Annotated in this window: 55 protein-coding genes (2 of these 55 only partly in view); 26 read left to right on the forward strand and 29 right to left on the reverse strand. The window is 48.4% G+C overall.

Translation table 11 applies throughout. The features are described 5' to 3' along the window. Nucleotides 1–117: the beginning of a hypothetical protein gene (locus NX722_RS02115; protein ID WP_262566508.1), read on the reverse strand. Its footprint begins 528 nt before the window's first position; 117 of the gene's 645 nt are visible here — the first part of the coding sequence; the start codon lies at nt 115–117; its stop codon lies off the left edge, out of view. 236 nt (nt 118–353) lie between these two features. Between NX722_RS02115 and NX722_RS02120 the strand changes: the two genes are divergently transcribed. Continuing rightward, the gene (locus tag NX722_RS02120) at nt 354–2006 is read left to right on the forward strand and encodes an OTU domain-containing protein (protein ID WP_262566509.1); all 1653 of its coding nucleotides are present in this window, start codon (nt 354–356) and stop codon (nt 2004–2006) included. Between the two features lie 26 nt (nt 2007–2032). Here NX722_RS02120 and NX722_RS02125 read toward each other — a convergent pair whose 3' ends face one another. Further along, the gene (locus NX722_RS02125; protein WP_262566510.1) at nt 2033–3055 is read right to left on the reverse strand and encodes a DUF481 domain-containing protein; all 1023 of its coding nucleotides are present in this window, start codon (nt 3053–3055) and stop codon (nt 2033–2035) included. Between the two features lie 190 nt (nt 3056–3245). Continuing rightward, complete coding sequence (locus NX722_RS02130) at nt 3246–4406, reverse strand: MalY/PatB family protein (protein ID WP_262566511.1); 1161 nt, start codon at nt 4404–4406, stop codon at nt 3246–3248. A gap of 303 nt (nt 4407–4709) precedes the next feature. Between NX722_RS02130 and NX722_RS02135 the strand changes: the two genes are divergently transcribed. Then, nucleotides 4710–5633 (forward strand): hypothetical protein, encoded by a 924-nt coding sequence (locus NX722_RS02135; RefSeq protein WP_262566512.1) that lies wholly within the window; start codon nt 4710–4712, stop codon nt 5631–5633. Nucleotides 5634–5682: 49 nt separating this feature from the next. Here the strand turns inward: NX722_RS02135 and mnmH are convergent, their stop codons facing one another. Both mnmH and NX722_RS02145 read right to left on the reverse strand, forming a co-directional pair. Then, complete coding sequence (gene mnmH, locus NX722_RS02140) at nt 5683–6801, reverse strand: tRNA 2-selenouridine(34) synthase MnmH (protein ID WP_262566513.1); 1119 nt, start codon at nt 6799–6801, stop codon at nt 5683–5685. 65 nt (nt 6802–6866) lie between these two features. After that, complete coding sequence (locus NX722_RS02145) at nt 6867–8810, reverse strand: ubiquitin carboxyl-terminal hydrolase (protein ID WP_262566514.1); 1944 nt, start codon at nt 8808–8810, stop codon at nt 6867–6869. 434 nt (nt 8811–9244) lie between these two features. Between NX722_RS02145 and thrS the strand changes: the two genes are divergently transcribed. The 4 genes from thrS (at nt 9245) to rplT (ending at nt 12632) form a co-directional block, all read left to right on the forward strand. Next, complete coding sequence (gene thrS, locus NX722_RS02150; protein ID WP_262566515.1) at nt 9245–11167, forward strand: threonine--tRNA ligase; 1923 nt, start codon at nt 9245–9247, stop codon at nt 11165–11167. A 77-nt stretch (nt 11168–11244) separates the two neighbouring features. After that, nucleotides 11245–11814 (forward strand): translation initiation factor IF-3, encoded by a 570-nt coding sequence (gene infC, locus NX722_RS02155; protein ID WP_456077457.1) that lies wholly within the window; start codon nt 11245–11247, stop codon nt 11812–11814. A 230-nt stretch (nt 11815–12044) separates the two neighbouring features. After that, a complete protein-coding gene (gene rpmI, locus NX722_RS02160) occupies nt 12045–12236 on the forward strand; it encodes a 50S ribosomal protein L35 (protein WP_135507615.1) in 192 nt (63 codons plus the stop codon). A gap of 39 nt (nt 12237–12275) precedes the next feature. Then, nucleotides 12276–12632, forward strand: a complete 357-nt coding sequence (gene rplT / locus NX722_RS02165; protein ID WP_262566516.1) for a 50S ribosomal protein L20 — start codon at nt 12276–12278, stop codon at nt 12630–12632. A 277-nt stretch (nt 12633–12909) separates the two neighbouring features. Here the strand turns inward: rplT and NX722_RS02170 are convergent, their stop codons facing one another. After that, nucleotides 12910–13524: a LysE family translocator gene (locus NX722_RS02170; RefSeq protein ID WP_262566517.1), complete on the reverse strand. Its 615-nt coding sequence runs from the start codon at nt 13522–13524 to the stop codon at nt 12910–12912. A 389-nt stretch (nt 13525–13913) separates the two neighbouring features. Between NX722_RS02170 and tnpA the strand changes: the two genes are divergently transcribed. Then, nucleotides 13914–14348 carry an IS200/IS605 family transposase gene (gene tnpA / locus NX722_RS02175; RefSeq protein ID WP_262564606.1) on the forward strand — a complete coding sequence of 145 codons (435 nt, stop codon included), beginning with the start codon at nt 13914–13916 and terminating at the stop codon, nt 14346–14348. Between the two features lie 101 nt (nt 14349–14449). Here tnpA and NX722_RS02180 read toward each other — a convergent pair whose 3' ends face one another. Next, nucleotides 14450–14959 (reverse strand): MGH1-like glycoside hydrolase domain-containing protein, encoded by a 510-nt coding sequence (locus NX722_RS02180; RefSeq protein WP_262566518.1) that lies wholly within the window; start codon nt 14957–14959, stop codon nt 14450–14452. 70 nt (nt 14960–15029) lie between these two features. Between NX722_RS02180 and NX722_RS02185 the strand changes: the two genes are divergently transcribed. After that, nucleotides 15030–16547, forward strand: coding sequence for an IS1182 family transposase (locus NX722_RS02185; RefSeq protein ID WP_262563606.1), 1518 nt, complete (start codon nt 15030–15032; stop codon nt 16545–16547). 107 nt (nt 16548–16654) lie between these two features. On the opposite strand, the gene NX722_RS02190 is transcribed toward NX722_RS02185, so the two are convergent. Both NX722_RS02190 and smrA read right to left on the reverse strand, forming a co-directional pair. Then, nucleotides 16655–17977, reverse strand: coding sequence for an alpha,alpha-trehalase (locus NX722_RS02190; protein WP_262566519.1), 1323 nt, complete (start codon nt 17975–17977; stop codon nt 16655–16657). Nucleotides 17978–18106: 129 nt separating this feature from the next. Further along, nucleotides 18107–18685, reverse strand: coding sequence for a DNA endonuclease SmrA (smrA, locus tag NX722_RS02195; protein WP_262566520.1), 579 nt, complete (start codon nt 18683–18685; stop codon nt 18107–18109). A gap of 135 nt (nt 18686–18820) precedes the next feature. Here smrA and NX722_RS02200 point away from each other — a divergent pair, with 135 nt between their 5' ends. After that, the gene (locus NX722_RS02200; RefSeq protein WP_262566521.1) at nt 18821–19075 is read left to right on the forward strand and encodes a YdcH family protein; all 255 of its coding nucleotides are present in this window, start codon (nt 18821–18823) and stop codon (nt 19073–19075) included. 64 nt (nt 19076–19139) lie between these two features. Here the strand turns inward: NX722_RS02200 and thiH are convergent, their stop codons facing one another. The 3 genes from thiH to thiS are packed head-to-tail and all read right to left on the reverse strand — an operon-like array spanning nt 19140 to nt 21286. Beyond that, nucleotides 19140–20264 (reverse strand): 2-iminoacetate synthase ThiH, encoded by a 1125-nt coding sequence (gene thiH, locus NX722_RS02205; RefSeq protein ID WP_262566522.1) that lies wholly within the window; start codon nt 20262–20264, stop codon nt 19140–19142. Next, entirely contained in the window at nt 20264–21034 is a 771-nt protein-coding gene (locus NX722_RS02210) for a thiazole synthase (RefSeq protein WP_262566523.1), read from the reverse strand. Before NX722_RS02210 ends, thiH begins: the two co-directional genes overlap by 1 nt. A gap of 51 nt (nt 21035–21085) precedes the next feature. Next, nucleotides 21086–21286 carry a sulfur carrier protein ThiS gene (gene thiS, locus NX722_RS02215; protein ID WP_262566524.1) on the reverse strand — a complete coding sequence of 67 codons (201 nt, stop codon included), beginning with the start codon at nt 21284–21286 and terminating at the stop codon, nt 21086–21088. A 123-nt stretch (nt 21287–21409) separates the two neighbouring features. Here thiS and NX722_RS02220 point away from each other — a divergent pair, with 123 nt between their 5' ends. The 4 genes from NX722_RS02220 to pheT all read left to right on the forward strand — a co-directional run bounded on the left by NX722_RS02220 (nt 21410) and on the right by pheT (nt 27122). Continuing rightward, on the forward strand, nt 21410–21685 hold the full coding sequence (locus NX722_RS02220; protein WP_262566525.1) for a hypothetical protein: 276 nt from the start codon (nt 21410–21412) through the stop codon (nt 21683–21685). Between the two features lie 103 nt (nt 21686–21788). After that, entirely contained in the window at nt 21789–23444 is a 1656-nt protein-coding gene (locus tag NX722_RS02225; RefSeq protein WP_262566526.1) for a hypothetical protein, read from the forward strand. 108 nt (nt 23445–23552) lie between these two features. After that, nucleotides 23553–24569: a phenylalanine--tRNA ligase subunit alpha gene (gene pheS, locus NX722_RS02230; RefSeq protein WP_262566527.1), complete on the forward strand. Its 1017-nt coding sequence runs from the start codon at nt 23553–23555 to the stop codon at nt 24567–24569. A gap of 174 nt (nt 24570–24743) precedes the next feature. After that, complete coding sequence (gene pheT, locus NX722_RS02235; protein ID WP_262566528.1) at nt 24744–27122, forward strand: phenylalanine--tRNA ligase subunit beta; 2379 nt, start codon at nt 24744–24746, stop codon at nt 27120–27122. Nucleotides 27123–27170: 48 nt separating this feature from the next. Here pheT and NX722_RS02240 read toward each other — a convergent pair whose 3' ends face one another. Further along, the gene (locus NX722_RS02240) at nt 27171–28364 is read right to left on the reverse strand and encodes a hypothetical protein (protein WP_262566529.1); all 1194 of its coding nucleotides are present in this window, start codon (nt 28362–28364) and stop codon (nt 27171–27173) included. Between the two features lie 517 nt (nt 28365–28881). On the opposite strand from NX722_RS02240, the gene ihfA reads away from it, so the two are divergent. After that, on the forward strand, nt 28882–29193 hold the full coding sequence (gene ihfA, locus NX722_RS02245) for an integration host factor subunit alpha (RefSeq protein WP_262568601.1): 312 nt from the start codon (nt 28882–28884) through the stop codon (nt 29191–29193). Continuing rightward, nucleotides 29165–29569, forward strand: a complete 405-nt coding sequence (locus tag NX722_RS02250; RefSeq protein ID WP_262566530.1) for a MerR family transcriptional regulator — start codon at nt 29165–29167, stop codon at nt 29567–29569. The genes ihfA and NX722_RS02250 overlap by 29 nt, the downstream gene beginning before the upstream one ends. Before the next feature lie 67 nt (nt 29570–29636). Here NX722_RS02250 and NX722_RS02255 read toward each other — a convergent pair whose 3' ends face one another. After that, nucleotides 29637–30263, reverse strand: a complete 627-nt coding sequence (locus tag NX722_RS02255) for a YecA/YgfB family protein (protein WP_262566531.1) — start codon at nt 30261–30263, stop codon at nt 29637–29639. A gap of 166 nt (nt 30264–30429) precedes the next feature. On the opposite strand from NX722_RS02255, the gene recQ reads away from it, so the two are divergent. Then, nucleotides 30430–32250, forward strand: coding sequence for a DNA helicase RecQ (gene recQ, locus NX722_RS02260; RefSeq protein WP_262566532.1), 1821 nt, complete (start codon nt 30430–30432; stop codon nt 32248–32250). A 56-nt stretch (nt 32251–32306) separates the two neighbouring features. Here the strand turns inward: recQ and fabV are convergent, their stop codons facing one another. From fabV to NX722_RS02275, 3 genes are all read right to left on the reverse strand, one after another. Next, nucleotides 32307–33503, reverse strand: coding sequence for an enoyl-ACP reductase FabV (fabV, locus tag NX722_RS02265; protein ID WP_262566533.1), 1197 nt, complete (start codon nt 33501–33503; stop codon nt 32307–32309). A gap of 411 nt (nt 33504–33914) precedes the next feature. Beyond that, complete coding sequence (locus NX722_RS02270) at nt 33915–34910, reverse strand: hypothetical protein (protein ID WP_262566534.1); 996 nt, start codon at nt 34908–34910, stop codon at nt 33915–33917. A gap of 135 nt (nt 34911–35045) precedes the next feature. Then, nucleotides 35046–35552 carry a SprT family zinc-dependent metalloprotease gene (locus NX722_RS02275; RefSeq protein ID WP_262566535.1) on the reverse strand — a complete coding sequence of 169 codons (507 nt, stop codon included), beginning with the start codon at nt 35550–35552 and terminating at the stop codon, nt 35046–35048. Between the two features lie 175 nt (nt 35553–35727). Between NX722_RS02275 and NX722_RS02280 the strand changes: the two genes are divergently transcribed. Further along, the gene (locus NX722_RS02280) at nt 35728–37929 is read left to right on the forward strand and encodes a heavy metal translocating P-type ATPase (protein ID WP_262566536.1); all 2202 of its coding nucleotides are present in this window, start codon (nt 35728–35730) and stop codon (nt 37927–37929) included. Between the two features lie 183 nt (nt 37930–38112). Here the strand turns inward: NX722_RS02280 and NX722_RS02285 are convergent, their stop codons facing one another. Continuing rightward, entirely contained in the window at nt 38113–39393 is a 1281-nt protein-coding gene (locus NX722_RS02285) for a hypothetical protein (RefSeq protein ID WP_262566537.1), read from the reverse strand. 240 nt (nt 39394–39633) lie between these two features. Between NX722_RS02285 and NX722_RS02290 the strand changes: the two genes are divergently transcribed. Further along, nucleotides 39634–39828 (forward strand): hypothetical protein, encoded by a 195-nt coding sequence (locus NX722_RS02290; RefSeq protein ID WP_262566538.1) that lies wholly within the window; start codon nt 39634–39636, stop codon nt 39826–39828. Between the two features lie 9 nt (nt 39829–39837). Here NX722_RS02290 and NX722_RS02295 read toward each other — a convergent pair whose 3' ends face one another. The 5 genes from NX722_RS02295 to NX722_RS02315 form a co-directional block, all read right to left on the reverse strand. Continuing rightward, nucleotides 39838–40314 carry a hypothetical protein gene (locus NX722_RS02295; protein WP_262566539.1) on the reverse strand — a complete coding sequence of 159 codons (477 nt, stop codon included), beginning with the start codon at nt 40312–40314 and terminating at the stop codon, nt 39838–39840. 5 nt (nt 40315–40319) lie between these two features. Beyond that, complete coding sequence (locus NX722_RS02300) at nt 40320–40772, reverse strand: IS1 family transposase (protein ID WP_262566540.1); 453 nt, start codon at nt 40770–40772, stop codon at nt 40320–40322. 16 nt (nt 40773–40788) lie between these two features. Continuing rightward, nucleotides 40789–41082 (reverse strand): IS1-like element transposase, encoded by a 294-nt coding sequence (locus NX722_RS02305; protein WP_262566541.1) that lies wholly within the window; start codon nt 41080–41082, stop codon nt 40789–40791. A 69-nt stretch (nt 41083–41151) separates the two neighbouring features. Next, nucleotides 41152–41895 (reverse strand): hypothetical protein, encoded by a 744-nt coding sequence (locus tag NX722_RS02310; protein ID WP_262566542.1) that lies wholly within the window; start codon nt 41893–41895, stop codon nt 41152–41154. Between the two features lie 207 nt (nt 41896–42102). After that, the gene (locus tag NX722_RS02315; RefSeq protein WP_262566543.1) at nt 42103–43218 is read right to left on the reverse strand and encodes a hypothetical protein; all 1116 of its coding nucleotides are present in this window, start codon (nt 43216–43218) and stop codon (nt 42103–42105) included. A 268-nt stretch (nt 43219–43486) separates the two neighbouring features. Here NX722_RS02315 and NX722_RS02320 point away from each other — a divergent pair, with 268 nt between their 5' ends. After that, entirely contained in the window at nt 43487–45082 is a 1596-nt protein-coding gene (locus NX722_RS02320; protein WP_262566544.1) for an ABC-F family ATPase, read from the forward strand. A gap of 16 nt (nt 45083–45098) precedes the next feature. Here NX722_RS02320 and NX722_RS02325 read toward each other — a convergent pair whose 3' ends face one another. Beyond that, nucleotides 45099–46019, reverse strand: a complete 921-nt coding sequence (locus tag NX722_RS02325; protein ID WP_262566545.1) for a LysR family transcriptional regulator — start codon at nt 46017–46019, stop codon at nt 45099–45101. A gap of 167 nt (nt 46020–46186) precedes the next feature. Here NX722_RS02325 and NX722_RS02330 point away from each other — a divergent pair, with 167 nt between their 5' ends. Continuing rightward, complete coding sequence (locus NX722_RS02330) at nt 46187–47317, forward strand: S-(hydroxymethyl)glutathione dehydrogenase/class III alcohol dehydrogenase (RefSeq protein ID WP_322740905.1); 1131 nt, start codon at nt 46187–46189, stop codon at nt 47315–47317. A 57-nt stretch (nt 47318–47374) separates the two neighbouring features. Further along, nucleotides 47375–48232 (forward strand): S-formylglutathione hydrolase, encoded by an 858-nt coding sequence (fghA, locus tag NX722_RS02335; protein ID WP_262566546.1) that lies wholly within the window; start codon nt 47375–47377, stop codon nt 48230–48232. Between the two features lie 451 nt (nt 48233–48683). Here fghA and NX722_RS02340 read toward each other — a convergent pair whose 3' ends face one another. Continuing rightward, the gene (locus tag NX722_RS02340) at nt 48684–49982 is read right to left on the reverse strand and encodes a hypothetical protein (RefSeq protein ID WP_262566547.1); all 1299 of its coding nucleotides are present in this window, start codon (nt 49980–49982) and stop codon (nt 48684–48686) included. Nucleotides 49983–50265: 283 nt separating this feature from the next. On the opposite strand from NX722_RS02340, the gene NX722_RS02345 reads away from it, so the two are divergent. Then, the gene (locus NX722_RS02345) at nt 50266–51678 is read left to right on the forward strand and encodes a M60 family metallopeptidase (protein WP_262566548.1); all 1413 of its coding nucleotides are present in this window, start codon (nt 50266–50268) and stop codon (nt 51676–51678) included. Between the two features lie 27 nt (nt 51679–51705). On the opposite strand, the gene NX722_RS02350 is transcribed toward NX722_RS02345, so the two are convergent. Beyond that, nucleotides 51706–52290, reverse strand: a complete 585-nt coding sequence (locus NX722_RS02350; protein WP_262566549.1) for a Yip1 family protein — start codon at nt 52288–52290, stop codon at nt 51706–51708. Nucleotides 52291–52561: 271 nt separating this feature from the next. Between NX722_RS02350 and NX722_RS02355 the strand changes: the two genes are divergently transcribed. The 3 genes from NX722_RS02355 (at nt 52562) to NX722_RS02365 (ending at nt 55185) form a co-directional block, all read left to right on the forward strand. Next, nucleotides 52562–53389, forward strand: coding sequence for a glucosaminidase domain-containing protein (locus tag NX722_RS02355; protein ID WP_262566550.1), 828 nt, complete (start codon nt 52562–52564; stop codon nt 53387–53389). Between the two features lie 34 nt (nt 53390–53423). Continuing rightward, a complete protein-coding gene (locus NX722_RS02360) occupies nt 53424–54230 on the forward strand; it encodes a DUF547 domain-containing protein (RefSeq protein ID WP_262566551.1) in 807 nt (268 codons plus the stop codon). A 94-nt stretch (nt 54231–54324) separates the two neighbouring features. Beyond that, on the forward strand, nt 54325–55185 hold the full coding sequence (locus tag NX722_RS02365) for a DUF547 domain-containing protein (RefSeq protein ID WP_262566552.1): 861 nt from the start codon (nt 54325–54327) through the stop codon (nt 55183–55185). A gap of 82 nt (nt 55186–55267) precedes the next feature. Here the strand turns inward: NX722_RS02365 and ttcA are convergent, their stop codons facing one another. Beyond that, on the reverse strand, nt 55268–56200 hold the full coding sequence (gene ttcA / locus NX722_RS02370; RefSeq protein WP_262566553.1) for a tRNA 2-thiocytidine(32) synthetase TtcA: 933 nt from the start codon (nt 56198–56200) through the stop codon (nt 55268–55270). A gap of 408 nt (nt 56201–56608) precedes the next feature. Between ttcA and NX722_RS02375 the strand changes: the two genes are divergently transcribed. Beyond that, nucleotides 56609–56944 carry a TraR/DksA family transcriptional regulator gene (locus tag NX722_RS02375; RefSeq protein WP_262566554.1) on the forward strand — a complete coding sequence of 112 codons (336 nt, stop codon included), beginning with the start codon at nt 56609–56611 and terminating at the stop codon, nt 56942–56944. Here the strand turns inward: NX722_RS02375 and NX722_RS02380 are convergent, their stop codons facing one another. Then, a complete protein-coding gene (locus NX722_RS02380; protein WP_262566555.1) occupies nt 56945–57478 on the reverse strand; it encodes a hypothetical protein in 534 nt (177 codons plus the stop codon). A 132-nt stretch (nt 57479–57610) separates the two neighbouring features. Then, nucleotides 57611–57671, reverse strand: the final stretch of a protein-coding gene (locus tag NX722_RS02385) for an adenine phosphoribosyltransferase (RefSeq protein ID WP_262566556.1). Its footprint extends 482 nt past the window's final position; 61 of the gene's 543 nt are visible here — the last part of the coding sequence; the start codon falls outside the window, past its right edge — the gene reads right to left on this strand; its stop codon occupies nt 57611–57613.

Raw genomic sequence — 57671 nt, forward strand, 5'->3', positions numbered from 1 at the left:
TTTATGAATTTGAGAAATTATGGCTGCATGGGTAAACAGGCCGGAAGATGCAGACTCCCCTTTTGACATAATGATAATGTCACCTTTCCGCAAGTTTCCAATATAAATTCTATCCATCAGTAAAACCTCATTCTTTCGTTACTGCACACGATTAACTTAGTGCAGCTAAGCGCTAAAAACCATGCATGCAAAACCTTCGTCATCCCCGCGAAGGAGGCTGTCGCGAAACCCTAAAGGCGCAGGAAGAGGGTGACAACAATGTTGTACTGTTCTTAATGTCGATAGTCTATATATAACTCCCCTAATAGTCAGAATATGGTTTGCATTTGGTCAGGTTTCTTCCGGCTTGCTTCATGAAAACCTTACAGAAAGTTTTTGTTGTTGTAGCCATTCAAGCCAGCCAGTGTGTGGCAGGAATGAACGTCCACATTGGTCTGGTTAAAGTTCGGCACGATGGTTTTTGTTTTTATCATGCCGTGGCAAAGGCGATAGGTGAAGAAACAGGCGGACGTCCACTGTTCGAGCGTCTGCGCACCTTCCTGAGTAATGAAGCCAGTGCCTCCACTCATCCTATGCTGGAAGCCCATTTAAGTGATGCGGTGGTTGGCAGCAGCATTGGCACTCTGGCAAATCAGCTTGCCTCTACTCCTCCTTCACTGGCCAACCGTGACAGCTGGGCGGGTATGCCTGAGCTGGTGGCAATGGTGCAGATGTTGGGGCAGCCGGTTCTGGTATGGCATGTGAATCAGGATTTACGGGTGGATGAACACAGCCTGCTGGTAACGCCCGACAGCATTTTGCCAGTGTTTTCCATTGAAGAAGGTGCAGACGCAGGCATTCCTGCCATACAGCTTGTACATGCGGGCAGTGAGTGGTGGCCTCTGGAAACAGATGACTCCTTGCAGTCCTGGGGTTCTGGCTGGGAGGCATACAGGGACCAGGTTTCAGGGGTTCTGCACGAACAGCTGACAGCTGAACATACAGGACCTGATCTGGATGAAACTGACAATGATGCGACGCTATGTGAGGGGTGGGTCTATTTGGTCGGTGAATATGTGCCGGAAGACCTCTTGATTCTTGACAGGGGTAGTCTGGGCGCTCTGCAGGAAATAATTTTTGCTGCCAGCTTGCCGTCACTGATGGAAGCGTATCTCTACATGAAGATTGAGCTGAATCATGCCATCAGTGAGTCAGATGATATCTCTGATCCCGGATTTCACTGGGCCAATAACCGTTTTGAGCAAACGACCCGCCTGGTTGACGATGTCAGTCGAACTCTGGTTTTGCCGACCACCATCAGGATCATTGAAACCTCCATGAGCAATTATCTGGCGGCGACAAATGTAAGACCAAAAGATTTTATGGGATCGCTGTTACCGACACGTCGCTTAGTCTGGGACACACTTTCACTGTTTCAAGGGTTGATTAACAGGATAGTGCAGCGCTCAGGAGGGCTGACATTTTCCGGGATTTATTCTTCGTATCTGGCTTGCAGTCAGAAGTCTGATACCACCAGTACCAGACAGTTTGATTTTTCTGGCACTTCATTTGCCTCTCTGCCATCCGGACAACAACATCCCGCCCGTATTTCAGTGGTGCAGGAAAGAGTTGTTATTCCCTTTGATAAAGCAAATCCTGTGCACCATATTCTGTTTAGTCTCTATGTCAGTGCAAATACTTTCCAGCTGGTGAATCATTGCCTGACCTTATCGGTTCTGCAGTCATCTGACCGGGAACTGGCAGAGCTATTTGGTATGCCTCAGGCGTCCTTAGCCAGATCAATGATAAAGTCCCAGATCAAAGAGTATGAAGTTGTGCTTAGGCGTATTCGGGCAGTGATTCATGCTTTAGGCCATCGTTATTACCCAGATTACTGGCAAGCTGATCGCTATCAGGCGATTAGCATCTGTGAAGGCAGAACCATTGTGTTTCACAGCGATGATTTTCAGCCCCGGGAAGGGTGGAGTCATTGGCAAATCCCTGACCCAGAGGAGGACGAACATTGAGAAAGGTTGTTTGCAAAACGTTTGATTTACCAGCTGGCACCCAGACCAAACATTAAAGTGCTATCGTCTTTTTTCTTGCCGGGTTGTGGGTCGTTATCATAGTCATAATCCAGTTTCACAATAAGATGCAGTAAATCAATGAGCTGAACCCTGAAGCCAGTGGAAGTCTGGAACAGCCAGCTCTTTTCTTTAAAGCGATAATAGATATCCTGGTTATGGAACAGGGTCACCCAATCCCACAACAGCTGGTCGTAGTTGAGTTTCCATTGGCCTGCTCCGCTGTTGTTCTTTTTTTCAGGGTCTGAGAATTTTTCCCAGATATAGCTTGGTCCCAGTTCCATTCTCAGGTTGAGATCGGGTTCATCGTAGAATTGATGACCCAGGCCAACGCCCGCCGACGTACGGTAATCCAATGATTTTATGGTGTCTTTTTCCCAGCCAAGATTTCCACTCAGATACCAGACAGGATTAAGAAAACGGTTGTAACCGTATTTCAGCAACCAGCGGTCTTTCAGTTTTTTTTTATCGTCTTCTTCGTAATCAAATTTCCAGTCCAGAGTGTTGCGATTCCTGTAGTCCCGGGCAGCGAACTGACCATCAGCATTAAAGGCGTCTTTTTTGGTATTGCCCCGCTGATAGCTCAGATAAGCATTGGCATTACCAGACCAGCGCCATTGATCGCTGTCAGGGGCTATGTTACTGACGCTGGCAAGTTCTGACGGATCGGCCGGGCGCATCTGTGACTCGTCAGGGCTGACCAGCTGAAGCTGTTGATTAATGGTTTCCAGTTTCCATAGGCTAAATGAACTTTCCCCTTTGAACCGGATCCACACAGGCTTTTCAGAGTCCATGGAAGCAATATCTTTCAGTGGTATAAGCAGTTTGCCATAGCCACTGTCTACCTCCAGTTTATCGTCTTTAATGCTGAGAACCTGACCAGTTATCACGCTGCCATTGTGCAACTCAACTTTGTCGGCTTTAAGATAAGCGGCGGATGTCAGGCAATAGACAAACCCGACAGCCTTAAATAGATGACCAGACCTGTGCATTATCGACCTCTCATCGATAATTAAATTAACAGGTAAAGATTAGGTTAAATGGCTATCATGCGTTCAAAATTCTTCTGGCAGTGCGTAAGAACAAGCAACGGCAGCTGGTGGGGAAGGACGCCGTTGCGGTTGAGTTGCTGAAGCGTTTTCTGTCAAAGGGCTGAAAGGGCTGAAAGGGCAGGCTTGATGTTTAAAGGCTCTCAACCGCCTGACGAATACGACGAATACCTTCTTCTAAAAGCTCACGGTTGCAGCCAAAATTAAACCGCAGAAAGTTTTTATCGCCAAACTGCTCTCCCGGAGACAGGCCAACACCGGCCTGTTCAAAGAATCCATGAGGGTCATCCAGCTTCAGTGCGCTGACATCAATCCAGGCCAGATAGGTCGCTTCCAGTGGTGTCATGCTCAGGCCGTCAATGGCATTGATTTCCCTAAGTAGCAGATCGTGGTTGCCCCGCAGGTATTCCAGCAGGCACTGACGCCAGGCTTCTCCGTGCTGGTAAGCCGCTTTGGCAGCGGTGAAGCCGATCAGCATATTGTCCGGATCGGGGACAATACCTTTGCGGGTACGCTGGAACTGCATTCGCAGCCTGCCATTGGGAATAACGGCAAAGGCGCAGCCAAAGCCTGCCACGTTGAAGGTTTTGGAGGGCGACATCAGGGTAATAGAATGCTCCCGGGCGTAGTCACTGACAGAGGCATAGGGAATATGCTCACAGTTCGGGTCGAGGATCAGGTCGCAATGCACTTCATCGGAACAGACAATCAGTTTGTGCTGCTGACAGACCGCGTCAATGGTTTCCAGCTCTTCCCGGGTCAGGACCCGTCCATTAGGGTTTTGTGGATTGCACAGCATTAAAAGCCTTGTGTCGCTTTTCAGATCCTTCTGAAACTGTTCAATATCCAGTTGCCACCTGTTGTTAACCAGCTTCCAGCGCAGACCAGTCATTTCCCGCGCCGACAGCTTGGGTGCCATCAGAAAGGGGTAATAAACCGGGTAGGGTACTGCTACGGTTTCGCCTTCAGCGGCGTAGCTGCGGGTGGCAATGTTCAGAGCGGTAACCAGACCGGGTGTCCAGACCAGCCACTCTTTTTCAATATCCATGTGGTACAGGCTGCGGAAGCGGTCAACCACCACTTCTTCAAGCTCATCACCGGCGTTGGTGTAACCAAAGACACCGTGTTCAATACGGTCGTGCAGGGCTTCGAGAATCTCCGGAGCTGAACGAAAATCCATATCGGCTACCCAAAAGGGCAGAATGTCCCGGTTTTTATATTTATCCCATTTCAGGCTGGATGTGTTGGTTCGATCAATCTTTGGATCAAAGAGAGGATTAAATTCTCCGGACACCGTGTTGTCTTCCTGCGTTCTGATTGTGATCCTGTTGCCTGAATACTAATCGCATTAGCAACACTCTAAAACCCGTTTTTTTGTATTTTCTCAATAACAGTCAACCTTGGACAGCAAAGAAGGGCATTAGACTTCTTAGAGAAGCGGCAGCTCAGGCGATAAATGGTTGTTTGGCTAGACTGGACCCCCTGAGATGACTGGCAAAGCGGCAGTTTGTGAACAATTCTGAAAGAGAGAACCTCCGCAGTCGCTGTAATGGGGTCGCTGTAATGGAGTCGCTGTAATGGAGTTGCTGTAATACTGATGTCAAAAGGTTTATTTCTTTCTGTTTTCGCCAGCGGCCTGCTTGGCTTTCTGTGCATTTTGCCACTCTGGCTGGTTGATTTTTCTGCCGTTGAAATTGTCTTTGGCCGCTTTCTGGTGTTTGGCCTGCTGACCCTGCTGGTTCTGCCATACCGGCGCGATACCCTGAAACGATACGATACCGCAGCCCCTCGCTCCCGCTGGCAAAACGGTTTAATTCTGGCGCTTACAGGGCATATTGGTTATTACCTGTTTTTGATTTTGTCGATCCGGTCACTGGGTGGCATGGCCGCCTTTTTGCTGGTAGGAACCCTGCCCATCTTATTCAGCCTGTCTCACCACAGTAAAGGCGTACACTATCCGGTCAGCCATAAGCTGGCTCTGTTCATGCTGTTCTGTTCACTGGTGCTGCTGATGTTTGACAAAGCCGCCCTGGTGGAAGACAGCTCGAATAAAGACCAGTTTGCTAACGGTGTTATCTGGCTGCTGCTGGCGGGAAGCTGCTGGTTGTGTGCTGCAAGCCGCCAGGTCTGGATTGTCAGGGCGTGTTCGGGGATTGACCGTTCCAACCATTTGATGATGTCCGGGCTGTGTACCAGCCTTGCCCTCATTGTGCTGTTGCCACTGGCTCTGGTTGGGGAAGGCGAGTGGCGGCTGTTCACCCAGCCAGATGGCAGAAACTGGTACGTTTTCTGGTTCGGGATGATACTTGCCGGTGTCTTCTGTACTCTGCTGGCGCGGGTTATCTGGAATAACCGGCTGGCATACGCCAGTGATTCGGTTCGGGCCGGTGCAATGGTGTCGGAACCTCTGATGATTGGTGTACTGTTCTTTCTGCTGGAAACCCGCTGGCCTGACACGGTTGAATGGAGCATCATTGCCCTGTCAGGATTAGCGTTGTGGCTGTTTTATCGCAAGATTTGAGATAACAATCAGACCGGAAGAGTGTTGACTTCTTCCGGACAGAACGCCATCAGGTATAAAGGTTTCTAATCAGCTCCGGGTAAGCTTCAAGGATGTCATTGTAGTTGCCACTGAAGATGACCTTGCCTTGTTTCTGTTCCAGCTGATATTCATACATCGGGTCATAGTATTCCGTTAGCAGACTGGCAATGATTGGTCGGTAACCGTTAATGTCATTGTTGTCACGATGATTCTGCAGGGCACTGTCCAGCAGGTTGGTCAAGGCCTGATAACGGGCTCCGCCAAGACGTCTGCGAATGCGGTACAGGCTTCCGGTCAGGCCTTCGCTAAACTGTTCAAAGCCTGATTCCTCCCCGTAGACTCTGATAAAGTCAGCCAGGTTGTCCCGGACGTACTCCTGTAAGCCCACCTCAACCCGTTCTTCCACACTGGTTTCGAGCAGAATAATGGGCGACTGCTGCATTTTATCCCGCATGGGCTGACTCAGGCTGCAACGACCAATCAGTTTGCTTTCGTCTTCCAGCAAGGCAGGGTGTCCTGACTTCTGATTCAGATGTTTCAGCAGAGCAATGGAGAGACGGTTTTCAAAGTTGATCTGGGTAGGTTGTCCACCACAGCGACGGCCAAAGCTGGAACCACGGTGGTTAGCCAGCCCTTCGAGGTCGATGCTGTCACTGATTTTCTGGAGCAGGCGGGTTTTGCCGGTTCCGGTTTTACCACTGAGGGTAACAAACGAACAGGTCTCGACCGAGGCTTCCAGCTCGTCAATCAGGAAGCGGCGCAGGGCTTTGTACCCCCCCTTGATTAACGGGTAGTTAACGCCCGCCTCTTTCAGCCATGCCTGGGCCAGGTGGGAACGCTGGCCGCCACGGAAACAGTAGAGGTAGCCTTCGGGGTGCTGGTCGGTGAATGCTTTCCAGCTCTGCAGGCGGGCTTTACGAACGTCATCGGTCGCCAGTTCATAACCCAGGGCGAAGGCGGCATCCTGCCCTTCCTGCTTATATCGGGTGCCGATTAGCTCGCGCTGGTGGTTATCGAGAAGAGGAACATTCTGTGCGGTTGGAAAAGCACCCTGTTCAAACTCCACAGGAGCTCGCACATCCATCAGCGGTGTGTCGTTCAGGAACAGGATTTTAAAGTCGTCGGTATCCGATCGCGTCTGGCTCATACTAAACATTAGTCAGGCAAAACGAAGTAGTTTGGTATTAAACAGGTGGTTAGCGCAAGTTCGGATTATGGCGATGGAGTATTGTTCCTGACCATATCGATCAGGTAAGGGGCTGCGCCAGGGTGTTCTTTAAGGTAGCCTTCAATGCCATTGGGCAGTTCTGTCACAAAACGGTCGTCATGTAGATACCAGTGGTTATTCTGGTGTTCAAGAGTGACATAATGACCAGAGTCAACTGATTCTCCTCCCAGATGCACTACGACCGAATGAATTTTAAAAGGCACCTGTTCGGTATTTAAAGTCTCGGTATTCAGGATTGGAAGACGTGTTTCCGTCTGATTGAGAATAAACTCTCTTGCCGCTTTGGTTGAGCGAAGCCCCTTCTGTCTCGCCCAGTCGTAATCAAACAGCTTTGCCTGAATGCGAATGCGCCGCATGTCCTGAGGAGCCGGGTTGCCCAGACTGGCTGTTTTGAGTGAGCTCAATTTTGTTTTTGTGACATGCTCAACCTGAATGCCGTTCTCATTTGTAATGCGCTTGTCTTCCCATTCGACTTTGTTGTCGCCATCCATCACCTCTGACTCAGGCTCGAAGCAGTTGACCAGAGACGAACCTGTTTTCAGGGTTATTGGATAATACAGCGTGGAATGTCCTGTGTGGTGTCGTCGACGGTTGTCTTCAAGGCTGCAGGTGGTCTCGAAGCGACACAGTTCCTGAGTTGAGTCCCTGAGTCCCAGCAGATCAATCAGGCAGGCTGCAAATGCCTGAGAGTCCTGTTGGCTCTTGCCACCCTCGACCAGCAGAGTCTTCATCGTCCGAGCTTCGTGGGAGTCTACTAAGAGGCCGAACAGAACCAGGTTTTCAAGCAGGGTCTGCTGGAGTGTATCAACATCGGTATCAACGGTATGACCCGTTCGCTGTGCAATAACAGCGTTGGCAAGTTTCAGGAAGGACGTCATGACATCTTTCTGCTCAGATGGTTTTCCGACAAAGGCCTCTTGAATATTCAACAGGTCTTCTGGAGCAAGGCCTACAATGATTTGTTTCAAAGCGGCATTGGCAAAGCAATTGACGCCGTTGTGGTTTCTGAAACCGGGTGTATTGGCTGGAGTAACCGCTATGAATGGCATTTTATCGACAGGGATGGCGCCCTGGCTGGCTTTGACAGTTTGTTCGTCCCCGGGCGCTTCCGCAACAGGAATCTGTGGGGGATTACACGGGGTAATTCTGGCTTTAATGGAATCTTCCTTTGTTTTCAGAAAATTCAGCATTTCGTCTTTCACGGCCGGCAAGTGGAGGCTTCTTGCTTGTTCATTAAGGAAGTCAGGCAGCTTGGTATTTTCAGTTTCGATCAGATAGAAATTCAGAACTTTTTTCAGAAGGGTCAGTTGCTGTTGTTCTTCTTCAAGGGTTGTCGGTAAGGTGTTGCCATGTCTGGAAAAGCAGGTAAAGCTTATGCGCCCATAAATGTCTGCCAGTAAGCTGTGGAACTCTCTTTTTCCTTCGGGGGATGTCAGGTTGACCTTTGAGGCGGGGTCACAAAGGCCATTAAAAAATGTTTCAAGCTTGTCCATTGCGCCCAGTATTTGTGCGCCGGGGGTATTCAGAGTCTTTTCCAGCTGTTCAGCAAGGCTTTCCAGAGTAGTACTTGAAAATGCACTGACCTGCTCTTGAACGGCTTCTTTATTATTGAAGTCCTGTTCAGCCTTTTTTGCTTCTGCCTCATAACGTTCGGGTCTCACGGTTTCAGCCAGCTGTATTTTTCGCATGGTCAGAAGTCTTGGCTCTATTTGGCCCAGAGCCGATGCCATTTGGTCAGCGACAAAAGAAAAATAGGTGAAGCGTTGTTCCAGTGCTTCAATGTTCTGCCATTTCAGCCCCATAAAAGACCAGGCTGGTAATAACTGGCCCTGATCGTCAAGAGTTGGACTGTAATCCTTGTAGCCCTTTCTTATAAGGTCGTCACACTGATGCTTCCATCGAGTGATTTGTGAGTAGCCTGCATCCATACCCGAATCTCCGAACAGCAGCTCTATTTGCTATGAATAGTCGTTATGACTAGTCGTTCAGTTAAATAGGAGTTACATAAAGGGGTAAAGTTCCGTCAGGATAGTGCTGCCTTGTTAGATGTAATAACTAAACGTTAAGCGCTGCTTGCCAGCTTGTTGAGTTGCAGGCGTTTCAGCCCTGATAAATCCTTTTACTGCACTTGCAAACTGCTCGCCAAGTTCTCACAATGTGCCGCTTATTTCTGGCCGGGTCGAGTGATCGGCCTGCCACTGTCATTGCTTTTTCTATTGCTCTATGATGGTTTTACGGCAACCCCTGGTATGGGTTGCCCGACATGCGTTCGCAGCCTCTGGTATGGGCTGCAATGAACGGAAAACAAGCAGCTTCTGGTACGAGCTGCCACTGAACTGAACAACATTTAAGGAAATTTCCCATGCCTGTAATTACGCTTCCTGACGGCAGCAAGCGCGAGTTTGCTGAAGCTGTTTCTGTAATGGAAGTCGCCCAGGATATCGGTCCTGGCCTGGCTAAAGCCACCCTGGCTGGTCGTATTAATGGTGAACTGGTGGACGCCAGCGCCCTGATCAGCGAAGACTCCGAACTGTCCATTATCACCTCCCGCGATGAAGAAGGTGTTGACGTGATTCGTCATTCCACCGCTCACCTGCTGGCGATGGCGACCCAGGATCTGTTCCCGGGGGCTCAGGTGACCATTGGTCCGGTGATCGATAACGGTTTCTACTACGACTTCTCTTACGAGCGTGCCTTCAATATGGACGATCTGGAACAGATCGAGAAGCGCATGGGTGAACTGGCCAAACAGGACATGAACATCGAGCGTGTTGTGATGTCCCGCAGCGAAGCCATCAGTGCGTTCAAGGCGCTGGGGGAAGAGTACAAGGTTGAGATCATCAACGACCTGCCAGACAGCGAAACCATCTCTGTTTATCGTCAGGGTGAGTGGATGGACCTGTGCCGTGGCCCACACGTACCGTCCACCGGAAAGCTGAAGGCTTTCAAACTGATGCGTGTTGCCGGTGCCTACTGGCGCGGTGATTCCAGCAACGAAATGCTGACCCGTATCTACGGTACTGCCTGGGAAGACAAAAAAGCCCTGAAAGCGTACCTGAAGCGTCTGGAAGAAGCCGAGAAGCGTGACCACCGTAAAATCGGTAAGCGTCTTGACCTGTTCCACATGCAGGAAGAAGCGCCGGGTATGGTGTTCTGGCATCCAAACGGCTGGGCGATCTATCAGGAACTTGAGCAGTACATGCGCAAGAAGCAGATTGCCTGGGGTTATGAGGAAATCAAAACGCCATTGATGGTAGACCGCTCGCTGTGGGAAAAATCCGGTCACTGGGACAAGTACAGTGACGATATGTTCACCACGAACTCTGAAAGCAAGGACATGGCGATCAAGCCGATGAACTGCCCTTGTCACGTTCAGGTCTTTAATCAGGGCCTGAAGAGCTACCGCGACCTGCCACTGCGTCTGGCTGAGTTCGGCTCCTGTCATCGTAATGAAGCGTCCGGTGCGCTGCATGGTATCATGCGTGTTCGTGGCTTTGTTCAGGACGACGCTCATATTTTCGTAACAGAAGACCAGATTCAGCAGGAAGTGTGTGACTTCATCGATATGCTGCACGAAGTGTATGCTGACTTTGGTTTCACCTCTGACAACATGCTGTACAAACTGTCGACCCGCCCTGAAAAGCGCGTTGGTTCCGATGAAATCTGGGACAAGGCTGAAAAAGCCCTGGCCGAAGCGCTCGACGCCAAAGGCCTGCCATGGGAAGAACTGCCGGGCGAAGGCGCTTTCTACGGACCTAAAATCGAATTTTCCCTGAAAGACTGCATTGGCCGGGTATGGCAATGTGGCACCATGCAGGTAGACTTCTCCATGCCGGGTCGTCTCGGAGCCGAATACGTTGACGAAAATGGCGAACGTCAGACACCGGTTATGCTGCATCGTGCTACACTGGGTTCCTTCGAACGATTTATTGGTATCCTGATTGAGCACTTCGAAGGTGCAATGCCTGCGTGGCTGGCACCAAAGCAGGTAGCGATTCTCAACATCACCGATCGACAGGCTGATTATGCCTCTGAACTTGACGCGCGATTAACCGAAAACGGCTATCGGGTAAAAGCGGACTTGAGAAATGAGAAGATCGGCTTTAAAATTCGCGAGCACACCTTAAACAAGGTGCCTTATCTCATCGTTATTGGAGATAAGGAAATGGAAAACAGAACCGTTGCCGTTCGTACCCGTACCGGGGAAGACCTTGGTACAATGTCTGTCGAGGCATTTGTCGAGCTGCTGGCAGCGGACGTTAACAAGCGTGGCCGAACTGCGTAATCGACACCAAATTCCGGTTTGAGACGATTTTTTTACTGAAAAGTTTAAGTTGTTACGACTCAAACCGGATACGCTTCTTGGCTGCCTTTACAGGAGATACACCTATCAGACGCAACAGCTTCCGGGATCGTCGTCCACAAAAAGCGCCGATCAACGAGAATATCCGTGCCAGAGAAGTCCGCCTCATCGGAGCCGATGGAGAGCAGGTAGGCGTTGTAGAGTTGAACGACGCATTGGCTAGGGCCCGGGAAGCGGGGCTGGACTTGGTTGAGATCAATGCCAACAGCGAGCCTCCCGTCTGTAAAATCCTCGACTATGGTAAACACCAGTACGAGTTGAAGAAGCAGAAGGCAGCAGCCAAGAAGAAACAGGTTCAAACCCAGGTGAAAGAAGTTAAGTTTCGCCCGGGTACTGAAGATGGGGATTACCAGGTAAAACTGCGCAACCTGGTACGTTTCCTGACTGAGGGTAACAAGGCGAAGGTTTCCCTTCGTTTTCGTGGTCGTGAGATGGCCCACCAGGAGCTGGGTATGGATCTGATGCGCCGGGTTGAAAAAGACCTGGAAGAACTCGGAACCGTAGAACAGCGTCCTAAGATGGAAGGCCGTCAGCTGATCATGGTGATTGCCCCGAAAAAGAAGAAGTGATGTCTCACTGAGAAACCGGTCGCTTCGTACAGCGAAGTGGCCGGTTTTTTATGCGCTCTTTAGTTTCAGTCATGAAATTGAAAAGCGTTGTTTGGCTTGCTTTGTTTTTTAAACTATCCCGACACTCCAGTTTTATACCCTGTGGGTATGGCCCTGAAACGGGCGTCCTTTTCTCTTCGGATTTTTCGGGAGAATTGAGATGAGTGATCGCGAATGCGGAGTGCTTTTTCATGCCAAAAATGAAAACTAACAGTGGTGCCGCGAAGCGTTTCAAGAAAACTGCTTCCGGTTACAAGCGCAAGAGCGCTTTCAAGAGCCACATCCTGACCAAGATGACTACCAAGCGTAAGCGTCAGCTGCGTGGTACCTCCATGGTATCTGCTGCAGACACTGGTCTCGTTAAGCGTATGCTGCGCGACTAATCATCGCTTTTTAGATCATTTTATTCGGAGATATAGCTCATGGCACGTGTAAAACGTGGCGTCGTTGCACGCCGTCGTCACAAGAAGGTTCTGAAGCAGGCTAAAGGTTATTACGGAGCGCGTTCCCGCATCTTCCGTGTAGCCAAGCAGGCTGTTACCAAAGCTGGTCAGTACGCTTACCGCGACCGTCGTCAGCGCAAGCGTCAGTTCCGCGCTCTGTGGATTGCCCGTATCAACGCCGGTGCGCGTATGAACGGTCTGTCCTACAGCCGTTTCATCGCTGGTCTGAAGAAGGCTGCGATCGAAATCGACCGTAAGGTTCTGGCTGACATCGCTGTGCACGACAAGGCCGTTTTCGGTCAGCTGGTTGAAAAGGCTAAAGCTTCTCTGGCTTAAGTTTTTTCAAACTGCGTATTAAAACGGGGTTATGGTTCTGCCATAACCCCGTTTTTTTAGGCTTTCCTTTTACGACAACCGTAAAAATAACTTATTAAAAGATGATGCATCAAAAGCTGTTCAATATTTCCATGGCACTCCTGCTTGTGTTGTCAGTAATGCCTATTATCATTGAGCTTGCTTCAGACTACCTCGCTTAATAATGACTGGTCTGGACTTACAGTTGGTTTATGGTTTTTTTATTGCCTGAAAAAATAATGTCAGTGGCGTTAAGGGTCTATAAAAGGTAATTCGATACAAGTTCAGTGATAACTGGTAAAACAGACAGGGCGAGCAAGAGTGCCATAGAAATATTGAACAGCTTTTGATGGAACTTATTTTTAAGCGCCCTTTTAAGGTTCGCACCAAAAAAAAGCCAGGCTGCAAGACAGGGAAATGCCGCCAACAGGAAAGCAAGGGTAATATAAAAAACTTGCATAAGAGCGCCGTCATCGGTGGTATAGGCAGCAATGGCTCCTGTACCTATCGTCCAGGCTTTTGGGTTGACCCATTGAAAAGCAGCGGCCTGCATGAAAGTGAAGGGCTTCTTATGAATCTCCTGAAGTGAGCTTATGGAGAGTGTTGCCATTCGGTAAGAAAGATAGAGAAGGTAAGACACGCCTATGACTTTTATTACATCGTGCAGAAAGGGAAATTCCAGAAATATCAGGTCAAAGCTCAAACCGATGACAGCGACCATTGCCGGAAGCCCGGCACAGATACCCAGATAATGCTGCAAGCTTTTCCTGACACCATAATTAAGACCTGAAGACATCATCATTATGTTATTAGGTCCGGGGGTTATCATGGTCGTGAAAGTGAAAAGCATGACGGCAAGGTAGTTTTCCACCATTGCTCCGTATGATCCAAAGAAAATTTGCAATCAGGTCAAACGACTGACTCGATTATAGAACACAAGTCAGAGTCCGATGGTAATCGAGATAACGCCCTTCGCTAATCGCTGGCGGAGAGCGGCTTCTGGCGAGTAAGTGGATAGATAAAACGGCTATTTGTTGATTTATTGATAACCCTGATGTGTCTGATGCCAGTTGAGGCAATATCGCCAAAGACTGAAACTTCCAGATCTTCAGGGGTGAACTCAGGAAATCTGCCTTTTAGTGCATCGTGAAAACCCACGTCCTATGGACGTGGTCATGAATGGTTGGCTCCGCCTGCCATGAACTACCCATGCTACTCCTTATCTCTGAGTTGTCCCCACAACTACTAGAGATAGGAAGTAGCATGAGTAGATTTGAAAAGTTAACGCATGTCATTTGGCATTGCCAATATCATATAGTTTGGGTGCCCAAATACAGGTTTCGAGTCCTGACCGGAGCCGTGAAAGCCGAGGTTCATAACAGTATTCAAGTATTTTGTAGTCAGCTTGGATGTACGGTAGTGGAACTGAACATCCAGAGTGACCATGTGCATTTGCTGGTAAAAGTGCCGCCGAAAGTTTCGATATCGACGCTCCTGGGAACGTTGAAGGGGCGAACAGCTTTGAGGCTGTTCACGAGATTTCCGTACCTCAAGAAGAAACCATACTGGGGCAATCACTTTTGGTCAAAAGGCTACTGTGTCGATACTGTCGGTGTAGATGCAGAAATGATCCGTAAGTATGTGAAGTACCAAGAAAAGAAAGAACGTCTCCAACAGGAGATAGACTTCAGGAAATAACCTGCAATCTTGGGACAACTCTCACCAGCCTTCTCTGAAGGCTGGCGGTTTCAGCCCCCTTTTAGGGGGCATAAAGCAAAACCACGTTCTAAGAACGTGGATCATTTACTTGTCAGGTTAAGACTTGCCTGGCCAATATTCAGGTGTTTTATACCGTGAGTATCATGCCGGTTAACATACCAGACGATTTCATCGGGCATGACATTGATGCCAATCGCGACTTCCTGCATCAGGGCGATTGGTCCCAGACCGCCCCAGCCAACAAAGTAACCTTGTGCCTCTGGCAATGAACCTCTGCCGCCGGTCGACGGGCTGTTGTACTCGTAGATACGAGAAGCAGAAGAATGCTCACTCTCTCTGGGGCTTTCGAGTAAACATGAACCTTCCAGGTCGTTATTCGTTGAGCATGACCCCTCCATGGTGTTCGAAAGCAGGTTGAGATAACGCTTGGTGGCTTTTACAGCGACGCTCCAGGCTTCAGGAACCTCCCGGGTGTAGTTCATCAGCCCCTGAATGGTAATGTAATTGAGTGGTGGCCAGACCCCATCTTTCCAGTAGTTTCCCGTCGGGCTGAATTGCGGATGACTGGCTGCCAGTGTCGGGAATGGCATGTAGGAGCCTGACCGAGAATAGGATTTATCTGATATAATAGCGTTCAAAACGCAGCCCTGATGAAGCCTGATGTCGCCACCACCAAAATTCAAGGATAGCCCTGTTGAGTTCGACCAGCACCTGCTGTTTCCAACCAACATCTTTGATCTTCTTCCCAAAGATCATGACTGCTACATCTATGAGACCATCTTCCAGAACATTGATACCTCGGAAGTTGAAAAGCAGTACCATCACCTTGGACAGCATGCCTACCCACCCAAGCTGATCGTAGGTATCCTGATCTACGCCTACAGTCATGGTGTATTCAGCTCCCGTGAAATAGAAAAACGGTGTCGGCAGGATCTGGCATTCATGTACATCTCTCAGATGAATTGCCCAAACTTCCGGGTCCTGGGGGACTTCCGCAAAAACAACCTGTCGTTTTTTCATGACTGTTTCAAACAGTCCGTCAAGCTGGCGATGGAGCTGAAACTGGCATCGCTTGGGCATATCAGCCTGGATGGTTCGAAATTCAAAGCCAACAGTTCAAAGCATAAGGCCATGAGCTACGGCCGGCTTAAAGCCAAAGAGGCAGAACTCAGCGCTGAGGTTGATGAACTGATCAAAAAAGCCAGCCAGTGCGATCAGGAAGAAGACGACGCCTACAAAGAAACCAATGGCTACAGTATTCCTGAAGACCTCCAGTTTAAAGAAGAACGGCTGAAGAAAATTAAGGCTGCCAAAAAAGCACTGGAAGAGCGTGAGAAAGCCCTCAATCCGGACGAGCCAATAGACGACAAGAAACAGATTAGCTTTGCAGACCATGATGCCCGGGTGATGAGCAAGAAAGGGTACTGCGAATACAGCTACAATGCCCAAATTAATGTAGATGCGGATCACCAGATCATTGTTGGCCAACACATCAGCCAGCGCGCCAACGACGTACAGGAAGTAGAACCTGCTCTTCAGGCTTTGTCAGAATCTACCGATGGCGCAGCTGTGGATAAATGGAGTATGGACAACGGCTATTTTTCAGGGCCAAATCTGCACACCTTGGATAAACACGGAATAGACGGTTATATCGCTACTGATAAGGAAGAAAAACCGGCTGTCACGAACCTTGAAAATACTGATCGAAAATTTGTCAAAGCGGATTTTACATACAATATTGAAGCTGACGTCTTCATCTGTCCGGCTGGGGAAAAATTGGTTACCAATCCAGCCAGTAAAGCTAAGAGGAAAGGCTACCGGGCAAACAAGGAAGTATGCCGAGAGTGCGCTTACCGCTCCAGATGCAGTGGCTCCAAGAAAAGTGCAGGCAAGGTAATTCGCACAGACAAGTTTGAAACTGCACGACAAGCCATGAATAAAAAAATGGAAACAAGCGAAGCGAAAGCGGTATACGAACGTCGCAAAGTAATAGCGGAACCGCCGTTTGGTCAGATAAAAAACTCTGGATTCAGGAGTTTCAGTCTGCGCGGGAAAGAGAAAGTGGAAGCAGAGTTTTCACTGGTATGCACAGTGCATAATTTCAAAAAAATTGTGAAGAAAGCTTTAACGGGGTCACTCCGTCTTGAGGATTTAAAAAAGGTTGAAAAAGCGGCATAAAGGTAAAGAAAAGCTGTAAATTGGCAAAAATGAGCAAATCAACCTCAAAAAGTGGTTGTTTTTTGCTCATTTTGAATTTTGCGAAACCTTTAGGAGGACTGCCTAAGCTATTCTCGGTCAGGCTCGTAGGTGTTGAAGTAACTGGCTGACTGCAAGAAACTGAGCATCGCTTTGGCCTGGGAGGGGGTGGCGATGTTGGCGTAAAGCGCCCAATACCCGGACAGGGTGTAGGTTCGGTCTTTGCTGTTGCAGGACTTGTTCACATTAAAGTAAAAATGGTATTCATCATCCCACATGCATTGGTTGATCAGCGACTTAAGGCTGTCTGATTTAGTCCGCCAGGCCTTTGCATTTTCCGGATAGTTGAGCAGGGCTTCAATATTCGCCATGGCATCGTAATGAAGCTTCATCTGGGCTGAAATATCGAAGGACGCATCATTTTTCCTGGTTGAGAGGTCGTAATAGTCCGGTGTTTCCAGACCCGCTGCTTCTGTTTGAAATGTTTTCCAGTGTTGAAACTGGCTGGGCAGGTTATCCATTCCGGAAGCCATTACCCGTTGCCAGAACAGCCCTTTAAGCTCACCCTCTTTGATTTGACGCTGACTTTCCAGCCAGCGTGTATGTTCCCTCAGGACGTTAAGAACCCTTTTCAGACGCTCTGTATCGCGGCTCAGCAGAAACGCCTGCCACTCGGCATGAGCAGCCAGTGGTGGGTTATTTTTATTTTCCTCCGTGTAAATCTGGATCAATGGCAGAACCTGCTGCTGAATCTGCGACTTTTGTCCCCGGTAATAAATAGAATGCAGAGTACGGGTAACGATGTTGTAAACGGCGTTCACACCGCGCATAACATTGAGCATCCCGGGAGGAGGGACAGGTTTTGAGTCCAGCCTGAGTAATAGATGCTGCCCGGGAAATAACCGGTTTTCCCTGCCGTCAGACAGAATCTCCCGGGGAATAAAGCCATTCAGGTGCTGGACGCTGAAAAAACTGTCCAGCCCGCCACGGGTATTAATGTCCCGATGGGCATAGCGGGCAAACCCAGCCTTGATCAGACACTGGTCCCAGAAATATTCGTTATCTGAAAATTGAGAACTGGGGCGTACAGGAACCTCTTTGCCGTTAAAGCTGTAGGTGGCAGGTTCGCGAATATGATCGTAAAAAGTCTTCCAGGCGGTTTCATTGAGGTGTATCCAGCCGGGTTCGCCTGTGATGGTTAACCGGGGTATCTGGTTGTTGTCCAGAGCTTTCTGGTAGGAGACAGGTTGTACCGGCTCGGGCTTTGATGGGAAGTAGCTACCCTGGCTTGAGTTTCCTTCGATCACTACGTAGGACTGCTCTACCTTGTACTCATAAAGGTCAGCAGAGAATGCGACTGGCGAGCAGGCCAGAAGAAAAGAGACGCAATACTTCAGGCGTTTCATCATCATCCGATTTGAACAATTTGTTATTGATTATGCCTGAATACACCCTACTGACAGGACGGTCGGGTACCCGGCTATTACAAGGTAGCCGGAATTATGGATTTTGAAAGGTACGCCAGCACAAAATACAACGGATCAACTCTGTCGTTTGGCATGCCGCTCCCGGTTTTCCAGTTTTTCCCTCTCACTTTTACGCAGCGATACATACACTGCTCCGCTACCACCGTGCTCCCGCAGTGCGGTGTGAAATGATAATACCTGATCAAACTCTCTCAGCCAGGTATTGACGTAGCTTTTCATTTTGGCCGGTGGAGAGCTGTTATGACCCCGGCCGTGAACAATCAGAACGTTGCGTAATTCGTGTTCCGTGCAGTCGTTAATAAACTGAAAAATAGCTGCCCGGGCTTCTTTTACGGTGTGCTGGTAGAGATCAAGCCGGGCTTCATTATCGTATTTGGCCAGCCTCAGCTTTTTAAAGACACCTGTCTGTACGCCGGATTTTTTGTATTCCAGATGATCATGGGGTTTAACCCATCTGGGGTTATCCAGTGACAGGAAATTGGGGTCAGACAGTTCCTGTTGAGCCGCATGACGGCGCTGCCGCTGTCCGGGGGTTTCCCTGTGCGACTTTTGGATGTCTGCGGTCACTGATTGTTTGATGGGAGTAACACCCTGCATCTCCTGCAGGAAAAGGTCGTGATCTTCGAGGCTCATGGTTTTTTACGAAAAAAAATGTATGCCAAGCTTATCAAAGAGAAGTTTTGAAGCAAAAGGTCGGGAAATCGAAGGGGAGTATGTAGGTGCCGATGTTGTACTAGACTTTGCCTGTACTCAACAGGAGGGCAGGCAATGCTCAGAACCAAGCACAACCTGACAGACGATTTTGATCTGATGCAGGATCGCATTTCCATGTTGAAGCAGAATGACCAGGAATTCCAGAGCCTGAGCAGGGCGTATGCAGAACTGGACCATAAAGTCAGGGGGTTGGAAATGCGCGATGTTCCCACCAGTGACGAGCATTTTGTTGGCTTGAAAACACAGCGAGCGCGTCTTAAGGATGTGCTTTACCAGCGGCTGAAAGAGTGGGATGAGATAGGGCGTTGAATTAAATTCAGCTTTTTGTGGCAGGGACTGCCTTGGCAGCACCCTGCTTGGCACCTGTTGTCAGTTAATGAGAGTAGCAGTTATCCCAATCTTTCCAGACAGCTTCAAGCCCTCTGACCCTGATGGCATCTGCTACCTGTTCAGGACGACGATTGTCGTCAATAGCAAACTGCTCCAGTGCCGTATGTTCCAGAAATTCATCGTTTACATAACCGCCAGGCTGAGTGCTGGAAAAGGCACTCATAGAGGTAATGCCAAGGGGCAGAACATTATCCCTGAAACGGGCAGATTCTCTGGTCGAAAGTGACAGCTCGGCTTCCGGTTTAAACAGTCGGTAAGCGCAAATCAACTGAACCAGTTGCCGGTCAGAAATAATCGACACCGGGTGTAGCTCGCCTTCACAGGGGCGCAACCTTGGAAAAGAAATAGAGTAACGGGTGCGCCAGTAAGTCTTTTCCAGATAATCCAGATGGGCTGCGACCATGGCAGCATCGGTACGCCAGTCCTCAAGACCAATCAATGCGCCAATACCAATTTTATCGATACCAGCCTTGCCCAGACGATCAGCCGTTTCAAGCCGGTAATCAAAGTCAGCCTTACTGCCCCGCAGATGATAATTTTTATAGGCTGAACGATGATAGGTTTCCTGATAAACCAGCACGGCATCCAGACCCAGATTCATCAGCTCTTCATAATCCGCCTGACCCAGAGGCTGCACTTCCATGCTGATATGGGAAAAGTGCATACGCAGTTCAGGCAGAACCTGCCGGAAGTATTCCATGCCGACAGTTCCCGGTGCTTCGCCGGTTACCAGCAGAAGGTGTTCAAAACCGTGAGCCTTGATGGCCTTGATCTCGGCATCCAGCTCATTCATGGACAGCGTTTTGCGACGGATTTTGTTGTCCAGGCTGAAGCCGCAGTAAGTGCAGATATTGGTGCATTTATTGGACAGATACAGGGGAATATAGAGCTGTATGGTATTACCAAACCGTTGTCGGGTAAGCTGCAGGCTTTTTTGTGCCATCTGTTCCAGAAAAGGCGTGGCTGCCGGTGAAATCAGGGCAAGAAACTGGTCGTGATTCAGGCGGCTGGCTGACAGCGCCTGTTCAACATCGGCAGCGGTTTTGCTGGCAATGGTCAGCTTTATTTCATCCCAGTCAAGCTGGTTGAATGTGTCGAGAAAACTCATCAGAGGTCATCCAGAAAAGCGGTCAGGGGACTGCTGGCATGAGCTTCCAGACTTCGTGACCCAAGACCTGCCTCGTAAGCCCTGCGACCTGCGCTGACCGCTTCTTTAAACGCAATTGCCATGGCTACCGGGTCCGGGGAAACGGCAATGGCGGTGTTAACCAGTACGGCATCGGCACCCAGTTCCATTGCCTGTGCGGCATCTGAGGGGCTGCCAATACCGGCATCAACTACGACAGGCACTTTGCTTTGCTCAATAATAATCTGCAGGAACTCGCGGGTTTTCAGGCCAAGATTGCTGCCAATGGGAGAACCCAGTGGCATCACCGCAGCGGCTCCGGCTTCTTCAAGGTGTTTGCACAAAACCGGATCGGCATGGATATAAGGTAGAACAATAAATCCCTGTTGTGCGAGCTGTTCACAGGCTTTCAGGGTTTCGATGGGATCGGGCAGCAGGTATTTCGGGTCAGGGTGAATTTCCAGCTTCAGCCAGTTGGTTTGCAGAGCTTCCCGGGCCAGTTGTGCAGCATAAACAGCCTCTTTTGCATCACGGGCGCCGGAAGTGTTCGGTAGTAGGTTTATATGTGGATACTGCAATAAAGGCTCCAGAATGTCGTCATCCCGGGAGTGAAGGTCGACCCGTTTGAGCGCCATGGTGACCAGCTCACTGCCGGAGGCTGCAATAGCATCAGCCATTGCCTGACGGTTGTGAAATTTCCCTGTTCCCGTAAACAGCCGGGAGTTAAGTGTTTTGTCCGCAATTTTGAGCATTCTGGTATTGTCTGTTGTAATCAGCCGGGTAGGAGGGTTGGTAGATTCTGTTTATCCGCCAGCGGTTGCTTTAATCAGGGTTATCTGGTCGCCGTCTTCCAGTGGGTGGTTTTCCCACTGTGAGCGACTGACAATCTGGCAGTTTACCGCCAGGGCTACCCCTTTGTCTTCCAGACTCAGTACTTTCAGCAGCTCCCTGAGGTTTAGAGGGGGCTCCACTGTCACTTGCTTGTCATTTACCTTGATTTGCATTCTGGTCCACAGATGGTGTGATGGCTACTTATCAGAGGGGCGATTCTAATCAAAGTCGCAAAGCCTTCATAGGGTTTTTGCGTAAAGTCTAACCCTTCCAACCCCGGAGCTGGAATAAAGTTTTTGTCTTTGACCGTGCCAGGCACTGGTGGCTGCGGAAAAGCCCATACCGGAATCCTGTTTGTCACCGATAACCGGAAATTCAGATCGTTTCTGGTTACTGAAAAATTGCCAGCCTTTTTCCTTGAAGGTGTAGCAGGCAGGCGTGTGGTCATTTTGTCCGGCGGTATTCAGTTCTTGAACTGTAACGACATTCTTGAGGATGATTCACTTATTGAATGTTCAAAATCATTAGACAACCTTAAAGATGTGTCTATTTTTCTATCTGAAATGTCTTAAAAAAGAATGACAGTACAACAGCGCCAGCCTTACTTTTTCTTAATAGATTAAGCAGACAAAAACTATGAACGTCATTTGAAATAGCTTTATAAGGTGGTATGTAGTGATAAAAAAACAGCAGTCGATACCTCGCATTTGTGCAGTAATCTGTTTGTTGCTCATCAGTGTTTTTTCCTGGAACGTATTTGCAGAAGAAAATAAAAACTCTCGAGCGAAGCACTTTTACAAAGTGGTGGATAATAAGACGCAGAGCTGGTTTGTTTTTTATCTGGATAATTATGCTCTGGTGGATTTAAGGCCGTTGTCTAACGATGTTTTCAGTGTTAGTGAAATCAGTCAGAATGAAGCAGCAAACGTCGATCAGCCTGTTCACCGGATCAGTGTAAAGGAGGTATCGCAATGGCCGGGCGCGACCTCCCGTATAGCCGCTAAAGAGAGAATAGTGTTTCTGTTTTACCAACTTGATACAATCAACTACTTGAATCGAAGCACAATTTACCGGCAGCACTTTAATACAGACTTTCAAAGAAAAAACTCAAGAATGATCAGTATTCTGTTATCCGCCAGCGATGTAACAATAACAAGACTGAGTGCTGATTCATTACTGTCGGTTATTGAAGAAAGCATGGGAAACTTAGTGGATGAGAGGAAGCTTTCAAGCTGGTCATTTCAGGGCGTTTCAGCCAACGAGCATACCGAAGTTTATTTAAGAATGCGTGTTACCGCCATTTCAGGGACGGATGTCAATGAGATTCAGCAGTACCTGACCGATAACCTGAAAACTCAAGCCGATTCTGATTCTGTAGAACAGTCCTCTGATGGTATGAACGATATGTTAAGGGATTGGGTAGCTGAGCAGCAGAGAGAGGCAGCTTCAGCCAGTGGCTTTAGGCAGGCACCACTTGAAGTGATTCAGGAAGAAGCTGATTCAGAGTTTTCAGGGTCAGAGTTTGCAGGGTTAGAGTTTGAAGGGTTAGAGTTTGCAGGGTTAAAGTTTGCAGTGTTAAAGTTTGCAGGGTCAGAGTTTGCAGAGTCAGAGTCAGAGTCTGCAGAGCCAGAGTTTGCAGAGCCAGAGTTTGCAGAGCCGGAGTTTACAGAGTCAGAGAGTTTGGTTAATAGCAACGAAGAGTCAGCGACAGCTCTGGACAATGGTCAGCAGTCTAATGCTCCACTTCAGGACGTACTCACAGAGAATCAGCTGACGGTTATATCCAATTCGCCTGTTGAAGACGAAAACATGCAATTCGATAGAAGATTTCGTTTAAGTCTCTTCTTCTTTTTTCGCTTTGCTGGTTACGACAACCCTGAAAGGAGAATACCTCACGCTGATGTTGTAGAGCGTATTCGTCTTTTTGCGGAAGGCATTAAGCGAAGGCATAGCTCGTCTCATTTTACCGTGACTCTTTCCCATGTACACCAGACCCGGAAAGGTATTGCTGTATATTACCATTTTACCCAGAGGCTGTTTTCCTCTCGGACTCATCTTGATCGTATAAACCACGTTACATTGACGCGAAATATACAGCGTAACCGAAACCTCTGGGGAGCTGACGCAGCCAGTCCTTTGTATGTTGCAGAGTCACTACCGGCTATGCCACCGGCGGTCATTGAACAGCGGGCGAGTTGGCTGAGTCGTTTAGCTGAGACAATTGTCTGCAGAAGGCTGTGTGGGAGATATAGACAGTCTGAATCACTGAACGATATCGATTTTGAGTTAAAGCCCAAAGTGCAGCAAATGATATTGGAGACAGCTCTTTAGTTGTTGCGCTGAACAGGTACTTCTTCTTATGACAGTTTGCCCCTGAGAATCATAAACGCTAGACTTGGCCGTTTATTTTCTGTAGTGCATCTGTCATCGGGAACCCCCATGGAGAATCTGGAAACAATTACCTCAAGCGCCCTCGCTGAAGTCGAGTCAGCTGCCAATGCCGCTGACCTGGATCAGGTTCGGGTTCGCTTTCTGGGTAAAAAAGGCGAGCTGACCCAGCTGCTGAAAGGTCTGGGCAAGCTGTCTGCTGAAGAGCGCCCAAAGGCTGGCGGTCTGATCAACGAAGCCAAGCAGCAGGTACAGGCTGCGATTAACGACAAACGCGAGGGCATGGAAAAAGCTGCCCTGGAAGCCCGTCTGGCGAGCGAAACCATTGATGTCACCCTGTCCGGTCGTGGTCAGGAAATGGGTACGGTACACCCGATCACCCGCACTATGGAGCGCATTAGCGATTACTTTAGCCGTATTGGTTTTGAAGTGGCTCGCGGGCCTGAGATCGAAGATGACTACCATAACTTCGAAGCCCTGAACATTCCGGGTCATCACCCGGCGCGTGCCATGCACGACACGTTTTACTTCAACGACAACACTGTACTGCGTACCCATACTTCTCCGGTACAGGTACGGGTGATGGAACAGTTTGCCAGGGCAAATCAGGAACCACCTATTGCTATCGTGTGTCCGGGCAAGGTGTATCGCTGTGACTCTGATCAGACCCACAGCCCGATGTTCCATCAGGTAGAAGGTTTGTACGTGGCAGAGAAGGTAAGCTTTGCCGACCTGAAGAGTGTCCTGAGTGACTTCCTGCGCGTGTTCTTCGAGCGTGATGACCTGAAAGTGCGCTTCCGTCCTTCCTACTTCCCGTTCACCGAGCCTTCTGCGGAAGTGGACATCGAATGGGGTAAAAACCCGGACGGTTCCACCAAGTGGCTGGAAGTTCTGGGCTGCGGCATGGTACACCCGAAAGTCTTTGAATATTCCGGTATCGACAGCAAGAAATACTCCGGCTTTGCCTTTGGCATGGGCGTTGAGCGTTTTGCCATGCTGCGTTACGGCGTTAACGACCTGCGTCAGTTCTTCGAGAACGATCTGCGCTTCCTGAATCAGTTTCATTAATCAAATGTAATCAAGGGTAATAGCAATAGAAAAATCACTTACTTTCCGTCATTCCCACGCAGGTGGGAATCCACCACGACAGTGGATCCCCGCCTTCGCGGGGATGACGAGGGGGATTGTTTATTGCAAATTCCCAGAAACAGATTTTTAGATAACGGAATTTGAGAAAAAACTATGAAATTCAGTGAACAGTGGTTGCGCCAGTGGGTAGCAATTGAAGCCGGTACCCAGGAGCTGGTGGATAAAATCACCATGGCGGGCCTGGAAGTTGACGAGGTAGAAACGGTTGCCGGTGAATTTTCCGGTATTGTTGTTGGCGAAATCGTTGCCTGCGAACAACATCCTGATGCTGATAAATTGCGTGTCACCAAAGTGAATACAGGTACTGAAGAAGTACAGGTAGTGTGTGGTGCGCCTAACGCCCGTGTTGGCCTGAAAGCGCCTTTCGCAATGGTAGGCGCTGTCCTTCCCGGCAACTTCAAGATCAAGAAAGCCAAACTGCGTGGTGTTGAATCCTTCGGCATGCTGTGTGCCGAAGAAGAAATGGGCATGGCTGAATCTTCCGATGGCTTGATGGAACTGCCAGCCGATGCTCCGGTGGGTCAGGATATTCGTGAGTATCTGGGACTGGACGACAAGATCATCGACGTAGACCTGACACCCAACCGTGGTGACTGCCTGAGCATTGCCGGTCTGGCTCGTGAAGTCAGCGCGAACTTCCTGGCAGAAGTCGACGAGCTGAAGGTTGAGCCGGTGGCTCCGGCTATCGACGACACCTTCCCGGTAAATATTATCAATAAAGAAGGTTGCCCACGTTTTCTGACCCGTGTTATCCGTGATGTGGATGTGACAAAACCAACCCCTCTGTGGATGGTTGAGCGTCTGCGTCGTTCCGGCATCCGCTCTATCGACCCTGTGGTTGATGTCACGGCTTACGTGATGCTGGAGCTGGGTCAGCCCATGCACGGTTACGATCTGGACACCCTGAACGGTGCCATCAACGTTCGCATGGCAGAAGACAAAGAAAAGCTGGTTCTGCTGAACGGCGAAGAAGTCACCCTGAACAGTAACACCCTGATGATTGCTGACGACAAGCACGCTCTGGGTATTGCTGGTGTCATGGGCGGCGAAGGTTCCGGCGTGAATGCTGAAACCAGAAACGTTCTGCTGGAAGCGGCGTTCTTCGATCAGATCACTATTGCGGGTAAGGCACGCTCTTATGGTCTGCACACTGATGCTTCCCACCGCTTTGAGCGTGGTGTGGACTTCATGCTGCAGCGCAAGGCGATTGAACGTGCGACTCAGCTGATTCTGGATATCTGTGGCGGTCAGCCCGGTCCGGTGGCTGAAGACGTCAGCGAAGAACACCTGCCAACCCTGAGTACTGTTCACCTGCGTGCAGAAAAGGTTGAGTCCCTGCTGGGTATCAGGATTGAGAACGATCTGATTGAAGCCCTGCTGACTCGTCTGGGTCTGGAACTGACGACTGAAGGTGAAGGCAAATGGAGCGTTGCAGTGCCAAGCTGGCGTTTCGATATTTCCATCGAAGAAGATCTGGTGGAAGAACTTGGTCGAATCTACGGCTATGAACGCCTGCCGGAAACCATTCCTTCTGCACTGCTGAAGATGAAACAGGTGGATGAGTCTCTGGTTCAGGAAGCTGACCTGCGTCGTCTGCTGGTCAGCCGTGGCTATCAGGAAGCGGTATGTTTCAGCTTTATTGATCCGAAACTGCATAGCCAGTTTGATCCTGAGCGTGAAGCTGTTGCCCTGGCAAACCCGATTGCCAGCGACCTGTCGGTCATGCGTACTTCCCTGCTGCCAGGCCTGGTCAAAGCGGTTTCTCACAACCTGAATCGTCAGCAGAGTCGTGTGCGTCTGTTTGAAATGGGTCAGACCTTTATCCGTGAGGGTGAAGAACTGAAGCAGGAAGAGTTCATGGCAGCTGCCATTACCGGCGCCCGTTTCCCTGAAGGCTGGAACGCTGGCAATGAATCCGTTGATTTCTTCGATATCAAGGGTGATGTTGAAGCGCTACTGCACAAAGGCGGTGTGGCGGGTGAATTCTGCTTTGAAAAAGGTTCACACCCGGCAATGCATCCGGGACAGTGCGCGGCACTGGTTCGTGATGGCAAAGTCGTTGGTCATGTGGGTACTCTGCACCCGACCCTGAAGAAGTCTCTGGGTCTGGACAACGAAGTATTCCTGTTTGAAGCGCGTCTGGATGCTGTCACCAGAGGCAAGGTAACCGGCTTCGAGCCTCTGTCCAAATTCCCTGAAGTTCGTCGCGACCTGGCGCTGATCGTTAAACAGGAAGTGACTGCTGACAACCTGTGCGAAGTCGTTCGTCAGGAAGCCGGTGAATTGCTGACTGATGTACGCATTTTCGACGTGTACGCTGGCAAAGGTATCGAAGAAGGTCACAAGAGTCTGGCTCTGGGTATGAAGCTTCAGCATGCTGAGCGCACCCTGAAAGACGAAGAAGTGAATCAGCTGGTTGATGCGATTGTAAGCCGCCTTGAAAAAGACTTCAGTGCGACACTTCGTGGTTAACAGATAGCGGTCAATGCTCGTCTGACAGAATTGCCGGTTCTCTGATTGTCAGGGAACCGGCTGCTGTTCTACCACCATTGCCAGTAATGGATCATAAAGCTTTTCATGGTTCAGGAAGTTTTCCTTGACTGTCAGCCTGCTGTCTTCAGACAGCTGTGCAGGCTTGTTATTTAGTTTCCAGAAATCATACACAGAGGCAAACCAGAAGACGGCTTTAATCACGTCTTCCTTCGGTATTGCATTATAAGGAGAGCCAGCATGTTGTTGTAAAATTAACATGCCATTGAAATATTCTTTAAGGCTTTCTTCATTGTATAGCTTTGCCAATGGTGACCCCGCTATCCCTATTTCATGGGTTGTCATAAACAGTGATAGATTAATCATGTTCATAATGTTTGAATTGCCATTAAAAAATAACTCTCCCTCGCTAATTAACAGTTTTTTGAAATTAAGGACTGATTCCATACTTTCAAAAGGTTCCTGAGAACATTTATGTCGAATTATAAGGCGTGTGTGGGCAATATCGTGATTCAGGAAACGGTTAGGAGAGTGCTGTTCTCCATCAGCCATTTCTGTATAACTTGTGATAAGTCCCAGAGGATAAAGTTTCAGATGGGAGAATCCTACAAAGTCACTGATACTTAAAGGTTCAAAAGTTGGAAGTAATAAAATGTCTGTTTTATCGGCAAGGGTAAGGATGTTGCGAAATAAAGTTTTATCTTCGTAATTCCGGGTGTGAGATGGAGGTATATGCTCTAATGGATAAGACTTTTTTGATATACCTTTTTCGTCTACAGACATGCGCATTCTGATGGAAGAGCTATACAAATAGATAAGTTTTTGAGAGAGCTCAATGAGGGCTTTGTATTCAGGTTCTTCGGCATCAAGCTTGCCGAGCTCGAAGAGGATATTATTAAAAACTGAACTTTCATCACCTGTCAGTCCTTCCTGGAACTGATTGCCATCAATAATATGTTGAGTAAAGCCTTTCAAATTCTGCAGAGTTGTTTTCAGTGCTGATGTTTTATAGGGTTTTCCATCATTTTCTGCAGATTTTCTTTTTTTTATTTCATTATTGAACCAACGAATACTTTTTTCTCCGTCCTGGTAAGCATTCTTTATATTTGGGTCAGAAATGATTTTATACGCAATAGGCGGTTTTACGCTTTCTTGATCGTCAGCCTTAGTCAGTGGTATGAAAAACACTGTTAAAATGACTGCAACGTTTATAAATTTATTCATGCGGCATCCCTGTCAGGTTAAAGGTTAGAACATTAGATAAACAAAAAATGAAATGGTTCCATATTCATGCCGTAGGAAAAGTCAGCTTGTGAGATTATGGCACGCTTTCAGGATTAGACTGGATTTCCAAAAACATTTCATCCACTGAATGCTGATGCATCCAGCCCGTGAACTACCGTTCTTCTTTGGACAATGAGCGGGTAACTTTTTTGGCAGACCCTCCACAGCCTGTTGCTATAGCCTGCCATTTTGTCCCGGGTAGTTCCCAGTGTCATTTTTTGCCAATGGTCATGCGCTTATTTCTGCTTGACCTTGTAACACGGTTCACGCACTCTAAGAGAACGAGGAGGTCAGCCCCGAGGTATCCATCAGAGGGCTGAGAGTGGAACCAAGCGCAAGCATGCGCGGCTGGTAACCAGAAGTGGGCGTGAAGGACTCCCGGCACCCTGTTTACATAAAAGCTTTATATATAAATAGCAGGGTTGTGTTACTGGCTATACAAAGAGTGGACGTAACCATGGGAGCCCTGACTAAAGCGGATATAGCCGAGTACCTGCACGAGGAACTTGGTTTTAATAAGAGAGAAGCCAAGGAGATGGTCGAACAGTTTTTCGAACAGATCCGTCAGGCTTTGGAAAATAACGAACAGGTAAAACTGTCAGGTTTTGGCAACTTTGATCTGCGTGACAAAAAAGCAAGGCCAGGACGTAACCCTAAAACCGGACAGGAAATACCGATTACTCCACGTCGTGTTGTAACATTCAGACCCGGGCAGAAGCTTAAGGCGAGGGTGGAAGCTTATGCAGGACACCGAGTTCAGAACAGCTGATTCCAGCGTTCAGGAAGAATCTGACCAGCAGGCGGAATTACCCGTCATTCCTGGCAAACGCTACTTTACCATTGGTGAAGTGAGTGAACTGTGCCAGGTAAAGTCACATGTTCTGCGCTACTGGGAACAGGAATTTTCCAAGCTGAAACCGGTTCGCCGTGGCAATCGTCGCTACTACCGTCGTCAGGATGTATTGCTGATACGGCAGATTCGCAGCCTGCTCTACGAACAGCGCTACACTATTGATGGCGCTCGCGCCTACCTTAAGGGTGAGGCTCTGAAGCAGGACTCTTCAAAGTACCGGCAGCTGATTCGACAAATGATTGCCGAGCTGGAAGATGTTCTGGATACTTTGGATGATATTCCCCGCTCCTGAAAGATTGATATTACCTGTTATCTAAATTTTAATCGCAGACTTCAGCAGCCTGCGACAATAATACTGTTTAGCGTGTCTTGCGGGGATGTGAACTCTTTTTCCCACTTTTGGATTTCGGTTTGCCAGCGCCTTTGGCGGCAGACTTGGTGCTGCTCTCCTCGGGAGAATTGAACAGCAGGTACAACTCCATCAACACTTCCGGAATTTGACTGGTCATGTCTTCGGTGAGTTCTTCGTTGTTCAGGATTTCCTGAAACTCCGGCTCTTCGTCAAACAGGCCGGACGCCAGCATAACCGGCAGCAACAGTTCGCACACTTCCTGTTCGTGTTCGACAAACCACTGCTTTTCATTCAGGAAATGACCTTCCATAAAGCCGCCACACCAGTCGAACAGTGCTTCGTCTTCTGGGTCGTCCAGTTCTTCTTCACAAGACAGAGTGAAGCCTTCTTCTTCGTTAAACTGGCGATCGATACTGCGGGCAACATCGGTGAGCGCCAGGTTCAGTGCTTTCTGGTCTTCACTGTTCAGAGATACCGGAACATCAAACAGAATGTCATTGCGTTCTGCTTCGCTCAGGTCAACCGGACAGATGGCCAGTGCGGTCATAAAGCCATGGACGGCATGAAAATTCAGCGGCTCTTCTTCAGAATACTGAGTTAAAAGGTGTTCAATGGTAGAACGGGTGTTCTGCATGGGGGGCTCAATTTGAGTGATGAAATTAATCGCACAGTTTACCTCAGAATCTTCTGATCATCATTTCTTTCCCTGTTATAATGTACAGTGTCGGTTCTAATTATTATTTTATCGTCGTTTAATTTCTGGCTTTACCTTACTTGGTTTTACCATATAGCGGATACCCATGACTGATTCTGTACTGGAGATTTTGCGCAACACCTTTGGTTATGAATCTTTTCGCGGATTTCAGGAAGAGGTCATTAACACGGTTATTCAGGGACTTGATGCTCTGGTTCTGATGCCAACCGGAGGGGGCAAGTCTCTTTGCTATCAGGTGCCAGCCCTCGCACTGGCAGGAACAACGGTCGTTGTGTCGCCACTGATTGCCCTGATGGAAGACCAGATCAGCTCGCTCAAGCAGCTGGGCATCCGGGCAGAAAGTCTGAACTCCGGAACTCCCTACCCTGAACAACAGCGAATAGAACAGGAGTTGCTGACCGGTCATCTTGACCTGCTGTACGTTGCCCCGGAACGTCTTTTGACAGAAAGTATGCAGCGCCTGCTGGATCAGGTAAAACTGGCGCTCTTTGCCATTGATGAAGCCCACTGTGTCTCCCAGTGGGGGCATGATTTCCGGCCGGAATACCTGCAGCTGTGTCGTTTGAAATACCGTTATCCCGGTATTCCCCGCATTGCCTTAACGGCTACAGCAGACCGGCGCACACGTAAGGAAATTGCAGAGCGTCTGGAGCTGGATAATGCCAGGGTCTTTGTCGACAGTTTCAATCGCAGCAATATCTTTTACCGTATCAGCCAGAAAAAACAGGGCAAACACCAACTGCTGCGCTTTCTCCAAAAAGAGCATCCGGACGATTCAGGCATTGTTTACTGTCTGTCCCGAAAGCGGGTAGAAGATACGGCGCGCTGGCTGAATGAACAGGGGCGTGAGGCACTGCCTTACCATGCCGGTATGAGCAATGAGGAGCGAAGCCGCAATCAACAACGTTTCCTCAAGGAAGACGGCCTGATTATTGTAGCCACCGTGGCCTTTGGTATGGGTATCGATAAGCCTGATGTTCGCTTTGTAGCGCATCTGGATTTGCCTAAGAGCATTGAAGCCTACTATCAGGAAACCGGCAGGGCAGGCCGTGATGGTTTACCGGCAACTGCCTGGATGGTTTATGGCTTGCAGGATGTGGTCCTGCTGCGGCAGATTCAGGCGGGCTCTAACGCCAGCCCTGACATACAGCGGGTTGAACAGCAAAAGCTGGATGCCATGCTGTCGCTGTGTGAAGTGACCAGTTGCAGGCGTCAGGTGTTGCTTAATTATTTTGATGAGCCCATGGATGAAAAGTGTGGTCACTGTGACCTCTGTCTTGAGCCTGTAGACACCTGGGATGGTACAGAAGCTGCGCGCAAGGCTTTGTCCTGTGTCTACCGTACCGGGCAGTTGTTTGGTGTCAGCCATCTCGTCGATGTGTTAATGGGTAAGGAAACCTCGAAGGTAAGTCATTTTGGCCATCAGAACATCAGTACCTACGGCATTGGCAAAGATTATAAACAGACAGAATGGCGTTCTATCTATCGTCAGCTGGTGGCGCGGGGGTATATCAATGTCGATATTAAAGGGCATGGTTCGTTCAAGCTGAATGAACGATGTCGACCTCTGTTGAAAGGCGATGAGCGCATTTTGCTGAGACAGGATCGATACGAACACGCCACCACTAAAAGCACCCAACCGATTGAGAAAGACCGTGTGATTGTGGCCGATGAAGAGAAGCCCCTGTGGGATGCCCTGCGTACCCTGCGACGGGAAATGGCAGAAAAACAGGGTGTGCCTGCTTACATTATTTTTAACAATGAAACGCTGTTTGAAATGCTCAAACACAAGCCCTGTGATCTGGAAGCCATGTCGCATATCTCCGGAGTAGGGCAGTACAAGCTGGAGCAGTATGGGCAGCAGTTTGCCGAGTTGATCAGCCGGGCTTTGGCTTATCGTGACTGAGGTAGCCACAGGGCTTAAAGAAAAACTTTTCTCTGTGGCCCTGTGGAAAAGAGACATTACTTCAGGGCAGGTTCCTGGCTGGCAATGGTCTCAGGAAACACACGGTCTTTGGCAGTAAAGCCGCTTAGCCCCATGAATTCTTCGATAAATCCGGAGTAGTCTGCGTACTGGTCAGATCGAAAGTTTTCTGCGGTCACTTTGTCTATCAGTCTGAATATTTCTGCCTGAACTTCCGGGTTCAGTTCCCGGTCATCGGCTCTGATCAGCCGGTTTTCATCCGTTTTGACACCTTCCGGATTGAACAGGAAGTCTTTCATCATCCGATGCATATGAGCGACACAGGTCTCATGCTCTCCCTTTTGCTTCAGTACTTTGGACAGTGCCATCATGTAGCAGGAAAAGCCCGGAATAAATACTGAAGCCTTGGAGACCAGAGCGGTACTGACACCAATGTGAGCTTCTCCCTGGTGCTTACTCAGAAACTTATTGAGTCTGTCCGAAGTATCGTGCAGATGAAGCTTGGCCTGTCCCATGGTGCCCCCAAAATAGATGGGGTAGGTGACGTCGCTGCCAATGTAGGAAAAGGCGATGGTTTTAACCCCTCTGGCCAGCAGGTTGTTGCTATCCAGGCAACGAATCCACTCTTCCCAGTTTTCCCCGCCCATTACCTTAACGGTTTCCTGCACCTCTTCCGGGGAGGCGGGAGGCATGGAAACGGATTGCATCTGGTCCTTTTCAATATTGATGATATTGCCAGCAAATGGCTCACCCACAGGTTTCAATGATGATTTCCAAAAGCCTGAACCATCAGGCCTGGGGCGAACACCTGCGGCGAGACTGTAAACGATGCAATCAATGGAACCTCCAAACTCTGAACGGATATAGTCAACAACCTGCTGTTGCATTGGTTCAGAGTAAGCGTCGCCAACAAAGTTTTTGGCGATCAATCCCTCTTTTTCGGCAGCTTCAGTGAACGCCAGGTTATTAAACCAGCCTGCTGTCCCCGATTTTTCCCCTGATGGCGGACGCTCATAGGAAATTCCGATGGTATCCGCGCGACCGCCAAAGGCCAGTGAGATCCGGGTGGCAAGACCCAGCCCGGAAGAAGCTCCGATGACCAGTACTTTTTTGGGGCCAGTGCTGATAGCGGGCAATTGCTGTAGCTGGTGAATCTGCGACTGAACGCTCTCCCTGCACCCTTCCGGGTTGCAGTTTTTGGCAATAACACCCTTGATAATGGGTCTTATATCCATAAGATTCGTCCTTTTTTGTTGTAGAGCTGTTGTTGTAATTATGAATAAAAAAATAGTACCGATTTTGTTCAGAAGAGCGTTGACGTATATCAGGAACTCTGAATTTGGCGGTTATGGCCAAACGATTGGCGGGTGTGGTCAAACGATGGGTGTTTTAAGGATTGTTTATTGCACGATCTACAAACTTTAGCCTGCTTTTACAGTTCAAGTCTCTTCCAATATGAAGCTTGCGCTTTGAGCTCTATGTACTCCATTTTGCTTAGCGTTACTCGCGCATAAGCAAAAGGTGTTTTCACGATATCAGCTTCAGTGGTAGTGGAAAGAACTGAAGAAAGCATTCAGGAAATATAGTTGAACATGGTCAAATAGTCATGCTTCAGATGGGTTCACCGAATGCTTACGTGATCTTATTTATAACGGCCTTAATTCATGGATCATAAAAATAATAAGCGCTTTTTTTATAAGATGCTGGTACAGAGTATCTGAAGAAAAATGCAGTTCTACCGGGGTCTTGGGGAACGGTGTTTTCAGTGTGCTAAGCATCTCCGGGAGAGACTGGTTTCTGCAGGGTATCTGTGCCGAAACCATAGAGTACAATTGAGAACAATGTTCTGGTATGCAGGGGGCTTTCGGGTCGTCATCATCTTTCGGGTCTTTTTTATAGGCGTTTATATTCAGTTTGGAGCAGCTAGATATAATTTCTTCGTAGTCAGAGTCCAGCTCTGACTCTAACTCCGACTCTGAATCAGACTCTGGCCAGGTATCGGATTCCTTCGATGGCTGTTCTTCTGGCAGTGAAGTGACTGTTTCAGGAGTCTGAATCGCGGTTATTCGCCAGTTATCTGAAGACATCTGGACAAGGTTAAACTGATCGTCAACTATCAGTTCTGTCTGAGGACTTTCTGAATGCCCAGGGGAATAGTGGTAACCCTGAAAAATACTGGAGTGACCACTGCCCTGAGGATGAGTGTTAAAGGAGTAGATGCGGTAAATAGGTAGTTGCAAGGTCACGCCGTCCAGGCTCACTGCCGGGCTGTCTTCCAGCCAATAAGAGATGTCATCCAGAAAAAGAGTCCCGAATCTTTCGTTGTTTAATTGTACGCTTTCAGCTAGTACCGTATGGAAAGTATCATGAGGTGGTGATGTGACTCTCAGGAAATAACCTGCCTGCGAGTTCAGGTCAGGAGAATAGGTGTAGGTAAAACGTTCAAAACCTTCTATGTTAGTGGTCACACTGCCCTGATCCAAGAAACTGCCTGTTCTCTCGATAACCACTTCTGCCTGCCTGGGTACTCCATTAATTAATACGATGTAATGTCGGGTTTCACTGGCAAGCAGTAGCTGGCTGAAAAATATTGCCAGCAGACTGACCAAAGCCAGTGAGCCTGTCTTCTTCTTTAAGGCCATTTGAGAAAAAGCACTCCGGTGCAATGAGTTTTTTATTGTGAGTTATGATCAATAGAGCGATTTGATTGTCTATTTTCATGCCAACTATAGACCACATACTCTTTTTTGCTTAGCTTGCATTCAGCTCATTGCGGTTCAGGCAGTGGTTTCAAATCTTAACGGACTTTTACAGCTGACACACTGGTATACCGTCCCTCTCAAGGCGCGATTATGGCGAATTGCTGACAAGTGAATGGTTTTATCCGGACACTGGCAGCGATAGGCAAATGGACGCCTGGCTGAGTGTCTGGTGTTGTAGCTGTGTGTTCGGTTTGCAGGCAGGCTGAACACCTGTTCCATCACAAATTTCCATTCCCTGCCGTGAGGGCGAATTTTTCTGCCATAAACATTTTCAGCAATCAGGTGTGCCACTTCATGCCCAAGCGTATGCTTGAGAAAATGCTGCTGGTTTTCTTCCAGTAATACTCTGTTCAGCCTGAGCAGGTTGCGCTCGGGCCATGCCTGTCCGGCAGTTTGCCCCCTGAGATTTAGCAGTACGGCTGGTCGTTTAAAGCGTTTCAGGAAATGTCGTTCTGCCAGGCAATACAGTTCTGCAATACGCAGTTGTATAGCCTGATTAAGTAAGTCAGATGTCGTGTGCATGAAAATCCGGAAGACAGAATAAAAGCTTAAAAAGGTTAGATGAATCAGACGGATAAAGTAAAGTCATCAGGTCTGCTTATGCAGGTTATGCACAGTACCTAGTCAAATAAATTGACATTTATATGTTTTCCCGTAAACATATAAACATATATTTATGCGTTTATGGAGAGCCGTCATGGATAAATGCAGCTCAACCCACTGCTCTTCCCGGGCAGGGTCTCAATCGCTGTCTGGTGCAGCAGCCGATGTGCTCCGGTATAAGTGGTTTATCAGGGGTATGGATTGCGGGAGCTGTGCTGCCAAGGTCGAAAAGGCACTGGCAGGAATGCAGGGTGTCAGCCAGGTCAGGGTGGTTTACTCAACGGAACGCCTGCTGGTGGATATGGACAGCTCTGTTAAACCCCAGGCTATTAAAGCGAAGGTGGATGAACTGGGTTTCAGTATCGAGGGCAGCCAGGCAACGGCTGAAGAGTCGTCATTCTGGAGGTTACACCTAGACCTGTTGCTTCTTGGCGGATTAACGGTTCTGGCTGCACTGGTTTATCTGCAGGTACCCGGCTGGGGAGAGCTGGCGTTTTATGCACCGGCTATCGTCGGAGTGATCCCCTTTATTCGCAAGTCGGTTGCTCAGGCAAAGAATGGCAGCTGGTTTGGGGTTGAGACACTGATGTCGGTGGCTGCTATTGGCGCATTGGTTCTTGGGGAAACCTTCGAAGCGACGCTGGTACTGCTGTTGTTTTCTATTGGTCAGATGCTGGAAAGTGTGGCAGCCCACAAAGCCCGCGCCGGTGTTCAGAGTCTGATGGAGCTGGCTCCGGATACCGCTATACGGATAGAAAGCGGTCAGCGAATTAATGATGTGCCGGCTGAATTTCTGCAACCGGGCGACCTGATAGAAGTCCGCCCCGGAGACCGTCTGCCCGTTGACTGCATACTGGATGACAATGTGGGTAACAATGTGGGTAACAATGTGGGTGACAATGCTTCAGCTATGGGCGTCTTTGATGAGAGTGCATTGACCGGCGAATCCATTCCTGTCACCCGCTTACGGGGTGAAAAAGTGATGGCTGGTAGCCTGGTGGTTGACAAGGTCGTCCGTGTCACTGTGGTATCCAAACCCGGTTCCAACGCGATTGACCGTATTGTTCAGCTGATTGAGGAAGCGGAAGAACGCAGGGCACCTATCGCCCGGCTGGTTGACCGTTTCAGTGCCTGGTATACCCCGCTGGTGATTGGCATTTCTGCGCTGGTCATGCTTATTCCCCCGTTACTGTTTGGAGCAAGCTGGTACGCCTGGACGTATAAAGCACTGACATTGCTGTTGATTGCCTGTCCCTGTGCGCTGGTGGTGTCTATTCCGGCGGCAGTGACCTCAGGCCTGGCAGCGGCTGCCCGCTTTGGTGCCCTGATCAAGGGTGGCGCGGCTCTGGAGCAGTTACGACAGGTGAAACATCTGGCATTTGATAAAACCGGAACGCTGACGGAAGGTAAGCCTGAGGTGACTGCTGTAGAGCCCTTTTCTGGCTCTGAAGCGGACGTACTTTCTCTGGCAGCAGCCATTGAACAGGGGTCGAGCCACCCTCTGGCAACGGCGATTATGAACAGGGCAAAAACTTCGGGCATTACTGTTCACGAGGCTGAGGATGTGGTTGTAATGCCGGGAACAGGTGTTAAGGGGGTGGTGAACGGGCGTTCAGTACAGGTCACTTCACCAAAAGCTATGACTGAATCCCTGCAACAACGCGATCTGGCTGAACGCATTAGTACCCTGGAGTCCCTGGGTAATACAGTAGTGGTTGTACTGGCTGATCAGCAGGTTCAGGGTCTGATTGCCCTGGCGGATACATTGCGCAATGATGCCGCCGAAGCGGTGCAGCGGTTAAAGGCTATGGGCATCAGCAGCACTATGCTAACGGGGGATAACCGCCGGGCGGCTGCCGCCATTGCCGGACAGCTGGGAATTGACTACCGTGCAGAACTACTGCCGGAAGACAAAGTCAATGCGATTCGTGAATTGCAGGCTAATGGCAACGGTGCTGTTGCCATGGTGGGCGATGGTATTAATGATGCACCGGCACTGAAATCTGCCGAGCTGGGCATTGCCATGGGGCGTGGCAGCGATGTGGCTCTGGAAACCGCTGATGCGGCTCTGACCCATGAACGCTTACCTGAACTGGCGGGGATGATCAGCCTGTCTCAAAAGACAGCACGAATTGTCCGGCAGAACATCGTACTGGCTCTTGGTATCAATACGCTCTTTCTTCTGACCACATTGTCTGGCATTACTGGCTTAATGGGAGCCGTTCTGTCTGATGTAGGTGGTACTATTTTGGTGACACTGAATGCTATGCGCTTGCTGAAACGAGGGCAGCGGTGACCGCATGCGTTGCCACACCTGCAATCCGTTTTTTGATCTTACTTGCAGAAAGCCGGTTCACAGGGCATCAACTTCAGGGCTGAACAGGGCCTGACCCTGTTTTTCACCCTGAAGCTGGCTTCCATGCCTCAGAAATCAGCAATAACCGAAAACAAACCACTCCTTGTTTATTGATCTGCAGGACTATTCAACTTTAGTGTGACCTACACCCTCTGCTCCCGGGCTTACACTGCCAAGCACACCTGCTCTGGAGTCTAATTGATCAGCTGGAGTTCTGATCGGCAAACCATCAGCATGGTTCTGATCAACTCTTGGAATATTAATCGGCAAAGTACGGCTATCATCCGGTTGATTATCTGTCACGCCATCTTCATCCTGATTGTCGCCAGTAACTTGTTCTGAATCACTTGAGACAGGTGGTTGCTTATCCTCCGTACCTCTTTCATCCTGATTGTCGTCAGTAGTTTCGTGTTCTGAATCACTTGAGACCGGTTGCTTATCCTCCGTACCTTTTTCATCCTGATCGTCGTCAGCAGCTTCGTGTTCTGAATCACTTGCGACCGGTTGCTTATCCTCCGTACCTCTTTCATCCTGATCGACGTCAGCAGCTTTGGATTCTGAATCACTTGCGACCAGTTGCTTATCCTCCGTACCTTTTTCATCCTGATCGACGTCAGTAGCTTTGGATTCTGAATCACTTGCGACCGGTTGCGTCCTTTCAGTTTCTCCTTCATTTGGGTCGCCACCAGTGGTTTCCGGATCATTTACAACCGATTGCTCATCCTGCCCATCAGCACCCTGCCCATCAGCACCCTGCTCACTGCTGGTACTTAAGAGCAGTTCACCAGTAAAGTTCACATCCTCTCCTTCTGCAGTGCGAATCACAAACCTCGTGAGCTGGTCATTGTCTGGATTGAATTCAACCTCGACTGTGGCACGGGGCGAAGTCCGAACAGCTGGCTCTATTTGCCGTACCACGTTCAAATTTCCCTCAAGAGTAAAAGCACTACCGTCTTGATTGTTCGGGACGTTATTGATCGTCACATAACTCAACTCAGCTCGAACACTTACAGTTTGATCATACAGATAGATAAACGGCAACAATACATGAAGAGATCCATCTCGTCCCGTCTGAGACTGCTCAACAAGCAAGCGACGAGTCAAAACAGAAAACTTCAGGGACTCTCTCTTATGCCCTACGTCAGATAATGACCAGAAGCCATCAGGGTTTACATCTGCTTGCTTCATCAAGGATATAGTACCACCGCCGTTATCCGGACTGGTCAATGTCTCGACCCTTAAAAGATCTCTACCATCGGGAGAAATTTCTTCCACTGTGACCTTTGTTTTTCGTGCGTCAATGTGATTAGTAAATATGAATTTATTTTGTGCCTGCGAATTCAGCACTGTGATTGCCAGTAAAAAAAACAGAACTTTCAGTAAGATAAAATTTAGAGCTTTCAATTTTAACCGCCTGATATTAAAGAGAGTTTGTGTATAAGAAAGGTCAGTCTAGTCAATTTTATAAAGAACGAGGTGCCTGATTGCAGATATCTCATCACGAGATGTTCCCATTGTCGTTTAAGTGCTGGTATTGCGATTGCCTGCATGACTACCTGGGTGTTTTGGTAATGAGTGGTGATGAGATAAACGACTCGAAGGTTCTGAACGTTTAGAAACTCCCGGGATTTAAATGAGCCCGCAATGCGTCACTCAGCTGTCCAGTTGCCATGGTGGGCGATGGTATTAATGATGCTTTGGTCTTACTTGCAGAAAGCCGATTCACAGGGCATCAACTTCAGGGCTGAACAGGGCCTGACCCTGTTTTTCACCCTGAAGCTGGCTTTCATGCCTCAGAAATCAGCAATAACCGAAAACAAACCACTCCTTGTTTATTGATCTGCAGGACTATTTAACGTTAGTGTCACCTACACCCTCTGCTCCCGGGCCTACACTGCCAAACACATACACACCTGCTCTGGAGTTTAATTGATCAGCTGGAGTTCTGTTCGGCAAACCATCAGCATGGTTCTGACCAGCTCCTGGAATATCAATCGGCAAAGTATGGCTATCATCCGTACCTCTTTCATCCCGGTCGTCGCCAGTAGTTTCGTGTTCTGAATCACTTGCGACCGGTTGCTTATCCTCCGTACCTCTTTCATCCTGATCGTAGTCAGGAGCTTCGGACTCTGAATCACTTGCGACCGGTTGCTTATCCTCCGTACCTTTTTCATCCTGTCCGCCGTCAGTAGCTTTGGATTCTGAATCACTTGCGACCGGTTGCTTATCCTCCGTACCTTTTTCATCCTGTCCGCCGTCAGTAGCTTTGGATTCTGAATCACTTGCGACAGGTTGCGTCCTTTCAGTTTCTCGGTAGTGGGGCAAACCTGTTATATTTCATGGATGTCAATGCCAAATTCGATTTTGTTGATCAACAGGCCAATAACAATATCGTGCATTTGTTCTAACTTTGAAAAGCATATTGTCTTTCTGGCCAGACGCTTAATCCAAGTTCTAAAATTCAGGTTTTTACGTTCAATTTTCTGAGTATTTTCTTTTCCAATGATGTGTCTGCTTTCGTCGAGATTACGTTCATAGGCTCCCCAATCATCAGTATAAAATTTCTTGATACCAAATGGTTCAAGAAGCTCTTTTAGTTTTTTGAAAACCTCATCCTTTCGTTTCCCAAAAACGTAAGCCAAAACAGTATTGGTCGCATGATCAACTGCATGCCAAAGCCAACGCTGGTTACTTTTTTCAAACACATACGACCACTGTTCATCTATCTCAGCCTCTTGGCAGGCACGGCCTACGTGAATCACAGCACCCGTTCCAAGATCCATTTTCTGAATATTTGGATTAACTTGAACTAAGCCTTTCTCTTTTTTTTAATGTGTTTATTACTGTTTTTTTATTGATTCCCAAAACCCTGCTTGTATCCCTGATGCCGCCACCATTAATTGCCATATCGACGACTTTTTCTTTAACGCCTGGCTCATAAGCTTTATACCGGTACTCAAGCATAAAGGACTTGGTTTCACATTCAGCATTACAGCAAAAGTAGCGAGGAACATTATGAACACTGTAACCAAAGCTTTTAACATCATTACCGCCACATTTCGGGCAGTGAACTGGTGTGGAGCACATTTTCATATCGCACCATGACAAATACGGCATACGCCGTATTTTAGCAAACAACTACAAAATATCAGGTTTACCCCACTACCCAGTTTCTCCTTCATTTGGGTCGCCATCAGTGGTTTTCGGATCATTTACAACCGATTGCTCATCCTGCCCATCAGCACCCTGCTCACTGCTGTCACTTGAGAGCAGTTCACCAGTGAAGTTCACATCCTCTCTTTCTGCAGTGCGAATCACAAACCTCGTGAGCTGGTCATTCTCCGGATTGAATTCAACCTCGACTGTGGCAGGGATCGAAACGGGAGCAGCTGACCGTAGCTCTATTTGCCGTACCACGTTCAAATTTCCCTCAAGAGTAAAAGCACTATCGTCTTGATTGTTCGGGGCGTTATTGATCGTCACATAACTCAACTCAGCTCGAACTCTTAAAGTTTCATCATGCAGATAGACAAACGGCAACAATACATGAACAGATCCAACTCGTCCCGTCTGAGTCTGCTCAGCAAGGAAGCGACGAGTCAAAACAGAAAACTCCAGGGGCTCGCTCTCATGCACTGCGTCAGATAATAACCAGGAGCCATCCGGGTTTACATCTGTTTCCAGCCAATAGAGTATTCTTTCATTGCCGTTATCCGGTCTGGTCTTTGAATCGACCCTTAAACGATTCCGATCATCTTTACCAGTTACTTGACTCACTGTGATCGTGGTTTCTCGTTTGTCAATGTTATTAATAAATTTGAATTCATTTTGTGCCTGCGAATTCAGCACTGTGATTGCCAGTAAAAAAAACAGAACTTTCAGTAAGATAAAATTTAGAGCTTTCAATTTTAACCGCCTGATATTAAAGAGAGTTTGTGTATAAGAGAGGTCAGTCTAGTCAATTTTATAAAGAACGAGGTGCCTGATTGCAGATATCTCATCACGAGATGTTCCCATTGTCGTTTAAGTGCTGGTATTGCGAGTGCCTGCATGACTATTGGGTGTTTTGGTAATGAGTGGTGATGAGATAAACGATTCGAAGGTTCTGAACGTTTAGAAACTCCCGGGATTTAAATGAGCCCGCAATGCGTCACTCAGCTGTCCATTTCCGGATAAATAAACATTCTGCTGAGAGCCAGAAACAGACTCCGGATCAGGAAAATTCTGATGGACAAATTGAAAGTGATAATCCCCCTCATAAATGTCGGCATGAGACACAATAAGGTAGTTCGATGCCTCACTCCAGGGGCTGATAACCAGAGAGATGTAAAACTGCGGTCCCGAATTCAGAGCCGGGTCCCGGGTCGAAACGATCTCAACGCTATAGGATCGCGGAACCTGATAAGAGGAACTATGGGCTTGCATTGCGGGTTGGTTGTTTTGAAGAGCTACGAGCGTTATCTCTACCGGAGTTTGTTGCTCGTAAAAACCGGGCACAATGATGCGCTCCTGCCATCTTATCCCTCTACGGTGCAGTGGTCTCAGGCTGGGCATATTATTCAGTGGTATGCCGTGTTGACCTTCCCTTATGGCGATAGCTGCAGAGCCTGATTCTAAATCACGAATGCGACCCAAAAGCCACTGGTGTACTTCAGGCTCTCCGAGAGAAAGCCTGAGAACCAATGTTTCAGGTAAAATATTAATGACGTTTCTTCTGTTTGCTGGAGTATAACCAAGACTGACTATCTCAAAATCATTCGGTAATCTGTAATGATTGAAATAAGACTCTGGCTGATTTCCCCATATTTGATGCCATGCACCGGAGCGTTTTGTTTCAGAGGTATACAGTAAATAGTTAAGCTCCACCAAAAAATCCACAGAGGGAATTCTATATGTATAACGAATTAAACTCTTAAAGCTTGCTAATCGCAAAAATTTGCAAGCCATGGATTCTTTATGACTATCGGCTTCCCATCTGTCAATCCAGTCAACAGTTCTTCTTATTTGTACTACGGAGTCTCGTCTGAACACGTTGTTATTGTCTGTGTATTTAAAAGATGGAAGCCAGGAGGCGAATTTTTCAATGTATGTTCCCCGGGCAACAGTTCTGCCGTTTTTGCTAAGGCTCCATTGATAGGCAGCGTCAGGAAGACCTGAGCAGGCTCTGGTCGCAAATGAACAAAGAAAAAGAGTTGTTAGTAAAAGCCGGTAAAACGATAAAAATGACATATTAGTTAATAATCAGCTTTTTTATGTTGCCAATTAAAGTAGTCAAAAACAGCACAATCTGTTATCTGTGGCGCGCTGTCGGTGTCAGAAGCGATTGCATACAGCCAGCCATTTTTAATGGACTTCTGTCGCTTTCACTTGTTTTTTTTCCTGCTTTGTTTATATCTTGATCATAAGCGGTGAGTATTTCTGGTCATTGAAGCATTGTGCTTTGCCGTGTACTCTGCGCTCCCTTCACGTTACCACTGATAAAAAGCAGGACGAAAATTTGATCACAACCGCCAATATCACCATGCAGTTCAGCGATAAGCCACTGTTTGAGGACATTTCCGTTAAATTCGGTGACGGTAACCGCTACGGACTGATTGGTGCCAACGGCTGCGGCAAGTCTACCTTTATGAAGATTCTCGGGGGGGAGCTGGAAGCCACTTCCGGCAACGTCAACCTCGACCCGAATGAGCGTATGGCAAAGCTGAATCAGGATCAGTTCGCCTACGAAGAGTGCAGCGTGATTGACACCGTAATCATGGGACACACCGAACTCTGGAAAGTCAAAGAAGAGCGTGACCGTATCTATGCCAAAAGTGACATGACGGAAGAAGAAGGTATGCGGGTTGCAGACCTGGAAGTTATGTTTGGCGAAATGGACGGTTATTCTGCGGAAGCCCGTGCCGGTGAACTGTTGCTGGGGTTGGATATTCCACTGGAACAGCATTACGGGCCGATGAGTGCCGTGGCTCCCGGCTGGAAATTGCGGGTATTGCTGGCACAGGTGCTGTTTGCCGAGCCTGATATCATGCTGCTGGACGAACCGACCAACAACCTGGACATTAATGCGATTCGCTGGCTGGAAGGCGTGCTGAAACAGCGCGACTGCACCATGATCATTATTTCCCACGACCGTCACTTCCTGAACAGTGTCTGCACCCACATGGCAGACCTGGACTACGGTGAACTGCGCCTGTTCCCGGGCAATTATGATGAATACATGACCGCCGCGACCCAGGCCAAAGAGCGTATTCAGGCGGATAATGCCAAGAAAAAAGCACAGATTGCCGAGCTGCAAAACTTTGTCAGCCGCTTCTCCGCCAACGCTTCCAAAGCCAAACAGGCGACATCCCGTGCCAAGCTGATTGACAAGATCAAGCTGGAAGAGATGAAACCGTCCAGCCGGCAGACTCCGTTTATTCGCTTTGATCAGGAAAAGAAGCTGTTCCGTAATGCGCTGGTGGTTGAGAAGCTGTCCCAGGGCTATGAAGACCTGTTGTTTAAAGACGTAAACCTGATGGTTGAAGTGGGTGAACGTGTTGCCATCATTGGTCAGAACGGTATTGGTAAAACCACGCTGCTGCACACGCTGGCGGGTGAAATGGCACCAAAATCCGGTACGGCTAAGTGGTCCGAAAACGCCAACATTGGTTATTATGCCCAGAATCACAGTGCTGATTTTGAAGAAGATATGACCCTGTTTGACTGGATGAGCCAGTGGCAGAACGAAGGTGAAGACGAACAGACCATTCGTGGCACCCTGGGACGAATGCTGTTCTCCCAGACGGACATCAAAAAATCGGTGAAGGTGATTTCCGGTGGCGAGCAGGGTCGTATGCTGTTTGGTAAGCTGATTCAGCAGCGCCCGAACATTCTGTTGATGGACGAACCCACCAACCACATGGATATGGAGTCCATTGAAGCCCTTAACCTGGCACTGGAAAATTATCCGGGTACGCTGATGTTTGTCAGCCATGATCGTCAGTTTGTTTCATCGCTGGCGACCCGTATCATCGAGATTACCGATAAAGGTGTGATCGATTTCCACGGTTCTTACGACGATTACCTGCGTAGTCAGGGCGTGGTTGAAGAATAATAGCCAGCGCAATCATTCAAAGGCCGGGGCGTTCTCCGGGAGTCCTGGCCTTTGTCGTCATATCAGTCTCCTTAAATTTCTGGTTAATCCGTTCTATCAGTAAGCTGACTTTTGTAGACAGGTGTCGGTTATGGGGATACAGAACCCAGATGCCTTCTGCAGGAGGCTGGTAGTCCGCCAGCAACTCCACTAGCTCTCCACTTTGAATGGCCGGGGCAACATAATGGTTGGGGAGTTGCACTATACCTAATGCCTTCAGGGCTGCATCCAGCAATGCGTTGCCGCTGTTGCACCGCAAAGAGCCTGTTACCTTCAGATTGCGGGTCTGGTTATTTTCCTCAAAGCGCCAGTAATCCGAACTGCCCATTAAACAGTTGTGACTTTCCAGGTCATTCAGGGTTTCAGGGCTGCCAAACTGCTTGATGTACTCCGGCGAGGCACACAGGTGCTGGCTTCTCACGCCCAGTTGTCGGGCAATCATATTAGAGCTGTCCAGCTGCCCCAGTCGTATCGCCAGATCAAAACCATTTTCAATCAGGTCAACCCGGAGGTTGGTCAGGTTCAGTTCAACGTTGATATCGGGGAATTCATAGCAATAGGCATTGACGACTGGAGCAATATACCTTTCACCAAAAGTCACTGGTGTGGTGACCTTGATTGAGCCTTTGGGGTGCGTCTGTAACGAGGTTAGTACAGCTTCCGCTTCATCCAGTCCATCCAGTAGTGGACGACAGTGATTGTAAAAAAGCTGTCCCGCTTCAGTCACTGTAACCCGTCGTGTACTTCGATAAAACAGTTTGGTTGCGAGCCTTTGCTCCAGTGCACTGACCTGACGACTAACCTGGGCGATGGATAGTCCAAGACGCTTAGAGGCGAGCGTAAACGACTCCGTTTCTGTAACAGCAACAAACTCTCTAATCCCTTCCCAGTTGGCCATAGGTTCTCCGAACGAAAAATAAAAATTATAAGCCTGATTATTACAGGGCTGCAAAAGTCTATTTCCGATTTGGCGGATTATCACGAGGTGTGTAAGAAAATATACTGGTTGCATCTTGAAGCTTTTATATTTGTTGCCCGAATGCGCAACAGACAAAGGAGAATGCAATGTCTGCAAAGACACTGAAGTCCAGAGCCGCTGTCGCCTGGGAAGCCGGTAAGCCTCTTTCCATGGAAACGGTTGATGTCATGCCGCCGCAGTACGGTGAAGTAAGAGTCCGTATGGTCGCTACCGGCGTTTGCCATACCGATGCTTTCACGCTGTCGGGGGATGATCCTGAGGGTATTTTCCCAGCCATTCTTGGTCACGAGGGTGGTGGTATTGTTGAGTCTGTTGGTGAAGGTGTCACCAGTCTCAAAGTGGGCGACCATGTAATCCCACTTTACACGCCGGAATGTGGTGAGTGTAAGTTCTGCAAATCAGGCAAAACCAACCTGTGTCAGAAAATCCGTGAAACCCAGGGCAAAGGTTTAATGCCTGACGGTACTACACGTTTTTCCATTGATGGACAGCCCATTTACCATTACATGGGAACTTCTACCTTTTCTGAATACACCGTACTGCCGGAAATTTCTCTGGCAAAGATTAACCCTGAAGCGCCGCTTGAAGAGGTTTGCCTCCTTGGCTGCGGTGTGACCACTGGCATGGGCGCGGTGACCAACACTGCTGATGTAAAGCCTGGTGATACTGTGGCTGTCTTTGGTCTGGGTGGTATTGGCCTTTCAGCCATCATTGGCGCGCAAATGGCAGGCGCTGGTCGTATTATTGCGATTGATATTAATGAAGCTAAATTTGATCTGGCTCGTAAACTGGGTGCGACCGACTGCGTTAACCCTAAAAAGTACGAGAAACCGATTCATGAAGTTATTGTTGATATGACCGATGGCGGTGTGGACTTCTCCTTTGAGTGTATTGGTAATGTCCATATTATGCGCAGCGCCCTTGAGTGTTGTCATAAAGGTTGGGGTGAGTCCGTTGTTATTGGCGTGGCGGGTGCAGGGCAGGAGATTTCTACCCGGCCATTCCAGCTGGTGACCGGACGTGTCTGGAAAGGTTCTGCCTTTGGTGGTGTGAAAGGTCGTTCGGAGCTGCCTGAATACGTTGAACGCTATATGAAAGGCGAGTTCAAGCTGGATGACTTTATTACTCATACCATGTCTCTGGACAAGGTTAACGACGCTTTTGACCTGATGCATGAAGGCAAAAGTATTCGTACCGTTATTCATTTCGACCAGTAATCTCAATTCTCTGAAGCCGTGTTCTGCACGGCTTTGGAGTCTTCCGGATAAAACATCATGGACACACTACAACTGCTTGCCAGCAACCGGAGCTTCGGTGGCTGGCACCGTCGTTACCAGCATGAATCGGAGGTCAATGGTTGTACCATGACCTTTGCGGTTTTTATGCCGCCTCAGGCCAGTGAGAACAACCGGGTTCCGGTACTGTACTGGCTTTCCGGGCTGACCTGCACCGATGAAAACTTTATGCAGAAAGCCGGAGCCCAGCGTATTGCTGCGGAACTGGGCATTGCGATTGTTGCGCCCGATACAAGCCCAAGAGGTGAAGGTGTGGCCAATGATGAAGGTTATGATCTTGGACAGGGCGCTGGCTTTTATGTCAATGCGACACAGGCACCCTGGGATCGTCATTATCGCATGTATGATTATGTGACTTCAGAACTGCCGGCTCTGGTTGAAGCGAATTTTCCGGTTAATACCAGACGCTCAATCTCCGGGCATTCAATGGGTGGGCATGGTGCGCTGGTGTGCGCGTTGAAAAACTCTGATCGATATCTGAGTGCTTCGGCTTTTTCTCCGATTAGCCATCCTTCACAGACTTCATGGGGGCAAAAAGCCCTTACGGCTTATCTGGGTGATAATCAGGAAGACTGGGTAGACTACGATGCTTCCCTGTTGTTTCGTAAGGTAAAAGACACTGATGCAAGGATGCCGGTTCTGGTGAGCCAGGGGCTGGCGGATGAGTTTCTGCAGGAACAGCTTCAGCCTGAAGCGTTACAGGAAGCAGCAAAGGCAGTGGATTACCCTGTGACGTTGGAACTGCATGAACACTACGACCACAGCTATTACTTTATTGCCAGCTTTATTGAGCAGCATTTGAGGTTTCATAGCCGTGTATTGCATCCGTCGCAATAGGTGGTGAGTATTGACAGGCGTTCAGTATTCAGAACTGAGCGCTCCCGCCGAATGAAATCAACATGGATGGCTCATTAGGTGAGTTTTGAGTCTTGATCAGCCTCTGGCAACCACGGACGGTGAATAGACGATGACGGACAAGAAACCAACCTGTGAATACTATGAAGTGTGCCCTTTTTTTCAAAGTACGTTGGCAGATATGCCTTCGACCGCAAACCTGCTAAAAACAAACTTTTGCTGTTCCGATTATAAATCCTGTGCCCGGTATGTAGTGACTCAGGAAGTCGGGGCTGAGCATGTCACTGATTTCCTGTACCCCAATAATGCTAAATCGGCACAGGAAGTGATTCAGACTGTCAGACAAAAAAAGAGCTGAGCTGGCATACACAAACCTCTGCTCTACTTCTACCCGGTGAGCGTAGCTGTGAGGCTACGCCCTGTCGCGGTTTTACTATCGATCAAACATTGTAGAAAGATAATCCAGAGGGGCATAAAACTTCTTACACTGGTTCCGGACCGTTTCAGATAAATGCTCTTCCAGAGGAATGCCATAAACGAAATAGTTTGAAAGGCTATTGGTCAAAGTGATTAAAAGAGCTGAATATACAGCAGTGGCAGTGTTTTCCGCAAAATTGTATGAAGTTGGATTATCAGGCTGAAGCGGGGCTGCGATTATGAGTCCAGCCAGCAATGAAGTTATGAATATAGTGGCGGCCTCACAATTGGACCCGGCTAAGGTTAGAGCTCCGGCGAAGGCACCGGTGGATCCGGCTAAGAATCCGAGTTTGCCAGCGAGGTTGGCATTGGCGAAGAATTCGGCTGTGGTTAAGGCTGTGGCTGAGGCCGTGGTTATGGCTGTGGTTGAGGCTTCGATTAAGGCTTTTCCGCCGACGGTTCTCGAGATAATGGCTGATATTAGGGCTATCTCTGTGAGACGGAAAATAAAATTATTGTCCAGATTAAGATTAAGTGTTGGTATAGATATCACCGGCATTAATCCTGCCGATAATGTAGATATTGCATAAGCAAAGGTGGCTTTTGCAGGCGTATAGCCTATCCCAATCATTGTCTGATAAGTTATATCCCCGACTATCAGGGCACTAATGACTAATAATAATGTGTTCTGAACGAGGGCATAAGATGAGGTATAATCAAGACAGTCGGTGCAGTCATTACGCATCGCAACCTCAGGGATGGTACCGAGGCTTCTTAACATATTGGTACTCACGGCCCCGGCTACCGATCTGAAAGTTGCTTCGAAAGTGAAATAAAGCAGAATCATTGAGGCTATTCTAAGATTACTCTCCTTGCCATAATTACGAAAAACGATCATTCCTGCTCCTGCAAATCGCAATGCTTGCCACGGAACCTGCTCAAGTGGCCAGGGTGACACAGCTCCAGCCAACGTTGCCTCTGCGGTGGCGATAACAGGTGCCAGCTGTGCACAAAAATTTGTTTTGATACCAGCAAGTTCTTTTTGATCCTCATTGCCCAGTTTAAATCGATTCGCAAAGGTTGATACGAATTCAGGTGCTTTGCAGATGCCATACCAGAAAAAGGCATTTATTGAGGTGGAAGATATTTGCCTGTGAACACCAGTCAACATAGCCAGACTGCTTTCAACCCCCGATGAATCATCGTAGTGTTTTAAAAAATTAAACTGATCTTTAGACGGGGTGCCTGAATGGGCAATTGAACAGACAAATAACAAGCACGAAAGTAAGGTAAATCGTTTGCAAACTGTTTTCATGTCACATCCCATGGGGTTGATAACCAGCCAGCCAGTAACACCGTATAGCACCACACTGGAACGGCTGCATGAAAAAATTGGCAAAAACCAGTTTGTTTTGGCTTAGGGAAGAGGCTGGCAAAAATATACGGCGTGGGAAAGCAGGCTACTGAAAACTTGTCTATCTTATGTCATTCGCCCTGAGAAGTAATAAATAATAGTGAGGCAGGTTTTGTTGTGGGTCTTAAATAACTTCATTTTACTTAAAAGAAGGCTGTGTTTCTGTCAGGGCATTCTGTTATTAATGGTTCAGGCACCTTGTTTTGGCTGGAGCCCGTTCAGTGACCCTGAACAGGCCTACCAGCATATTATGCCTTCAGGCGAGAGGTTTTACGGTTCTGTGCCAGAAGGCGTTAAGCGGATTAATAAAACTCTTTTATTTTCATTACATCCCAGAGATTTTTCTGAGCTGCGTTTAAATTATCCCCCGGAAAATATGAAAAGCACTGGATTGTATTATGTGAAAGGTGAGCCTGTCAGGGTTCGGATTCGGCCTGCGGATCATAATCAGCTAACTCCGAGGTTGTTTCTATCGATTGGCATACACACTGACCGACTGAGTCATGTACCGGAAGCAGAACGCAAAAGACCTGATTATGGCAGGGTTTCAATCCCGCTGAATATGACTCATCCTCTTTCACGCACCAGTCCTATATCAGGGCTGGTTTATCTTTCGAGCAGTGATACCGGAACCGGGTCGTTTGAAGTAGCACTAACAGGTGCTGTAAAAGCTCCCTGGTTTAAACTTGGCAGGGACTCGCTGGAGCAATGGCAGAATGAAATTCGTCACTACCCGGCTCCGTGGGCGGAACTGGAAGGAGAATATACAAGACTGGCTCTGCCTTCGACAATGATTCGGGAGCTGGACGATCCGGTGGCCGTCGTTCTTGCCTATGATCAGGTGGTAAAAGATGCCAACGCTCTGGTCGGGTTAAGCCCGGATACGCTGATGAGGGAGGATAAAGCACCGGACCTGCCTTTTCAGTTTGTTCTTGATATTCAGACATCAATGGGTGACGGGACAAAATCTCACAACGGTTATCCCATCGTTTTATACTGGCTGCACTACGGGAACCCTTTTCGACTCATTGACCCGGATACCATTCGTTCTGGTAATTTGATACGGCATGAGATTGGTCATAATTATGAGCCTGAGGAAAGGGCTTTTGAACCTCCGGGTGCTGCACAGGCTTTTGCCGAAATCTTCCCCTATGGATACCGATATCAGTCTGGCTACTGGTTTATTTTTGATTTCCGGGACAGTGATTTCCTCTATTACTACTTCCCGTTTTTTGAGTTTTATTGGGATATTTGTCTTTATATCTTTGGCTATGGCTATAACCGAGACATCTGGGGGGAGGAAATAGATGAAATGTTGTCAGCAAAAAGAGCTTTCATGGCTATCTTGATAAACGAGCTATCAACCAAACCTTTGACAAAGCTCTATCAGGATTTTCGCCGTCTTCCCGGGGAACAGATACCCAGTCAGCCACAGGAAAAAACGGACTACTTTTTTGAAAGCCTTTGCAGAATCACGGGGCAGGATTTAACCCTGTTGTTCCGGAGCTGGCGTGTTCCAGTCAGCTCCGCCGCTTATCATCGGGTTTTACAGGAAAAGTATGAACATCCCCGCTGGTTGTACCATGATGGTTTGTAATCCGGTAAGCGTTGATCCGTAAGCCAATCAAAGCACCTGCACGTACTCCGGTCCAGCGCCCATGCTCCACAGAATGACCGTTGTGATCATCAGGGACACCAGAACGACCAGCCCAATACACAGTACTGAGCTGGCATACACAAATCCCTGTTCTTTCGGGATTCTCATAAAGACCGGCAGCCCGCTATACAGAAGCCAGGCAGACCATGAGGCACCAATGGTTCCGGCAACGATCGCCAGCCAGATAGAGGGAGCTAGTCCGCACAGTCCTGCCAGAAACAGGGGAAATGCTGTATAACAGCTGAAGGCAATGCTCTGTGCCATGGTCGGTTTACTGCCGAAGGTTTCACTCATCCACTGCACAAAGGCACCCATAACGGCCACACCTGCCAGAATGGCTAACCAGGCCAGCACTGACATCACCATGGCGCTGCTTTCGGTCAGACGAACAACCTGTTCACTACCGGGTAATGACCAGCCAGTCTGGGTGGTTCCATAAAAGGTACAGGCTGCTGGCAAGGCTGCCAGCCAGATAATCTGGGTAAGATAAAGCCGTAATATACCGGGAGGGTGTTCGCGAATAGAGTCCCACTCTTCATCAGGGTGAGTCATAAGACCCCAGAAGTGGCTCAAAATCATGGTGTTCATCTCCATGTGGACGAGCTGTACTTCCGTAGCAATTGTGTTTGCGGGCTACGAATCAGCGGTTGATGTTTGTTATTATTATTAGCTCCTTTCCTGGTCACCGCCTCAATAATAAACATCAAGGTGATGGAAGACCGCCGCTGCCATGAAAGTGCCATTACATTTAGTGTTGGCATGTTTCATTGCGAATGTAAAGAGTTACTGTAAAGCCTTACTATAGAATAAAGTGTGATCAAGAATGACAACTAAAGTGGATAGAATGTTTCTGGGGTTACTGGTTATTGTTGTACTGTCGTCTAGCTGGTGGCATTTGTCGCAACAACCTTTATTGTTTCATAAATTTATAGAAGAGGTCACTGAAGACACAGAGCCCGATAAGCCGTTATCGGGGACTCCTGACTTTGGCAGCATGTTGGATGTCTGGGAAAAAAAAGCCTCTTTCTTTGCCTTTATGAAAACTATGGTTGATGAAGAGAATCAGCAACTGAGAACCATTCGTCAGCAATTGTTGTCGTATAAAAATAAAGTGACTCTCGATGAAAGTCAGCAGCAGTGGGTGAACAGTCTGGCGCGTCTTTATAAAGTGGATGAAAAGAAGACAGAACTGGATGATATTTTTGACGAACTGCTGATAAAGGTTGATGAAATTCCAATTTCTCTGGCGCTGGTTCAGGCTGCTAACGAGTCGGCGTGGGGAACTTCCCGTTTTGCCCTGGACGCTAATAATTTCTTTGGACAGTGGTGCTTTTCTAAGGGTTGTGGCCTGGTTCCGGAAAGGCGTCCGGAAGGCGCGAGTTATGAAGTCAGGAAGTTTGATTCGCCTGCCCACTCAGTACGTTCATACATGCATAACCTGAACTCCAGCCATCACTATGAAAGTATGCGGGAGATGCGCATGAAACGTCGGGAAATAGGCGAACCAGTCACTGGCCTGATTCTGGCACAGGGACTGCACGCTTATTCCATTCGTGGTGTTGAATACGTGGATGAGTTGGTGCGGATGATCAAGGGTAATGATTTGTTGCGTTATGACCTGGAAGGCGAGAGCATAGCAGTGGAACACTGAAACCTTTCGAAGACATTAACAGTCAGGAAGACGAATGAAAATAATAGCCAGCCTGATGATCTGTCTGGGACTGTTTCTGTCCCAGTCCTCCTTTGCTGCACCAGCGAGCAAGTACTGGGGGGTTTGGGACAAAAGTGATGAGTCATCCCTCAAAACCATTGACCATTCGGCGTGGTCAGACCTTCTTTCCCGGTATCTGAAGACCTACCCCGACGGTGCGCTGTTTGCCTACAGTAAGGTGTCCAGAAAGGACCGTGCAAAACTACAGGCTTATCTTGCCAACCTGACAGGGCTGGATCCAAGGCGCTATAACCGTAAAGTGCAGCTGGCCTATTGGATTAATCTCTACAATGCCCTGACCGTTGAGTTGATTCTGAAAAACTATCCGGTTAAATCCATCACCAAAATCGGTCCCTGGTATAAATTTGGCCCCTGGGATGAAAAGCTGACTGAAGTGGCGGGTAAGTCTCTGACGCTCAACGATATAGAACACAGAATTCTGCGTCCGATCTGGCGGGATAAGCGCATTCATTATGCAGTTAACTGCGCCAGCAAGGGCTGCCCGGATCTTGCTGATAAGGCTTATACAGGAGCGACGGTTGAAGCCATGATGTCACAGGCTGCACAACGTTTTATTCGGCAGGAGAAAGGGGTGGACTTTATAGATGGTAAGCTGACGCTGTCACGAATCTATGAGTGGTATGCCGGGGATTTTGGTTCCAGAGAAGCTCTGTTAAGGCATATTAAGGAAAACAGCCGGCTTGCTATGGCTGCAAAAATAGACAAGTACAGAGGCGAATTGATCTATCAGTACAGATGGAGCCTGAATGACAGCCGGTAGCACTCTGAAATGAGTCTGGCTTTGCCGGTTGCTTTATCACTGTAGATTTCAGCCGATTGATCTAGGTACTGAAAAAGTTCAGGGATGAAATGATATGGCTTGGATTCGAAGGGCAGCCCGGCTGATGATGCTTTTCTGCCTGATGTCTCAGGTATCCACACTCCGGGCAGCCCCCGAAAAGGACTACTGGTCATTCTGGGACAAGCATGATCCCCGCAGCAAGCTAGAGGTTGAGCACAGCGACTGGCAGTTTATTCTGGATAAATACGTCCGCTTCTCTGAAAAGCAGCAGATGTATACCTTTGTTTACGGCGGTGTGAGCCGTGAGAATTCGGAACGCTTACGTGGTTATTTAAAAAATTTGTCTGAGTACGACCCCGGAACCCTGAACAAAAACGAGCAGCTGGCTTACTGGATTAATCTTTATAATGCTCTGACTGTAGAGTTGGTTTTAAAAAACTATCCGGTGAAATCTATCACCAAGCTGGGCAAAGGCTGGTTTCGTGTTGGTCCCTGGGACGATAAGCTGATTACCATTGCAGGTAAAGAACTGTCATTGAACGATATTGAGCATCGTATTCTGCGACCTGTCTGGAATAACCCCCGAATACACTATGCGGTTAACTGTGCCAGTATTGGCTGTCCTGATATTGCGCCGGAAGCCTATTCCGGCAAACGGATTGAAGCCCAGATGGATGAGGCGGCAAAACGCTTTATCAACCAGAGTAAAGGTGTCAACTTTGTCAGTGGGCGACTGGTGTTGTCGAAAATCTTTGACTGGTATAGCGATGATTTTGCGGGTAAAGACAATTCCGGCAAAGACTATTCCGGCGAAGAAGGAGTCTGGAAAGAGTTGTTGCAGTTTGCTGACCCCGGACTTCGAACCCGCCTCGAGTCTTACAAGGGTGGAATCAGTTACCACTATAACTGGAAACTGAATGAGTTTCGTCGTTGATTATTACTTTCCAGTCTTGCCCGTCCCGGTTCTGGCCTGTCCTTTTCGTGAGATGCCAGAACCAGGGATGAACGAAAACAGATCAGGCAGAGGCTGGTTCGAAATTGATGACCTGCACAGTATTGTCTTCAGCGGCAGGCATGGCTTCCGGAATATTACCTGAGAATATCTCCTGACTGTCTTCAAACTCATAAGGCTTGCGTTCGCCGGAGCGATCTACTGTCAGACTGGCGAAATCGAACAGTTCGGTGTCTGCCATCTGCGAAGGGGCAATAGTTTGCATAGCCGTGAAGATGGATTCGATTCGGCTTGGGTGCTTCTTCTCCCATTCTGCCAGCATGGCTTTAATGTTTTGTCGCTGCAGGTTTTCCTGGGAGCCACACAGGTTACAGGGGATAATCGGGTAGTTCTGTATCTGTGCGAAACGGCTGATGTCTTTCTCGCGGCAGTAAGCCAGGGGGCGGATGATCACGTTGCGACCATCGTCTGAACGTAGCTTGGGGGGCATGGCAGACAGGCGGGAACCATAAAACATATTCAGGAACAGGGTTTCAACGATGTCGTCCTTATGGTGGCCCAGGGCGATTTTGGTGGCACCGATGTCCTCTGCAAAGGAGTAGAGCGTACCACGGCGCAGGCGGGAGCAAAGGCCGCAGGTGGTTTTACCTTCCGGAATCTTGGACTTTACCACTGAATACGTGTCGCGGTTAATGATGTGGTAAGGCACTCCGACATTGTCCAGATAGTCAGGCAGAACATGCTCCGGGAAACCCGGCTGTTTCTGGTCCAGGTTAACGGCGACCAGCTCAAAACGAATGGGGGCGCTTTTCTGCAGGCTCATCAGGATGTCGAGCATGGTGTAGCTGTCCTTACCCCCTGACAGGCAGACCATGATCCGGTCGCCCTCCTCAATCATATTGAAGTCTTCTATGGCTTTGCCGGTAAAGCGTCTCAGTTTTTTCTGGAGTTTATTGAAACTGTATTTTTCTGCGCCAGTCAGGGTGGACGAACTCATAGGTTTAGAACACTGATTCCGAAATAAAGCTGGAGATTATAGCTGTGTGCAATATTCAGCCGCAATCCGGTGCTTCTACCAACAGTCACCCCGGAAGCGTTGTTGATGTAGATCAATGTTCTGGTGCTGTTTCGGTATATGCAGAGTGTGTCATTATATGAGATAAAATGTTCTACAGGGTTGAAATCATCCGCTAACTTTAATCTGTGCTGAAAATAGACAGTTGGCTATGAATCAGAACGCTATCAGGGAATGTTGACTTAACCTGTATAAACCATTCAGGGGCAGTGCTTTTCGGCTTGCCGAATAATTTCCTTTGCTCATGGCTGTTTAAGCTGAATAACGGTAACTCAGGGATAGCCAGTACTAACAATAATCTTCGATAAACGCAATGTTCAGGGGATTTTTATGAGTGATTACAAAAAGTTGAGAGATTGGATGCTAAACCGCCGGGAAGCACTCAATGAGCGGTTGCATAGCATCAAAAAAGACGTCACTCGCAAAGCCAGTGCAGACTGGTCTGAGCAGGCTCAGGAGCGGGAAAATGATGAGGTTATTGATGCACTGGGGAATGAGGCCAGAATTGAGCTGAATAAGATCAATCTGGCTCTGGATCGAATGAATAATGATGAGTATGGTTATTGCGTCGTCTGTGGTGATGAGATCGCCTCCGCCCGATTGGGCGCTATGCCTTATGCCGATCTTTGCATCAAGTGTGCAGAAGCGCGTGATAGTCGTAGTTGATTAAAGACTTCGAATGACGGCTGTCGCCTGATTTTTACTGGCCTGGCTGGTTTCCCCTGTGATCAGCCTTTCATAACTGTCTACAAAGCTTTGCACTGACCCCGGGTTATGCCGGTGGAAATAGTTGTGCCACAGTTTGCCCAGTCCTTTGATATCGTCTTCTGGTAAGGAATGAATGCTTTTTTCAGTCCGGCAATAGATCAGCCATGCAATCGCCGTTGCATAGGACAGGTTGGTGGCCAGTTCATGGTGAGGGTGACACAGAAATTCTCTCTGGCTGGCCAGGCCTCTGACCAGGCTCGACAGTTCTGACCTTTTTGCCAGGTAAAAGTCCCAGATATTCCGGTGCATTCGGGGAGAGATATGATAAATCCCCAGAGCCCGATGATGATCCTGTTTGATATGAAACCCCAGCTCTGACTCTCTGGCCGCTGTTCCCAGCAACAGGTTTTCGGCGGTTGGGCTCCACATTTTGAGATGCTTCAGGGTGGGACGGACAACGTAATGGCGCAATTCCTTTGCACAAATTCCCATACCTTGATCCTTCGTGAGGTTTAATACTCGTTTTATCGTATCACTGGCTTAATACTGAAGCATCTGCCATTTTGGAAATAATCTGTAAGAGATGCCATACAAAGAGGAGCTGCTGACTCACTCTAACAGAGCTTATTCCCCTTCAAAGGCGCACAACGAAAAGGTGGGAACGCCTGCATTTTGCAGACGACGG

It is taken from the genome of Endozoicomonas gorgoniicola (genome assembly GCF_025562715.2).
GTDB lineage: Bacteria > Pseudomonadota > Gammaproteobacteria > Pseudomonadales > Endozoicomonadaceae > Endozoicomonas_A > Endozoicomonas_A gorgoniicola.

Bases quoted from the DNA above. Each gene is read 5' to 3' on its own strand.
- NX722_RS02120 (WP_262566509.1), top strand. From the start codon at position 354: ATGAAAACCTTACAGAAAGTTTTTGTTGTTGTAGCCATTCAAGCCAGC.
- NX722_RS02125 (WP_262566510.1), bottom strand. From the start codon at position 3,055: ATGCACAGGTCTGGTCATCTATTTAAGGCTGTCGGGTTTGTCTATTGC.
- NX722_RS02135 (WP_262566512.1), top strand. From the start codon at position 4,710: ATGTCAAAAGGTTTATTTCTTTCTGTTTTCGCCAGCGGCCTGCTTGGC.
- mnmH (WP_262566513.1), bottom strand. From the start codon at position 6,801: ATGAGCCAGACGCGATCGGATACCGACGACTTTAAAATCCTGTTCCTG.
- NX722_RS02145 (WP_262566514.1), bottom strand. From the start codon at position 8,810: ATGGATGCAGGCTACTCACAAATCACTCGATGGAAGCATCAGTGTGAC.
- thrS (WP_262566515.1), top strand. From the start codon at position 9,245: ATGCCTGTAATTACGCTTCCTGACGGCAGCAAGCGCGAGTTTGCTGAA.
- rpmI (WP_135507615.1), top strand. From the start codon at position 12,045: ATGCCAAAAATGAAAACTAACAGTGGTGCCGCGAAGCGTTTCAAGAAA.
- rplT (WP_262566516.1), top strand. From the start codon at position 12,276: ATGGCACGTGTAAAACGTGGCGTCGTTGCACGCCGTCGTCACAAGAAG.
- NX722_RS02170 (WP_262566517.1), bottom strand. From the start codon at position 13,524: ATGGTGGAAAACTACCTTGCCGTCATGCTTTTCACTTTCACGACCATG.
- tnpA (WP_262564606.1), top strand. From the start codon at position 13,914: ATGAGTAGATTTGAAAAGTTAACGCATGTCATTTGGCATTGCCAATAT.
- NX722_RS02180 (WP_262566518.1), bottom strand. From the start codon at position 14,959: ATGCCATTCCCGACACTGGCAGCCAGTCATCCGCAATTCAGCCCGACG.
- NX722_RS02185 (WP_262563606.1), top strand. From the start codon at position 15,030: ATGTCGCCACCACCAAAATTCAAGGATAGCCCTGTTGAGTTCGACCAG.
- NX722_RS02190 (WP_262566519.1), bottom strand. From the start codon at position 17,977: ATGATGATGAAACGCCTGAAGTATTGCGTCTCTTTTCTTCTGGCCTGC.
- smrA (WP_262566520.1), bottom strand. From the start codon at position 18,685: ATGAGCCTCGAAGATCACGACCTTTTCCTGCAGGAGATGCAGGGTGTT.
- NX722_RS02200 (WP_262566521.1), top strand. From the start codon at position 18,821: ATGCTCAGAACCAAGCACAACCTGACAGACGATTTTGATCTGATGCAG.
- thiH (WP_262566522.1), bottom strand. From the start codon at position 20,264: ATGAGTTTTCTCGACACATTCAACCAGCTTGACTGGGATGAAATAAAG.
- NX722_RS02210 (WP_262566523.1), bottom strand. From the start codon at position 21,034: ATGCTCAAAATTGCGGACAAAACACTTAACTCCCGGCTGTTTACGGGA.
- thiS (WP_262566524.1), bottom strand. From the start codon at position 21,286: ATGCAAATCAAGGTAAATGACAAGCAAGTGACAGTGGAGCCCCCTCTA.
- pheS (WP_262566527.1), top strand. From the start codon at position 23,553: ATGGAGAATCTGGAAACAATTACCTCAAGCGCCCTCGCTGAAGTCGAG.
- pheT (WP_262566528.1), top strand. From the start codon at position 24,744: ATGAAATTCAGTGAACAGTGGTTGCGCCAGTGGGTAGCAATTGAAGCC.
- NX722_RS02240 (WP_262566529.1), bottom strand. From the start codon at position 28,364: ATGAATAAATTTATAAACGTTGCAGTCATTTTAACAGTGTTTTTCATA.
- ihfA (WP_262568601.1), top strand. From the start codon at position 28,882: ATGGGAGCCCTGACTAAAGCGGATATAGCCGAGTACCTGCACGAGGAA.
- NX722_RS02250 (WP_262566530.1), top strand. From the start codon at position 29,165: ATGCAGGACACCGAGTTCAGAACAGCTGATTCCAGCGTTCAGGAAGAA.
- NX722_RS02255 (WP_262566531.1), bottom strand. From the start codon at position 30,263: ATGCAGAACACCCGTTCTACCATTGAACACCTTTTAACTCAGTATTCT.
- recQ (WP_262566532.1), top strand. From the start codon at position 30,430: ATGACTGATTCTGTACTGGAGATTTTGCGCAACACCTTTGGTTATGAA.
- fabV (WP_262566533.1), bottom strand. From the start codon at position 33,503: ATGGATATAAGACCCATTATCAAGGGTGTTATTGCCAAAAACTGCAAC.
- NX722_RS02270 (WP_262566534.1), bottom strand. From the start codon at position 34,910: ATGGCCTTAAAGAAGAAGACAGGCTCACTGGCTTTGGTCAGTCTGCTG.
- NX722_RS02275 (WP_262566535.1), bottom strand. From the start codon at position 35,552: ATGCACACGACATCTGACTTACTTAATCAGGCTATACAACTGCGTATT.
- NX722_RS02280 (WP_262566536.1), top strand. From the start codon at position 35,728: ATGGATAAATGCAGCTCAACCCACTGCTCTTCCCGGGCAGGGTCTCAA.
- NX722_RS02290 (WP_262566538.1), top strand. From the start codon at position 39,634: ATGCGTCACTCAGCTGTCCAGTTGCCATGGTGGGCGATGGTATTAATG.
- NX722_RS02300 (WP_262566540.1), bottom strand. From the start codon at position 40,772: ATGGATCTTGGAACGGGTGCTGTGATTCACGTAGGCCGTGCCTGCCAA.
- NX722_RS02305 (WP_262566541.1), bottom strand. From the start codon at position 41,082: ATGAAAATGTGCTCCACACCAGTTCACTGCCCGAAATGTGGCGGTAAT.
- NX722_RS02315 (WP_262566543.1), bottom strand. From the start codon at position 43,218: ATGTCATTTTTATCGTTTTACCGGCTTTTACTAACAACTCTTTTTCTT.
- NX722_RS02325 (WP_262566545.1), bottom strand. From the start codon at position 46,019: ATGGCCAACTGGGAAGGGATTAGAGAGTTTGTTGCTGTTACAGAAACG.
- NX722_RS02330 (WP_322740905.1), top strand. From the start codon at position 46,187: ATGTCTGCAAAGACACTGAAGTCCAGAGCCGCTGTCGCCTGGGAAGCC.
- fghA (WP_262566546.1), top strand. From the start codon at position 47,375: ATGGACACACTACAACTGCTTGCCAGCAACCGGAGCTTCGGTGGCTGG.
- NX722_RS02340 (WP_262566547.1), bottom strand. From the start codon at position 49,982: ATGAAAACAGTTTGCAAACGATTTACCTTACTTTCGTGCTTGTTATTT.
- NX722_RS02345 (WP_262566548.1), top strand. From the start codon at position 50,266: ATGGTTCAGGCACCTTGTTTTGGCTGGAGCCCGTTCAGTGACCCTGAA.
- NX722_RS02350 (WP_262566549.1), bottom strand. From the start codon at position 52,290: ATGACTCACCCTGATGAAGAGTGGGACTCTATTCGCGAACACCCTCCC.
- NX722_RS02355 (WP_262566550.1), top strand. From the start codon at position 52,562: ATGACAACTAAAGTGGATAGAATGTTTCTGGGGTTACTGGTTATTGTT.
- NX722_RS02360 (WP_262566551.1), top strand. From the start codon at position 53,424: ATGAAAATAATAGCCAGCCTGATGATCTGTCTGGGACTGTTTCTGTCC.
- NX722_RS02365 (WP_262566552.1), top strand. From the start codon at position 54,325: ATGGCTTGGATTCGAAGGGCAGCCCGGCTGATGATGCTTTTCTGCCTG.
- ttcA (WP_262566553.1), bottom strand. From the start codon at position 56,200: ATGAGTTCGTCCACCCTGACTGGCGCAGAAAAATACAGTTTCAATAAA.
- NX722_RS02375 (WP_262566554.1), top strand. From the start codon at position 56,609: ATGAGTGATTACAAAAAGTTGAGAGATTGGATGCTAAACCGCCGGGAA.
- NX722_RS02380 (WP_262566555.1), bottom strand. From the start codon at position 57,478: ATGGGAATTTGTGCAAAGGAATTGCGCCATTACGTTGTCCGTCCCACC.